Below are 54,093 nucleotides of genomic sequence, written 5' to 3'. Positions count from 1 at the left end.
GTGGGATTCGCCCGAAGCGGCGGCCCTCGACTACCGCAGCACCCCCTCCGACACCGCCGTCTACGCGTCGAACGACTCGCCTTCGGCCGCCGCCGCGGCCGCACCCGCGGTCACTCCGAGCGAGCCCGTGGTCGACCGCACCGAGCAGGCCACGGCCGCGACGGCGTACGCGCCGCAGCCGATCTTCGTGCAGGCGCCCGAAGCGCCCAATCCGCGCGGCAACCGTGCCGCGGCGGGCGCCATCGGACTGCTGGCCGCCCTCGCGTTCGCCGTGCTCTACTTCGCCGCGTGGATCGGCTTCGGTGCGCTCTCGGGCGACGTGACCGGTGAGAACGTGGCGACGACCGCTCTCGAGACGCTCGGCACGTGGTCGCTGTGGGTGCCCGTGATGGTGTTCTTCCTCGCCTTCTGGCTGCTCGGCGCCATCATCAACCGCGGCCGCTGGGGCGCGTGGGTGATCTTCGGGCTCTTCGTCGGCATCGCCGCATACGTCGGGCACATCCTCGGCGCGCTCTTCCAGGCGCCGTTCTGGATGCTCACCGCCCGCGAGGGCGCCGAGCTCGTCGAGACCGAGCTGCTGGCACCGCTGGCCATCGCGGCCTTCGTGATCGGGCGCGAGCTCACGATCTGGTTCGGCGCGTGGGTCGCCGCGCGCGGCAAGCGGGTCACCGAGCTGAACGTCGAGGCGCAGCGCGAGTACGAGCGCACGCTGGAGGCCGGGCCGCAGCTCGTCCGGGCCTAGATGACGGGGGCGCCGGAGCGTGAGGGCGGATCGGTCCGCCCGCTCACGGCGCTCGCGTTCGCGACGATCGGCTTCGTCGCGCTCGTCATCTTCGCGCTCGGCATGACGAGTCTCGCCACCGGCGAGGACGTCATCGCGACACCGGGACTCGGGCAGATCCCCGGGGCCTCCGGCGTCGTGCTGGCCACGCTCGCATTCGCCGGCGGGCTGTGGGCGGCGATCGGCCGGGCCGGGGGAGCGGATGCCGCGGTGCCGACCGCGACGGACGGCGTGGGGGATGCCGCCACCCGGCGCCCGGCGAGCGGCGCCGAGCCGAGGCATCCGTCGTACGGGGGTGCTGCGTGGACGACCGCCGCGACGTTCGCGGCCTACATCGGCGGGGTCTGGATCGCCGCCCTGCTCACCGGCGCCGAACTCGGCGTCGCGACCGGCGTCGCGGCACGCCTGGCGACGTCGTGGTTCGGTCTCGCCGTCGCCGTCGCCGCATTCGTCTGCGCATGGTCGGGCATCGCGCTCGTCCGCACCCGCGCCCGGCGGCCGCGCTGGCCGTGGGAGGACGAGTTCGACGAGTAAACCCTCGTCGGCGGCGGAATCCGGGCGCGAGCGGTCGGCGCGTACTACCGTGGACCCGTGGAGCGGTCGATCGAGACCCAGGTCAGCCAGGCCGTGGACGCCTGGCTGGCGTGGCTGCCGCGCTGGGAACCCGCCACGCACCGCGGCAGGGTGGCCCCGTGCCGGCGCTGCTTCGGGTCCCCGGTGCTGTCGTCGGCGGGCCTCGGCTCTGATGTTCCCCACGGAGTGCAGCACGGCCTCTCGACCCGCATCAAGACGATCGTCGACCGGGCCGTGGCGGAGTACACCTCGCTGAACCTGCCGATGCTCCAGGCCGAGCTCGACCAGCAGGCGGCGCGCAACCGCGCCCGCAGCTATCGCCCGACGGAGGGCCTCGACCCCGAGTTCGAGGGCCTTCCCCTCGATCCCGATCCGGTGCCGGGGGCGCCGTTCCTGTTCACCATCTCTGGCCTCGCCGAGGAGGCCGCGGTGGGCATTCCCGACCTGCCGCCGCTCTCGGAAGAGGCCAAGGCGGCGCTGCGTCAGGAGGTCGGGCTGGCCGACGACTACGCCAATATGATCGGCCGCGAGGTGTGCACGATCCTGCTTCACCATCGCCTGCGCATCCAGGCCGCCGTCTCGGAGTTCGTCGAGCCGCAGATCGAGGCGATGCTGGCGGATCTGACGCGGTCGCTCGACGCCCCGTTCGACCCGCATGATCCGCGCGAGCCCTGACGGGCGTTGTGCACAGACGGCCCCGGTGGCGCCGGAATTCGCAGGCGGCTTTGTTAGCATTACGAGGTTTGCTGCCGGGCTTCGGCAGGCGTGGTTTCGGCATCGGCCCCCGGGCCATCGTCGGCAGGGGGAGATGACATGGGCACGCGGCTCCCATCAGCCCCTCCGATCCTGCCCGGACTCGCTTACATCCGCCCGCTCGGCTCGGGCGGCTTCGCCGATGTCTTCCTCTACGAGCAGGACATGCCCCGGCGCAACGTCGCGGTGAAGGTCATGCCCAGCGACGTGCGCGACCCCGAGCTGCGACGCATGTTCAACGCCGAGGCCGACGTCCTGGCCCACCTGTCGGCTCACCCATCGATCGTCACGGTGTACCAGGCCAGCATCTCGGCCGACGGCCGCCCGTACATCGTGATGGAGTACTGCCCCGGCTCGCTCGCGCAGCGCTACCGCGTGGAGCGCCTTCCCGTCGAAGAGGTGCTGACCATCGGGGTGCGCATGGCCAGTGCGCTCGAGTCGGCGCACCGCGCGGGCCTCGTGCACCGCGATGTCAAGCCGAGCAACATCCTCGTCACGACCTTCGGCACACCGGTGCTCGCCGACTTCGGCATCTCGTCGTCGCTGCTGCGCAAGACCGCCGACGAGGTGCTCGCCATGTCGATCCCGTGGAGTGCGCCCGAGGTCGTCGCCGAGCAGACCGCCGGCACCGTCACGAGCGAGGTGTGGAGTCTCGGTGCCACCGTCTACTCGCTGCTGGCCGGGCACAGCCCGTTCGAACGGCGCGAGCGGGGCCAGAACACCAAAGAGCTGCTGCGCCGGCGCATCGCCCGCGCCTCCTATACCGAGATCCCTCGCGCCGACGTGCCGCTGTCGCTGCAGCAGGTGCTGGCCACCGCCATGAGCCGCGACCCCGGGCGGCGGCAGCCGTCGGCCCGGGCGTTCGGCGAGGCGCTGCGCGAGGTTCAGGCCGAGCTCGGCCAGCACCCGACGCCGCTCGAGATCCCCGACGTCGAGTGGTCTCCGGCATCCGCCCCCGTCGACTTCAGCGACACCGCCCTGCGCGGTCCGGCACGATCGCGCATCGACCGCGACACCACGCGCAAGGTGCGCGCCGGCACCGGCGTGGCCGCCCTCGCCCGAGATGAAGACACCGACATCTCGGCCCCGGTCACACGGCGCCGCAGTGCCGTTCCGTGGATCGCCGGGGTGGGTGCGGGCCTGGTCATCGGGGCGGTGGCCGTCGTGACCACTCTCCTGCTGACCGGGGTGCTGTGATGGCCGCGCCCGTTCCCGGTCCCGCGGGCGGCCGCGGTGCGGCGAGCGCCGTGAAGACCGGCGGGATACGCCGCGGCACGATCGCGGGCCTCATCGCCACGGGAGCAGCGGTGGCCCTCGTCATCGGGGTGAGCGTGGCCTGGCCCGGCCTCGACGCCCAGGAGACGCCCGACGTCGACACCTCGGTGTGGGCGCTGCAGACCGGCGACGGCCTCCGATATGCACGCGTGAACACCGCCGTCGGCGAGCTCGACACCGTCCGCAACATCAGCAATCCCGACCAGGTGGTGCAGACGGGCGACGCGGCCTACGTCTTCACCGACAGCTTCAGCAAGGTCACGCGCATCGACGAGTCGCGGCCGGGCGATCTCGACGAAGAGGCGCTCGAGTCCTCGGCCCCGACACCCGGGGGCACCGTCGACGTCGCCACGTCGGGCGACTATGTGGCCTACCTGACCGATGCCGGCGCCGTGTACGCGGGGAGGCTGTCGGACGATTCCGCAGCTCAGCTCGACCCGTTCCCCTCTGACGACGAGGATGCGCCGCAGTACTCGGCCGATGCGATCGCGGTGGATGAGCGCGGCATCCTGTTCAGCTACTCGGAAGCCGACGGCTCGGTGCTGCGATGGAACATCGGCGAGGCGTCGATGCGCGGCCGCGACCCGCTCGACGTCGAGGGGATCGCGGACCCGGCGATCTCGGCGGCCGGCGACACGTGGGCCGTCGTGGATGTCGAGGACGGCGACGTCTGGCTGCGGGGAGCGGATGCCGTCACCCCGGCACCGACGACGGGAGCCGTCGTGGTGAGCGCCCCGGACGCCGCCGGGTCGGCGGTGTACCTCGCCGACGAGACCTCGCTCGTCCGCGTGCCCGTCGACGGATCCGAGGTCGAGGTCCCGGTCGGAGACGCCACCGGCGGGGTGCTCGGCACGCCCGCGCAGCCGCAGCCGCACGGTGGAGACATGTACGCCGCGTGGCTGCCGCAGGGCGACACCGGCGGCACCCTCTGGCGTTCGGACGAGGGGACGATCCCCCTCGACTACGGCTCCGAGACGATGCCCGACCAGCGGCGGCCGATCTTCGTCGCGACCGACGCGGCGATGATCCTCAACGAGACCCGCTCGGGCTGGGCGTGGTCGGTGCCCGGGGGGTCGCTGATCGCCTCGAGCCAGGACTGGTCGCTCGATGACCGGACCGATCCCGACGCGGTGCCCAGCGCCGAGCAGCTCGAGGTCGTCCTCGATCCCAAGCCGCCCATCGCCGAGCCCGACGCCTTCGGAGCGCGCGCCGGCAGCCTCGCCACCCTTCCGGTGCTCATGAACGACCACGACCCGAACGAGGACGTGCTGACGATCGACCCGCAGTCCGTCAGCGGGCTGGATCCCGGCTTCGGCGCCGTGACGGTCACCGACGACGGCCAGCGCCTCGCCGTGCGGGTGCAGCCCGGCGCGACCGGGTCGGCGTCATTCTCCTACGCCGTGACCGACGGCACCGCCGAGAACGGGCTGCGGTCCGAGCCCACCACGGTGACGGTGAGCGTCGCGCCGCCGTCGGCGGGCTCCGCGCCGGAATGGTGCGGCGTCGAACGCTGCCTCGTGGAGTGGCCCGAGCCCGAGGTCGCCCGCGGCGGCACGGTCACCGTGCCGGTGCTTCCGGGGTGGGTCGACCCCGAGGGCGACCCGCTGCTCCTGCTCGCCGTTCAGAACGTCACCGGGCAGGGCAGCGTCGCCGCGACGCCCGGCGGCGAGGTGGTCTACCAGCACAGCGACGCGGGCGACGGGGGCGAAGAGCTGATCGAGCTCGCGGTGACCGTCGCCGACACGCAGGGCCAGTCGACCGTGAAGTCGCTCGTGGTCAAAGTCTCGCCGCAGCCGCAGCTGGCCGTGCAGTCCTTCGCGGTGACCGACACCGTCTCGTCCAGCATCACCGTCGACGTCGCCGAGCACGTCACCGGAACGGCCGGCACCCTCTCCCTCGACTCGGTGCGCGTGCTCGACGATGCGGCCGCGACCGCGACCGTCGTGGGCGGCTCGACCTCGTTCGACTTCACCGCGCGCGAGCCCGGCACCTTCCGGGTCGATTTCACGGTGAAGGATGCCGCGACCACCGCCGTCGGCACGGCGCGGATCACCCTTCTCCCCGCCGACGCGCCGGCGCAGCTGGCGACGTCGCCGATCGTCGCGTTCGTGCACCCGCAGCAGGACGCCACGCTCGACGTCTTCGACGCGGTCTCGAACCCGACGCGTCGCGTGCTGCTGCTGAGCGATGTCGTCGGCTCGGCGGATGCCGGAGCCAGCCTCACCGTCGACGCCGTCGGGCAGAACCACCTCCGCGTGTCGGGCACGACCGCCGACGGCGCCCCCGGGCGTCTCGGCACGGTGTCGTACGTCGTGAGCGACGGGACCGAGGACGACGGCGCGCGCGTGGTCGGCGAGGCCACGGTGTACCTGCTGCCGCCGGCGCCCGAGCTCGCCCCGATCGCGGTCGACGACACCATCGTGGTGCGCGCGGGCGCCCAGATCGACGTGCCGGTGCTCGAGAACGACTTCTCGCCCGCGGGCGGTCGCCCGACGCTCGACCCGTCGCGGGTGACCTCGTCGTCCGATGCCGCGCTCGCGTTCGCCTCGGGTGACGTGCTGCGCTACCTCGCCCCCGACGAGCCGGGGGAGTACGCGATCGACTACGCCGTGTTCACGACCGGTGCGCCGGCCCTGGCCGACACCGCGAAGGTGCAGGTGCGGGTCATCGACGACGACGCGAACCGCGCTCCGACCGCCGACACGCTCGAGGGCCGGGTGCTCACCGGGCAGTCGGCGCTGATCGACTTCGACGGATTCGGGATGGACCCCGATGGCGACGTCGTCACGCTCGACCGCATCGAGGACCAGCCCGAGCGCGGCGCGGCGACCATCTCGGCGGACGGCACGTCGATCGTCTACACGAGCGTGCCCGGAGACAGCGGTCAGGCCTCGTTCCGCTATCGCGTCGTGGATGCCTTCGGCGAGTCCGCGGTCGGCACCGTGCGCGTGGGCGTGCTCGACGGGCAGGCCAACCCCAGCCCGGTGACCTTCACCGACTATGTGCAGGTGCAGGCCGGCGAGGGCAACACGATCCGTGTCAGCCCGCTCTCGAACGACGTCGATCCGACGATGGGCACGCTGCGGGTCACCGACATCCGCCCCGACGCGCCGACGACGCTCGTCGACGGCAGCGAGAACCCCGCGTACGCGACGCTCGACGAGCGGATCGCCGACGTGGACGACGCGACGGTCGTGCTCGAAGCGGGCCCCGAGCCCACGACGATGTCGTTCCTGTACGACGTCGAGTCCACCTCCGGCAACACCGGTCGCGGACTGATCGTGGTCGAGGTCGTGCGCGAGAGCGTCCCCGACTACCCGATCGTCGCCGACACGATCCTCACCGTCGAATCCCGCGAGGACTTCCCGCGCGGCGTCGACGTCCTGGGCGGCAAGGTGATGTGGTCGGGCGGCGACGTCTCGGACCTCGAGGTGTCGCTGTGGGGCGAGCCCGACGACGTCGAGGTGGACGGCGTCCGGCTGCGCGGCGAGCTGCCCTCGACGACGCGGCTCATCCCGTTCGCAGTGACCGGCGTCGCCACCGCAGGGGCGAGCGACGCGGAAGCGGGATCGCCCGACGGCGAGGCGCCGGGGACGGTCACCACCTACGGCTTCCTCAAGGTCCCGGGCGACGACGACCTCGCGCTGTCGCTGCGGGCGGGTGCAGCATCCGCCGAGGTCCCCGAACTCGAGTCGACCACCTTCGACATGGGTGACCTCGTCGCCAAGCCCCGCGGCAGCCGCCTCGAGGTCGGCGCCGAGGTGAGGGCGTCGGGCGCGCGCGCCGAGGCGGCCTGCGCGGTCGAGTCGGGCACGACGGTGCGGTACGACGCGGGTGCCGGTGCGCCGTGGGTCGACGCGTGCCAGGTGCCGGTGCGGATCGAGGGCGCAGAGGACTGGACCGTGCTCTCGGTGCCGATCATCGTGCAGCCGCGCGATCCGCAGCCGGAGCTGCGCCCCGCGTCGATCGCCGTAGGTCCGGGCGAGACGGCGTCGTTCGACCTGCGCGATATGACGGACTGGCAGCTGGGGCGCGAGGACTGGGACGGCATCCAGTATCAGGTCGAGCACGGCGGCGGGGCGTTCGAGGTCTCGCAGCAGGGCTCGCAGGTCACGGTCACCGGCGCCGACCGCGCGATGCCGGGGTCCGAAGAGGCGGCGATCGTCTCGGTCACCAGTCATCCCTCGGTCGCTCCCGCGCGCCTCATCCTGCGGGTGGGCGCGGCCCCCTCGACGCTGCCGCAGGGCGGCGACGCGGTGCAGCAGTGCTCTCAGAACTCCGGCTCGTCGTGCGCCATCTCCGTCGTCGGCGCCCGCGGCGAGGTGAATCCGCTGCCGCGCACGCCGCTGGAGGTCGTCGGCGTGCGGCCGACCGGCGCGTGCGTCGGAGTCAGCTTCCGCGTCGCGTCGCCCACCAGCGTGACGGCGTCCTGGACGGCGGATGCGCCGGGCGCGACCTGCACCGCGAGCTTCTCGGTGCGCGACGCCCAGGGCCGGGTCACCAACTCCGAGCGCGACGGCCGCGTGCTGCTGGATCTGCTCGGCTACCCGAAGACCCCCGCGAGCCTCGTTCAGACCGGCTATGCCGACGGCACCGTGAACCTGCGCGTCGATCCCGGCGAGGCGCGGCAGGCGTATCCCTCGCTCGGCGGATTCGTCATCCGCTCCGGGGGCCAGGAGGTCGCTCGCTGCTCGGCGGACGGCGTGTGCCCGGCGATCCCGGCGCCCAACGGCGAGCAGCGCACCTACGACGCGTGGGCGGTGAACGGCGTCGGCGAGTCGCGGGGCAGCGTTCGGACGGTCGCCTGGGCGTACGACACCCCGGGGACGCCGTCGGGCGTCACGTGGGCACCCGTGCGCACCGACGGCCAGGGCGGCGTCATCTCGCTCGCGATCGACGGCATCGACACGGGTGAGACCGGCACCATCGAGATCGCGAGCGCTGCCGGCGAGACCATGCGCATCCCGATCGGCCGGAATGACGAGAGCATCCAGGTGCGCAGCTTCCGCGTCGGCTCGAACGCGTCGACTCCGGTGACCATCACTCCCTACTCGCGGTACTCGCTCCCGCCGGGTCTCGGTGGCCGGCCCTCCGGCGAGGCGGTCACGGTCAACGCCAACGGCGTCGGCGCGCCGCAGAACGTGTCGCTGTCGCTCACGGCGCGATCGACCGGCGACGGGCTCACGACGGTGGATGCCGTGGCCACCGCTCAGCCGAACGGCACGAACTCCGAGCTGCGCTACGGCATCGTTGCGCGCCAGGACCGCGCCCGCTGCGATCCCGCGGCGGGAGGCGAGCGGGCCTCGTTCCCGGGACTCGAAGACGGCGAGGAGTACGAGTTCTTCGTGTGCGTGGAGTCCTGGTACCGCGACGACGTCTTCGGCTCTGCCAGCACCGAGGCCACCGTCCGCGCGACGCAGAGCGGGGCGGCGCCGAGCGGCTACACGTTCGTCGTCGACCGTCGGCCGGTGATCGAGGGCCAGCAGGCGCGGTGGCGCATCACGGCGGAACCGGACTCGGCCGAGGAGCCGCCGCGCAACAACCAGCTCTTCTTCGAGGGATGGGACCGGGGCACCGCCGTCTACGACCGGGACCCGCAGATCAACGTGTTCTACCGGCACCGCGTGTGGGGCAACGAGACGGCGCGCGCCCTCGTCACCCCGGCGCCCGGCAGCGCCCCGTACCAGGTGCAGGCGCGCTGGTCGATCGACGCCTGCGTCCCCGGCGCCACTCTTCAGCGCGGCTCGCAGTCCAGCAACGGCGACGCGGCCGTGGACTGGTCGGATGCCGGGATCCGCTTCACCGATGCCGCCGGCACCGTGCTGCCGTACACCGCGGGATCGTGGACCGTGCCCGCCGGCGCGGCGCGGGTCGAGGGCGTCGCGGTGACGGTCTCGTGGAACGCCGCCTGGAACCTGGATGCTGCGACCCAGACCCTCGGCGGCTTCGACTGCAGCTCGGGCGCACCGCCCGGCCCCTGACCCCGGCATCCGTCCGCACCTTCCCCCGCCCGCACGACCGCACCGCAGCAAGAGGACACGACATGACCATCACGCAGGATCAGGCCGACTGGTTCGCCCAGACGTTCGGGCAGATCGCCGACAACGTCGAGCGTGCCGTGCTGGGCAAGCGCCACGTGGTCGAGCTCGTCCTCACCGCGATGCTCAGCGACGGTCACGTGCTGCTCGAAGACGTCCCCGGCACCGGCAAGACCTCGCTCGCCCGCGCCATGGGCCAGTCGGTGCAGGGCACCAACACGCGCATCCAGTTCACCCCCGACCTGCTGCCCAGCGACATCACCGGCCTGAGCGTCTACGACCAGAAGGAGGGCGTGTTCGAGTTCCACGCGGGCCCGATCTTCGCCAACATCGTGCTCGCCGATGAGATCAACCGGGCAAGCCCGAAGACCCAGTCCGCGCTGCTGGAGGTCATGGAGGAGGGACGCGTCACGATCGACGGCGTCTCGCGCGCGGTCGGCGTGCCGTTCCTCGTGCTGGCGACCCAGAACCCCGTCGAGCAGGCCGGCACCTACCGCCTGCCCGAGGCGCAGCTCGATCGCTTCATGATGCGCACCTCCCTGGGCTACCCCGACCATGCCGCAACCGTCCGCATCCTCGACGGCGCCGCCGTCGCCACCGCCGAGCTCGCGCCGATCATCACGCCGCAGGCCCTCGTCGGCATGGCCGACCTCGCCGCCCAGGTCTACGTCGACGCGCTCGTGCTCGACTACATCGCCCGCCTGGTGGACGCCACGCGTGCGGCCGACGAGGTGCGCCTGGGCGTCAGCATCCGTGGCGCGCTCGCCCTCTCCAAGGCCGCCCGCACCCGTGCGGCGTCGCAGGGACGCACCTACGCGACGCCCGACGACGTGAAGGCGCTCGCCGTGCCGGTGCTCTCGCACCGCCTGATCCTGCACCCCGAGGCCGAGTTCGACGGCGTCACCCAGGAGACGGTCGTCGGTCAGGTGCTCCTCGACGTGGCACCGCCCGCCCGCCGCGAGGCGGTATGAGCCTCACCGAATCGCGGATCACCCGCACCGGTCAGCCCACGGGGGTGACCGGGCGCACGCATGCGACCGCGACGAGCGTCACGTCCGCTCGCAGCGGCGCGCTGGTGCGGGCCGCGGTGTGGTGGACCGACGCATGGCGGGCGACCGGTTCCGGCATCGCCGCCGCAGCGGAATGGGCATCGCGCACCGTCCGGCCCGCCGGCGCCCTCGTCGCCGTGGCGGCGACCGCGGGGCTGGTGCTCGGGATCGCATTCGGCTGGGTGGAGTGGATGGTCGCCGGTGCGGCATCCGTTCTCCTGCTGCTCGCCTCGGTGCCATTCCTCTTCGGCGCCCGCTCGTACGACGTCGGCCTGAGTCTCGCCCACGAGAGGGTGGTGGCGGGCGACGGCGTCACCGGCGAGATCGTGGTGCGCAATGAGGGGCGCCGCATCGCCCTGCCAGGGCGCATCGACATCCCCGTCGGCCAGGGTCTCGTCGAGTTCGGGGTTCCGCTGCTGCGACCGGGCCACACCGTCGCGCAGCCGCTCGAGATCCCGGGGCTGCGACGCGGAGTCGTCACCGTCGGGCCGGCCACGACCGTGCGCAGCGACCCCGTCGGCCTGCTGCGCCGTGAGCACGCGTTCGATGACGTGCACGAGGTGTTCGTCCACCCGCGCACGACGCTGCTGCCGTCGACGAGCGCCGGCCTCATCCGCGACCTCGAAGGCAGCCCGACGCGGCGCCTGGTCGATGCCGACATGTCGTTCCACGCCATCCGCGAGTACGTCCCCGGGGATTCCCGGCGACAGATCCACTGGCGCTCGACGGCCAAGACCGGGCGCCTCATGGTGCGCCAGTACGAGGAGTCGCGCCGCTCACGCATGGCCGTGGTGCTCGCGATCGCCGAGGCCGAATACGCCGACGCCGACGAGTTCGAGCTCGCCGTCTCGTGTGCCGCGTCACTGGGCCTGCGTGCCGTGCACGACGCGCGAGATGTCGCGATCGTCACCGGCTCCGAGATCCCCCGGGTGGTCCGGGGCCGGCTCCGTGCCGTTCGCAACGTGCCCGCCGTGGCGCCGCGCCCGATGCTGGACGGCTTCAGCGAGCTCGACCTGCTCGAGAGCACGATGGCTGTCGGGGAGGTGTGCCGCCTCACCGGCGAGTCGGGCGACCGTCTGTCGATCGCGTTCGTCGTGGTCGGCTCCCGCGTGCCGCTCACCCGGCTGCAGCAGGCGGCGGTCTCCTTCCCCGCCGGCACCGCCGTCGTGGGTGTCATCTGCGACGAGCGCGCGCACCCGCGCATGCAGCCGCTGTCGGGACTGACGGTGCTGACCGTCGGCACGCTCGAGGACCTGTCGGGCCTGCTGTTGCGGGGGGCGACGTCGTGAGCCGGATGCCGGAGGCCGAGCTCTCGCCTCGCGGGAGCGTCTCGTCGGGCCGGGCGGTGCCTGCACCGCGCATCGTGGCCGGCGGGGTCTTCGCCGCGGTGATGGTGGCCGTCGCCGCGGTGGCGGCGTGGCCGATCTACCGCTCCGGCAGCTTCGTCCTGCTGGTGGCCTGCGCGGCTGCGATCGCCACCGTGATCGCGAGCGTCGCGTGGCTGCGGCGGTGGAACAGCTGGATCGTCGCGGCGGCGCTGGCCGTCGCCGTGCTGCTCGCGGGCGTTCCCCTCGCCGTGCCGTCGCGGCTGGGTGCGCCGGACGAGCTGCTGCGCGGACTCGGCGAGCTCGCGAGCGGGCTCGTGCTCGGCTTCAAGGACCTGGTGACGGTCGAGCTGCCGGTCGGCTCGTACCGGAACCTGCTCGTGCCCGCACTGGCGGTCTTCCTGATCGGCACATGCGCGGTGCTGCGGCTCGCGTGGCGCGACGACCGCGTGGCGTACGCGGCGGTGCCGGTCGCGATCGGAATGGTGTCGTTCGGCCTGTTCTTCGGGCGCACCACGGTCAGCGCGCCCCTGCGCGTGGGACCGGTGGCGCTGTACGCACCGGTCGAGACCGCCGTCGGGATGTCGGCGCTGCTCGCGTGCCTGCTGTGGCTCGCGTGGCGCACGCACGACGAGCGTGCGCGCGCCCTGCAGCGCGCGGCGGCGTCCAGCGGCGTGAGGGTCTCGCGACGCCCGTCGGCAGCCGACCGCCGCCGCACCGCGCTCGGCGCCGCGATGACCGCAGGAGCCCTCGTGGTCGCCGTGGCGATCGTGCCCTTCGCCGCCCGCGGCGCGGAGCGCGATGTGCTTCGCTCGGCCATCGGCCCCGACATCGACCTGTCGGCCGAGGTCAGCCCGCTCGCTGAGTATCGGGCGCTGTTCGTCGACGAGCGCGTCGACGACGTGCTCTTCACGGTCGAGCCCGGCGAGGAGGAGCTGCCCCAGCGCGTGCGGCTGGCGACCCTCGACGCCTTCGACGGCGAGGTGTACCGCAGCGGCGGCGAAGATGTCGCCGGCACCGGGCGCTTCGTGCGTGTGCCGTCGTCGCTCGACGCGGGCGAGGGGACGCCGGTCGAAGCGCGCGTCTTGATCGGGGAGTGGGACGGCATCTGGATGCCGACGGCCGGACGCCTCGCGCAGGTCCGGTTCGCCGGCGACCGGGCGGCGACCCTGGCCGACCGGTTCTACTACAACGCGGCGGCGTCGGCGGGAGTGCTGACAGACGGCGAGCGAGGCGGCGGCGGATTGCGAGAGGGCGACCGGTATACGGTGCGCGCCATCGAGCCCGAGACCACCGCGCTGTCGCAGCTGGAGTCGCCCGGCCACGACGACGGGGCACTCGTGACGCCCGACAGCCTGCGCGCCTGGATGGACGAGCACGCCACGGGAACAGGCGGCGCGGCCCTCGCGGGACTGGTGTCGCTGCTCCGGGAGCGGGGCTACCTCAGCCACGGACTCTCCGACGAGGGCGAGCCGCCGGCATGGACGACCGCGCTCGCCGGTTACTCCTTCCAGCCGAGTGCCTCGGGTCACTCGCTGGCCCGGGTCGAGACGATGTTCGCGCGCCTGCTCGAGCGGGAGGCAGACCCGCGCGCCGAGGCATCCGGGAACTACGTGGCGGCCGTCGGCGACGACGAGCAGTTCGCCGTCGCGGTGGCGCTCATGGCCCGCGAACTGGGCTTCCCGGCGCGCGTCGTCCTGGGTGCGCGCCTGTCGGCCGCCGAGGCAGGCCTGCCCACGTGCGACGAGGGCGCATGCCAGGCCGGCGACCTCGCCGCCTGGACCGAGGTGCAGTCGGCCGACGGCGCGTGGATCCCCGTCGACGTGACGCCCCAGTACGCGCAGTCGCCGAGCCTCGAGGTCACCGAGCAGCGCGACCCCGAGAACGTCACCGAGGTGCGCCCCGACGTCGTCGAGGAGGTCTTGCCGCCGGATCCCGCACAGGAGGACTCGGCGTCGGACCGCCCCGACGAGGAGGCGACCGGACTCGACCTCGCGTGGCTGTGGCCGGTGCTGCGGATCGCCGGCATCGCGCTCCTCGCGCTCGCGCTCGCTCTCGGGCCCTTCCTCATCGTGCTCGGGGCGAAGGCGTCTCGTCGCCGACGGCGACGCCGGGCGAGCGCTCCCGGTTCGCGCATCGCGGGCGGATGGGACGAGTACGTCGACGCCGCGCTGGACGCAGGGCGCGACGCTCCCCGCTCGCTCACCCGCAGCGAGCTGGCCGACGGGTTCGCGACGCCTTCCGGCGCTGCGCTTGCCCGTGATGCCGACCGGGCCGTCTTCTCGCATGCGGACACCGCTGCGCACCACGCCGATGACTACTGGAAGACCGTCGACGCCGAGCGGCGCCGGCTCCGCCGCGAGAACGGTTTCTGGCGCGGTGCGCTGGCGGCCGTATCTTTGAGATCGTTGCTCCGTCCGCTGGCGCCGGAAACCGGTGTCCGCACGCGAATCGCCGAGAGGGGGAGACGACGGGCCCAGCCCGCGCGTCCCATGCCATGAACGCCACCGATGCCTCCGCTGCCGTCTTCGGCACGCTGATCAGCCTCCTCCTCGCCGCAGCCGTCTATGTCTGGCTCTCGCTCGCCCTCTCCGCCGTGTTCCGCAAGTCGGGCGTCGAGGCATGGAAGGCCTGGGTCCCGATCCTCAACCTGGCAGTCCTGCTCCAGCTGGGCGGCTTCTCTCCGTGGCTCGTCCTGCTGAGCCTGGTGCCTGTCGTGAACCTCGCTTTCGTCGTCATCCTCGCCATCGCCCTCTACCGGGTGAACGTGGCGTTCGGGTACGGCGTCGGCATGACGGTGCTGGGCGTGCTGCTGCTCCCCCTGTGGGCGACCGTCATCGGCTTCGGCAGCGCGCGCTGGGTGGGACGCGAGACGGATGCGTCTGCCGAGCGCGCGGCGCATGGCTTCGACCCCGACGCCGGGCCGCGGCGCATGGGCGGCGGACGCGACGGACTGCCGCCGCTGCCGAGCTTCGCTCCTCCGGCGACGGACGCGAGCGGGTCCGCCGCGGCATCACGGCCGACGCTCGACCCCCGGGTCTGGGGATTCGCGCCCCCCGAGACGTCCGCGGCGTCCGAGACGCCCGCGGCGTCCGAGCCTCCCGCGGCGCCCGCTGCCCTCGCTGCGGGGTGGGAGTCGGGTGCCCCGGCCGCGCCCGCGGCTTCCGCGGCCCACGCCGTCCCCGAGACGCCTCCTCTGCCTGAGACCTACGAGACCCGTGCCCGTCCGGCCGCCGACTCGTGGCCGCGGCGCCGAGCGGACGACGAGTCCGATGCCGGCGACGCGATCGCGCCGGAGCCGTCGTCCGCGCCCGCCTCGTCCGCCCCCGAGCCCGTGCCGAGCACGGTGGACCCGCCCGAAGCAGGGTGGACGCCGCCGCCGATGCCCGGCTCCCGGCGGCGGCAGAACGCGTGGGAGGGCTTCGCCGTCGACTCGACGGACCACAGCAGCGAGGTCACCGGCGCCTTCACCGGTGCACCGGCCCCGATATCCGCGGTTCCGCCGGTTCCGCCGGTGCCGCCGATTCCGGCGCTGCTGGTCGCCGACGACGTGGAGTCGTCGGGGCCGGGCTCGGCCATGGACCAGCCCACATCCGCACCCCGGCATCCTCCCGTGACCCGGGTTCCCGCACCGGCGGCATCCGCCGACGACGGCGAACCGTGGGCTCCCGCGCGGTCGCCGATGAGCGACACCGGCGCGTTCGCCGATTCCTCGGGCGCGGTCTCGGCCGTGGCCGGAGCGCCCGACGCCGGTGCGCCGCGCGCGGCCCGCGGCTCGGTGTCGGCGCAGCACGCCCGGCCCGAGATCCCCGACGACGCCTTCGACGAGACGATCATCTCGCACCGCCGCCGCACCGACTGGTCGCTCGTTCCGCCGACCGGCGACCCGATCGCCATCGGGGCGGAGGTCGTGATCCTCGGTCGCCGTCCGTCGCCGGACCCCGCGCATCCGGGCGCCCAGCTCATCTCCATCCAGGACGGCACCGTGTCGAAGACCCACGCGCGCCTCGAGCTGCGCGGCGACCGCTGGTTCGTCACCGACCTGGGCTCGACCAACGGCGTCCTGTTCGCCACCCTGATGGGCACCGAGGTCGAGGCGCCCCCTGGCGAGCAGGTCGAGGCCGGCGACCGTTTTCTGCTGGGCGACGCCGAAGTGCGCCTGGTGCGGAGCGACGCGTGACCGACCTCCCCGACGAGCGGACCGAGCCCGCACGACGCGCGCGGACGCCCGTCGACGAGGCGACCGTGCTCTCGCCGCGACGTGCGGGTGCTCGAGACGCAGCATCCTTCGACGAGGCGACGGAGCTGTCGCCGCGCCGGGTCGCCGGCCGCGGACCGGAGCACATCGACGACGCCACGGTGCTCTCGCCCCGCCGAGCGGTGCCGACCCGGGACGAACCGGTGGACGACGACACCGTGCTGTCGCTGCGTCTCGCACGTTCCGGTAGCGCCCCGGACGCGGCTGCGGACGACGCCGACGCTCTCGATGATGCGACGGCCCTCTCGGGATCCGGGGCGAGCGGCCCCATCGGGCCGCAGCGTTCCGGGTCGGCGCCCGCGAGCTTCGATCCGGACGACGGCTCCACGCTCGTGGTCCGTCGGGAGTCGCGCCGCCGGGCCGCCGCCCGCGCCCACCGCGATGCAGCACCGGCCGCTGTCGCCGCCGGTCCTGTACCGCCGGCGCCCGCGCGATCGTCCTCTCGTCCCGTCACCGAGGGCGGCGATCTGCCCGCCGTCGCCGCGCGCGCCGCCTTCGCGCCTGCTCGCCGCGATGCGGTCTACGCTCCGCGCGCCCTTCCGGACGTCCCCGCGCAACGCGTCGCGGTGCCCCCGCGCGCGCCGCAGGCGGTCGTCGACAGCCACGCCGCCGCCGCTGCCGCGCGCCGCAGAGACCGGTGGCTCGCGGTCATCGTGGTGGCCGCGGCATCCGTCGTCGCCATCGGCGCCGTGGCCGCGCTGGTGGCCGTCCTCGTCAGCGGCTGAGGTCGCTGCCTGAGCATTCGCCCCCGCCCGTTTGCCCACCCCGCCAAAGCCACGTATCATAGAGCGGGTGTGCGCTCACGCGCTCCGTCCGCCGTGCCTGGGTTCGACCCGAGCAGAAGCGGCCGGACGCCGCTCGCACGCATCTCAGGGAACGGTCTGCGAACAGGCCACCCCCACGGCATATCCACCCACGTAACGCTCGGCACCATCCTGCCGCGCCGGTGGATGAATGTGAGCCCGCCGCGTCATGAATCGAAAGATCCGGATGCTGCGGGGGAGACACGAACGCTGTCACCGTGCAGCACAACATAGGAGAGAACGTGCCAACCATTCAGCAGTTGGTTCGCAAGGGTCGCTCGCCCAAGGTCTCGAAGACCAAGGCGCCGGCGCTCAAGGCGAACCCGCAGCAGGCGGGTGTCTGCACCCGCGTGTACACGACCACGCCCAAGAAGCCCAACTCGGCGATGCGCAAGGTCGCCCGTGTCAAGCTCCGCAACGGCACCGAGGTCACCGCGTACATCCCCGGCGAGGGCCACAACCTGCAGGAGCACTCGCTGGTGCTCGTGCGCGGCGGTCGTGTGAAGGACCTCCCGGGTGTCCGCTACAAGATCGTTCGCGGCGCCCTGGACACCCAGGCCGTCAAGAATCGCAAGCAGGCCCGTAGCCGCTACGGCGCGAAGAAGGGTTGAGTTAGATGCCTCGTAAGGGACCGGCCCCCAAGCGCCCCGTCGTCAACGATCCGGTGTACGGCGCCCCCGTCGTCACCCAGCTCGTCAACAAGATCCTCGTCGACGGCAAGAAGTCGATCGCCGAGTCGATCGTCTACACCGCCCTGCGCGGCGTCGAGGCCAAGAACGGCCAGGACGCCGTCGCCACGCTCAAGAAGGCCCTCGACAACGTGCGTCCGACGCTCGAGGTCAAGAGCCGCCGCGTGGGTGGCTCGACCTACCAGGTGCCGGTCGAGGTCAAGCCTCACCGCGCCAACACGCTGGCCCTCCGCTGGCTCGTGAGCTACGCCAAGGGTCGTCGTGAGAAGACGATGACCGAGCGCCTCCAGAACGAGATCCTGGACGCCTCGAACGGCCTGGGTGCCGCGGTCAAGCGCCGCGAAGACACTCACAAGATGGCCGAGTCGAACCGCGCCTTCGCGCACTACCGCTGGTAACCCCTCGACAGGCTCGGGGAGCCGGGGCGTGAGCCCCGCTGGTCCCTGACCGAACACCGGTCCCTGAGCCTGTCGAAGGGCCCCGCGACATCCGTCACCACACGTAAGGAAAACCCCGTGGCACAAGAAGTGCTCACCGACCTCAACAAGGTCCGCAACATCGGCATCATGGCGCACATCGATGCCGGCAAGACGACGACGACCGAGCGCATCCTCTTCTACACGGGCGTCAACCACAAGATCGGCGAGACGCACGACGGCGCCGCCACCACCGACTGGATGGAGCAGGAGCAGGAGCGCGGCATCACGATCACGTCCGCCGCCGTGACCTGCTTCTGGGACAAGAACCAGATCAACATCATCGACACCCCCGGCCACGTCGACTTCACGGTCGAGGTCGAGCGTTCGCTGCGCGTGCTCGACGGCGCAGTCGCGGTCTTCGACGGCAAGGAGGGCGTGGAGCCCCAGTCCGAGACCGTGTGGCGTCAGGCCGACAAGTACGACGTCCCCCGCATCTGCTTCGTCAACAAGATGGACAAGCTGGGCGCGGACTTCTACTTCACCGTCGACACCATCGTCAACCGCCTCAAGGCCAAGCCGCTCGTGCTCCAGCTGCCCATCGGCGCGGAGAACGACTTCGTGGGCGTCATCGACCTCGTCGAGATGCGCGCGCTGGTGTGGCCCGGCGACGCCAAGGGCGACGTGACCATGGGCGCCAAGTACGAGATCCAGGAGATCCCGGCCGACCTCGCCGACAAGGCGGCGGAGTACCGCGAGATGCTGCTCGAGACGGTCGCCGAGTCCGACGAGGTGCTCCTCGAGAAGCACTTCAGCGGCGAGGGCCTCACGGTCGCCGAGATCAAGGGCGCCATCCGCAAGATGACGATCGCCTCGGAGCTCTACCCGGTGCTCTGCGGCTCGGCGTTCAAGAACCGCGGCGTGCAGCCGATGCTCGACGCGGTCGTGGACTACCTGCCTTCGCCGCTCGACGTCCCCGCCATCGAGGCGCGCGACCCGAAGAACGAAGAGACCATCATCGAGCGCCACGCCGACCGCGAAGAGCCCTTCGCGGCGCTCGCGTTCAAGATCGTGACGCACCCGTTCTTCGGTCGTCTCACGTACATCCGCGTGTACTCGGGTCACCTCGACTCCGGCGCCCAGGTCGTCAACGCGACCAAGGGCAAGAAGGAGCGCATCGGGAAGATCTTCCAGATGCACGCCAACAAGGAGATGCCTGTCGACTCGGTCACGGCCGGTCACATCTACGCAGTCATCGGACTGAAGGACACCACCACCGGTGACACGCTGTCCGACAGCGCCAACCAGGTCGTCCTCGAGTCGATGACGTTCCCGGAGCCGGTTATCGAGGTCGCCATCGAGCCGAAGACCAAGGCCGACCAGGAGAAGCTGGGTCTGGCGATCCAGAAGCTCGCCGAAGAGGACCCGACGTTCCGCGTCGAGCAGAACTCCGAGACCGGCCAGACGGTCATCAAGGGCATGGGCGAGCTTCACCTCGACATCCTGGTGGACCGCATGAAGCGCGAGTTCAAGGTCGAGGCCAACGTCGGAAAGCCCCAGGTGGCCTACCGCGAGACGATCCGCAAGAGCGTCGAGAAGCACGACTACACGCACAAGAAGCAGACCGGTGGCTCGGGTCAGTTCGCGAAGATCCAGTTCACGATCGAGCCCCTCGAGGTCACGGCCGACAAGACGTACGAGTTCGAGAACAAGGTCACCGGTGGCCGCATACCGCGCGAGTACATCAGCCCGACCGACCAGGGGTTCCAGGACGCCATGCAGGTCGGTGTGCTCGCCGGCTACCCCATGGTGGGCGTGAAGGCGATCCTCCTCGACGGTGCCTCGCACGACGTCGACTCGTCCGAGATGGCGTTCAAGATCGCCGGCTCGATGGGCTTCAAGGAGGCGGTCCGCCGCGCCAACCCGGTCATCCTCGAGCCGATCATGGCCGTCGAGGTGCGTACGCCCGAGGAATACATGGGCGACGTCATCGGCGACCTGAACTCGCGTCGTGGCCAGATCCAGTCGATGGAGGACGCCGCCGGCGTCAAGGTGGTCCGTGCGAACGTGCCGCTGTCCGAGATGTTCGGCTACATCGGCGACCTGCGTTCGAAGACCTCGGGCCGTGCCGTCTACTCCATGGAGTTCGACAGCTACGCCGAGGTCCCGCGCAACGTCATGGACGAGATCGTCCAGAAGACCAAGGGCGAGTAGCCCTGAACTCCGGGATGCCTCCGCGACGAGGCATCCCGGAGCACAACTTCACACAGATCCAACAGAAACCTCTCTACTAAGCTAGAGAAATCCCCGTAGCGATCCGGCGCACTCCAGCGTCCGGAAATCTCTACACGAACGTCCTGAGGAGGACCCAGTGGCTAAGGCCAAGTTCGAGCGCACCAAGCCGCACGTGAACATCGGAACGATCGGTCACGTCGACCACGGCAAGACCACGCTCACCGCAGCGATCTCGAAGGTGCTCGCCGACAAGTACCCGTCGGCCACCAACGTGCAGCGCGACTTCGCGTCGATCGACTCCGCTCCCGAGGAGCGCCAGCGCGGTATCACGATCAACATCTCGCACGTCGAGTACGAGACCCCGAAGCGTCACTACGCTCACGTCGACGCCCCGGGTCACGCCGACTACATCAAGAACATGATCACCGGTGCTGCCCAGATGGACGGTGCGATCCTCGTCGTCGCCGCCACCGACGGCCCGATGGCTCAGACGCGTGAGCACGTGCTGCTCGCCAAGCAGGTCGGCGTTCCCTACCTGCTGGTCGCGCTGAACAAGTCCGACATGGTCGACGACGAGGAGATCCTGGAGCTCGTCGAGCTCGAGGTTCGCGAGCTGCTGTCGTCGCAGGACTTCGACGGCGACAACGCTCCCGTCATCCAGGTCTCGGGCCTCAAGGCGCTCGAGGGCGACGAGAAGTGGGTCGAGAAGATCGTCGAGCTCATGGACGCCGTCGACGAGTCGATCCCCGACCCGGTGCGTGACAAGGACAAGCCGTTCCTCATGCCCATCGAGGACGTCTTCACCATCACCGGCCGTGGCACGGTCGTCACGGGCCGCGCCGAGCGTGGCACGCTGGCCATCAACTCCGAGGTCGAGATCGTGGGTCTGCGCCCGACGCAGAAGACGATCGTCACCGGTATCGAGATGTTCCACAAGCAGCTCGACGAGGCCTGGGCCGGCGAGAACTGTGGTCTGCTCCTGCGCGGCACCAAGCGTGACGACGTCGAGCGCGGCCAGGTCGTCGTGAAGCCCGGTTCGGTCACCCCGCACACCAACTTCGAGGGCACGGCGTACATCCTGTCCAAGGAGGAGGGCGGCCGTCACAACCCGTTCTTCACGAACTACCGCCCGCAGTTCTACTTCCGCACCACCGACGTCACCGGCGTCATCACGCTGCCCGAGGGCACCGAGATGGTCATGCCCGGCGACACCACCGACATGACGGTCGAGCTGATCCAGCCCATCGCCATGGAAGAGGGCCTCGGCTACGCGATCCGTGAGGGTGGCCGCACCGTCGGCGCCGGCACGGTCACGAAGATCATCAAGTAACTTCTTCTGAAGTTCCTTCGACGGATGCCGCGGCATCCGTCACCGACAGGGGTCGGGCCTTCGGGCCCGGCCCCTTTCGCATGCCCTGGGCTGCATGGACGTCGGTCCTTGTCCCCCAAATGGCCGGGTTGACGACCATTGGCTCGTCCAATTAGCGTCAAGGTAGCTCAGAGCGGATCTTCCGATCGGCCCTGATTTTTTTGCCCGAGTACTCGTCCTGCCCGGGTTCCGTGGCCAGAGATGCTTTCGTCGGGGTGACCGAAGCATCCCGACCAGGGGCGCTCTTCGGCGCGCCTTTTCAGGTGGAATGACGAACTCAAGACGTCGGGGGAGGGAGCGCGGTTTGTCGCGCCCTGCCGCCGTTCTCGTCAGCGTCGGTCTCATCGTCGGTCTTATCGGCACGCCGGCGGGCGCCGTCGCCGCGCCGCATGCACAGGCCGCGGCCGTCGATGCCGATCCCGGAATGACCGCGCCGTCCCCGGATGCCACGGCCCAGCCGACGCCGGCGCCGTCGCCGTCTCCGTCTCCGTCTCAGGAGCCGGATCCCGCGCCGTCCTCGTCGCCACAGCCGGAACCGGCGCCTTCGCCGGCTCCGTCGCCGTCGTCGCCGGAAGTTGCCGTTCCTGCGCCGACGACGCCGGCCGAGAAGGCCGACTCCCCGCCCGCTGCAGCGCCCGAGGCCGGTTCTCCGGCCCTCGACGAGGCCGACGTGGAGGCGGGGCCGGGGATCGCGCCGCGGGCGCAGATCGGGATCATGGCCGCGGGCGATCCCGAAGCGGGTGTCGAGGTGTGGAGCGAGACATTCGAGGAGGGACTTACCACCACGACGCCGACGGGCATCAGCACGTACGCGAGTGGTCGCTACACCGCCTCAGCGGCTTGGGCGAACGGCGCAAACTGCACCGGGGTCCTCGTGAACTACACGGCTGTCTACCCCAACAGCGGCTTCTGCCCGTCGGAGCCCATCCTCGGTGGAATCGCAGGGAGCAGCACGCTCGGCGCCCGCGAGACCCGACGGCTTGCCGACGTGGCCGGGCAAGTGGGCGCCGGCGTGACCGGCAGCTCTTCGGCCACGAGCCCAGTCGCCGGTTCGACGGCCTCCACACGCACGAACCACGCGCTCACCTCGGCGCCGTATGCGGCCATCGGTACCGGGAACACCCTTGTGCTCCGCTCCGCCGCGGGCATCGGCGTGAGCGCTCCGACATCGCGGTACTACACCTTGCGCGTCGACGTCGCCGGCGACGAATGCGCGAACAACCCGGCATCCCTCACCTTCACCTTGCTGTCCGGGGGAACCACGTTCTCGCCGTTCACCGGGCCCGTCGTCCCCTGCACGAACGCCGTCGGGACGTACTACACGAGCACGCCGGCGCTGGCGGCGACGGGCGGCGGTCTGGACGGGACGACCACTGCTGGCGCGGCGCTGACAGCTTCTGTGCGCGCCGGCACGTATACGGGATCCTCTGCAGTGCTGCTGTCGCCTGCGCAGGCCGCGGCGGCGCAGGTCAACGTGACCAACAGTGTGACCTCATCTGTCGGCAACGCATTCGCGATCGACAACATCCGCATCCTCGACGTCACTCCGAGCCTCGACATCGCGTTCAGCCCTCCGTCCGTGGTCGCGGGCACGGCGAGCACGCTCATCTACACCGTCACGAACACCTCGGAGCTGGCGGCGAAGACGGACTGGGGCTTCACCAACACCCTCCCGAGCGGCTTGGCCATCGCGCCGGCTCCTGCGGTGGGCGGCAGCTGCGTCACGGCGGGGGGCGCGGCTGTCACGGCGACGGCGGGATCCGGATCGGTCGCGGTCACAGGTGGGGACCTGGCCGCCGGAACCGCCTCGTGCACGATCACCGTCAATGTCGTCTCCCCGACGGCGGGCACCTACACGATCACACCGGGAAGCGTCTCGACCTCGCTGAACGCTCCCGAGGCGGCGGTGCTCACGGTCACGCCGGCCAGCACGATCACCGTGCGGAAGAACATCGCCTCGCGGGTGAGCGCGTCCGACCAGTTCACGCTGTCGCTGCGCAGCGGCACGACGGTGCTCGCGTCCGCGACGACGACGGGCACCGCGACCGGCCTGCAGCCGGCGCAGATCACGCGGCAGGTCGTTCAGCCCAACGCGACCTACACGATCCACGAGGCGACCACGACGGGAGCAGGACTCACCTACTCGAGCAGCTATGAGTGCGTGCGCGGAACCACCGTGATCGCCGCGGGATCCTCGCCCGCCGGCACGATCACGATGCCGGCAGACCAGGGCGCCGAGATCGTCTGCACATTCACCAACACCCCGCAGACTGCGCGGCTGGCGTGCGACACGAGTCACATGTACTCCGTGAGCCCGACCGGGGCGCTCGTCCAGGGTGACATCGTCGCGGGAACCACCGCCGCGGTCGGCACCTGGACCGGCGCGACGAGTGCCAACGCCCTGGGTGTCGGCGCCGGTGGAAGCATCGCGTACGCCCTGGAGCGCAGCGCCGACGGGACGGACGTCACATCCGTCCTGAAATGGACACCGGCGGCAGGCTTCCAGACGATCGCGGGTTCGGCGTACACGACGGTCGCGGGCAGCACCACCATCGACGGGAGCATCGTCGCCGGCGCGATCGACCTCTCCGGCACCCGGTACTACTTCGGCAAGTTCGTGAACTCGCAGTTCTACCTGTGGAGCTTCACGGAATCCAACCCCGCGACATCCCGTTTCGCCTTCGTGGGCTCGTTCGCCACGGGCACGGCGCCGAACGGCAACGGCGACCTCGCCTTCGACGCCCGCGGGAACCTCTACGTCATCGGCGCTGCGACGGTCAACAACGTCTCGAGCGCCGCCATCTACACCGTGAGCGCCCAGACCCTCGCCACTGCTGCCGGCGGAACGCTCGCCGTCGCCGCGTCGACGACGAAGGCGCTGGCGGGCACCGACGCGTCGCCGGCCTTCGGCAACGTCAACGGCATCGCGTTCTCTCCGCGAGGGACGGTCTACCTCTCCAGCACCACGAGCGTGTACGAGTTCGATGCGTCGACGTGGACGCGCGTCGCCGCCACGCCGCGCATCGCGGTCGACTCGACCGACCTCGCCGGCTGCACCTCACCCGCGACGATCACGGTGCTGAAGAACACGGTCGGTCGAGCGGCTGCGGCCGATCAGTTCACGCTGACCCTGGCGAGCGGCGCCACTCCGGTCGCGACCGCCACGACGGCCGGCTCGGCGACCGGTCGCCAGCCACAGCAGATCGGCCCCGTGCCCGCGGCGGTGGGCACGACGTTCTCGGTCTCGGAGGCGATGGCGGCCGGCTCGGCCTCGCCGATCTCGGTCTACACGACGGCGTACGAGTGCTGGGCCGACGGAGTGCGGCTGAGCAACGGCACGACGACGAGCGGCACCGTGACCATCCCGAGCCGGCTGAGCGTCAACGTCGTGTGCACGTTCTTCAATTCACCAAGGCCGGTGACCACCGTCACGGTGACCAAGCAGATCGCCGACCCGGCGACGGGGGCGCTGAATCCGGCGCCCGGTTGGACGCTCGGTGTCACGGCGACTGCGACCGCGGGAACGGCGACGGTGCTCCCCAGCGAGTCGGCGACGCAGACGACGGATGCCTCGGGAACCGCGACATGGACGGTGCTGTTCGGCTCCGTTGGCTCGCGGGCGACCCTCGTGGTGTACGAACAGCTGCAGAGCGGGTTCACCTTCGCCCGGGCGTCGTGCACGGTGAACGGCGCCGCGGTGCCCGTGACGTTCACCACATCGGCGGGAGTGGTGCGAGGAAGCATCACCGCTGTGCAGTCCGCCTCGGCCGTCGCCTGCACCTTCGTGAACAACCCGGTCGCCGTGCTCACTCTGGCCAAGGAAGTGGGCTTCGGCTCGGCTATGGCTTCCGACTGGACACTCTCGGCGACGGCTCCCGCGGGGGCGCTCACCGGTCCGGCGGGAAGGAGCGGCACTTCGGGGGTCTCGGCTGTGCCCGTCACACCCGGCGTTCCCTACCGGCTCGCCGAGACCGGAGGAACGGCGCTCTACGTCCAGGTCGGAGGATGGCGCTGCCTGACGAGTACGGGTGCGACGGTTCCGGTGACCGCGGCCGGCGACGTGACGCTGCCGCAGGGCGCGTCGGTCACCTGCACGGTGGTCAACTCCACGGCGACGATCACGCTGCTCAAGCAGGTCCAGAACCCGCAGCCGGGATTCGAGCCCGATGACTGGACGGTCACCGCCACTCCGGCGGCTCTGGCCGGCGCTTCTCTTCCCACGTCATCGCGCCCGGGAGCGGAGTACGTGCCTGGTGGCAATGCGGCGAGCACCTTCGAGGTGCGCCCGGGCCACGGCTACACCCTCTCGGAAGAGGTGACGGCGGTCGACAGTCGCCTCGCCTACCGCACCTTGAGGCTGGAGCGACTCGATTCGAACGGCTGGACGCCTGTGGCCAGCAGGGCGATCACGGCGCCGGCGCCAGGCCAGAACGCCACCTACCGCTTCGTGAACGCACCGCTCGCGCCGACCACGCTGCCGCTCACCGGCGGGCCCAGCGCGGATGCGTTCCTGATCTCCGGCTCGGTCGTCCTGGCGCTCGCTCTCGCGTGGGCCCTGTGGCACCGCCGCCGCGTCCGGGGCCGCCTATGAGCCGCCGGCCGCGTGCCCCCGACCCTTCTTCCGCTTCCCTTTCCGCAACACCTCGAAATCACCATCACAAGGAGAATCAGATGCCCACGTCCATCCTTCGGCGGGTCACCGCCGCAGCGGGGGCCCTCGCCCTCGGGGCGGTGGCGGCGGTCGCCGCCATCGCGCCGGCGCAGGCCGTCACCCTGCCCGGCAACATCGACCCCGACCAGCCGCGCAGCCTCACCGTGCACAAGTACGCCCTCGGGCCCGAGAGCCCCCTGAACATCGGCACCGGTCAGGAGCTGCCGAGCGTCGCGGGCACCCCGCTCGCCGGCGCTCAGTTCACGGCAAGCCTTGTCGCCGACGTCGACCTCCTCACCCCGCAGGGCTGGACCGCCGTAGCCAACCTCACGCCGGCGCAGGCTGCGGCGCGACTCGACCCCGCGAACACGTTCGTTTCGACGCTCTCCGACGGGACCGGCGAGGCGGAGTTCCTGGACGAGGACGGAAACGTCATCAACCTCCCGATCGGCCTGTATCTCGTCACCGAGACGACCGTGCCGGCCGCGGTGACCAACCCGGTCGCGCCGTTCCTCGTGACGCTGCCGTTCCCGACGGGCCCGAGCGGTGCCCCCGCGAACGAGTGGATCTACGACGTGCACGTCTACCCCAAGAACGCGGTGACGGAGCTGACCAAGACGCGAGTCCCGGCTCCGGCCAACTCGGTCGAGGCGCGCAACCCCGACCTCATCCGCTGGGCCATCGCCGCGAACATCCCGACGCTCGCCGCCGGTGACGTCGTCGAGGACTTCGTGCTCACCGACACCATCCCGGCAGAGCTCGAGTACGTCGCCGACCCGCCGACGGGCGTGGCACCGAGCAACGTCGTCGTCACCAACCCGGCCGGTCTGCCACAGACCTTCGTCGCCGGCGTCGACTACGAGCTCACGACCACCGGGTCGACCTCGACCGTGGAGTTCACGCCGGCTGGCCTCACCCGTCTGACGGCGCTTCAGGGCGGCACGGTGACGTTCAACGTGCTGACGCGCGCGATCGCCATTCCGGCCGACGGCCGCATCGTCAACACCGCCACGGGTATCGTCAACGGCTCGACCGAGACGGTCACCGGCACCACGCCGATCGGCCAGCTGACCGTGTTCGCCTTCGAGGCGGTCAACGGCAGCGAGCGCACCGGCCTGGCGGGGGCGACGTACCGCGTGTACCTCAACCAGCAGGATGCGGACCGCAACGAGAACTACATCGTCATCGACGGCATCTCGGAGTGGACGACGGGTGCTGACGGCTACGTCGAAATCCCGATCATCACGCCCGGCAACTACTGGGTCCGTGAGGTGTCGCCGCCGGCCGGCTTCCAGCTGCCGACGCCCGACCGCATCCTGACCCAGGTCGTGGCCGGCGAGAGCTCGACGGTGACGCCGGTGCAGAACTACGTCGAGTTCCAGCACGCCCAGGTTCCCGCCTTCGCACTGCCCCTCACGGGTGGCGACGGCGGTCTCTGGTTCGGAGTCGGCGGTGCGGCGATCCTGGTCATGGGCCTCGGTGCCGCCGTGATCGTGGCCCGTCGCCGGGCGGCTCAGGCGCGCGTGGCCGCGTAACATCGGCCGTATGACACAGGCGGGGGTGGGGCGTTCCGACGCCCCGCCCCCGTCGTCGTCACTCGGCGCCGACGAGCGCCCGCGTGGGTGGCGGATGCCCGTCGTCCCGACGATCATCGCGGTCTTCTGTCTCGTCGGGGCCGCGCTCCTGCTCTACCCCTCGATCGCCGGCTGGTTCGCGCAGTACGAACAGTCGGCTCGCATCGACGGGTACGCCCAAGACATCCGCGACCTCGGCGCCGACACCCTTCGGGCGGAGCTGGAACGGGCACGGGAGTACAACGCGAACATCACCGGCGGTGCCGACATCGCCGCGAACGAGCGCCTGCCCCTTGCCGAGCCGACCGACGAGGCGTTCGAGTACGGCTCCGTGCTCGTCGCCGACGCCGACGGACTCATGGCCCGCTTGAAGATCCCGTCCATCCAGCTCGATCTGCCGATCTATCACGGCACGAGCACCCGGGTGCTGGACCACGGCGTCGGTCACCTGCAGGGGACCGCACTCCCGGTGGGCGGGGCATCCACTCATTCGGTTCTGACCGCACACCGGGGTCTCGCCACGGCCGAGCTCTTCACCCACCTCGACCGCGTCGACGTCGACGACACGTTCACGATCGAGGTGTTCGGCGAAGTGCTGAGCTACCGGGTGATCGAGACGCAGGTCGTGCAGCCCGAAGACACCGAGTCTCTGGTCCCACAGCAGGGCGCGGACCTGGTGACCCTTGTCACCTGCACGCCCCTCGGCGTGAACAGCCATCGCATCCTCGTCACGGGGGAGCGGATCATTCCCACGCCCCAGAACGACCTCGATGACGCGGGCAGACGACCGGACATTCCCACGTTCCCCTGGTGGGCGGTGATCGCCGGTGGTGCTCTCCTGGCCGCCGTCGGATACGTGTGGGTGTCCGGACTTCCTCCTCGCGTGCGCGTCATCCCTCAGTCGACCCCCGAACCCACGGGGGAGCCCGCCCCGGAGCGCACGGCTCAGTCCTGAGCTGGCCGGAGCCCTGGGCCTCCGTCGACCCGGGAGCGGATGTGGAGGCTTCGGACGGAGCGGGAGGATGCTTCGAGCCGCGGCATCCTCCGATCACGCACATCACCTCCCTTTCTCCGCACCAGCGTCTGCCCCTCCGCGGCCTTCCTCGAGCGGATCCGGAGGAGAAACCGGGGACGGGAGGAAGCTTCGGGCGGCGGCATCCTCCGATCACGCACAGCACCTTCCGCATCACGCGCCCTCACCGCGCCAGCCTCTGCCCCTTCACGCGGCCGTCTCGAGCGGATCCGGAGGAGACGAGAGGGATGGGAGGATGCTTCGGGCTGCGGCATCCTCCCATCACGCACATCGCCTCCCGCCCCACACTCCGCATCGGGTCATATGCAACCGACACTCGAGCGCATGCGGAGGCTTCCGGCAGGTTCTGAGGATGCTTCGAGGTGAGGCATCCTTCCGATCCGCACATCACCTCCCGTTCAGCACAGCCTCACCGAGCCAGGTGCAGCCCCTGAGCGACGGCGCGCATCACGAGGTCCTGAACTTCATGCCAGCGGTGCACAACCTGGGCGTAGCCGACCCGGATGACGTGGTAGCCCATGAGCGTCAGAGCTGCGTCGTGGCTGATGTCCGACTGGCGCTGCGCGTCGACATGATGTCGAGGATGCGGCGTGCGGCCACCGGCAACGAGTAGCGCGCCATCGTATGGGGGTCGGCCTGAGCGGTTCTGAATGCCGATTCCCACACGACGAGGGCTTCTTCGTGCGGGAGGCACCCGGCGATCAGGGCGAGTGTGTTCTCGATGGAATCGACCAGCGATTCCGGATGCCGCGGCACCAACGGTTTTGCCCAATGCACGCGGGCATCCAGCATGCCTGCCCTCCCGGAGTGCGGTCGCGCCGCCACGTGTGTTTCTCGAGGCTCGTGAAGGACGAACAGGCCCGCCCGCTTCGCCTGGGTCACGCAGGTGAGCACCACGCCGCGCTCCGCCGCGGCGACCAGAACGGGATCTGCGGATGCGAGCGCGACCCACCCCTTCCGTACCCGCTGCACCGCGCCATGGTCCAGAGCGCGCTCCAACGTCCTGCGCGAGTGCCCCGCAACGGCCAGCACCGACACCGGGGCGATGCCGTCGTGCGAGACCATCGTGGCGAGCAGCGCGTCCTGCGCCGACCTGATTGGCGCCTGGTGTGACTGAGTCCGGCTCACAACGCCACTGTCGCGCAGCTGCCGGCGCCGCGCGCACGACGGTGCCGAGCTCGTGGACGGATAGCGTCCGCCCTGGCCTGGGGAGGAGCCATCCGCCCCCCGCGAGTGCTCGAGCTTGGAGGAGATGTCGCAAACCGGAGGAGGCAGATGCCGCGGCCGACCTCCCGTTCTCCACGACTCCTCCCGTCTCGCCTGCCGCGGCGAGGACCGATGTCGGAGGAGATGTCGCAAACCGGAGGAGACAGATGCCGCGGCCGACCTCCCGTTCTCCACGACTCCTCCGGTCTGCCTGCCGCGGCGCGAGGGGTGGCGCCGGCTGCCGTGGCGACGACAGAATGACGGGGATGCCCCGCGGGGGCGCAGAAGGAGCGGACATGGGTATCGACGACCTCGTCAACCAGGGCAAGGAGTTCCTGGACCAGAACAAGGACAAGATCAATGACGCGATCAAGTCCGAGAAGGCCGAAGGCGTGAGCGACCAGGCACTCGACGCCGCCGCGGAGTTCGTGAAGAAGGTCGCCCCCGACAGCGTCGATCAGCACGTCGACGGAGTGCGCGACAACATCGACAAGGCTGTCGGCAACGAGTAGGACTCAGCACGCGTCGGAATGGCCCGGTCGACCCGGGTCATTCTGCTGTTACGGCGGCGGTACGCGGCGGAAAGCCGGATCCGGACGACGGTCCCGAACGGGTACTTGACGGGGCTCGGCTGCGGGCCTACGGTTACCTCACAACACGAATCGGCCGTACCCGAAAAGCGGCCGACGCTTGTGGTAAGCATCGTCCTGTGACGAGCCGGAACATGCTGGGAGGAGCTCCGGCCCGGGGTGCCTTGCGTCGCTGACGACCAAGGGTGATGCGCATGCTCGTTGCAGAAACGCGTGCATCTCGAGTGACGCAACGTCGCCCGCTCGGACGCACGGTGCGCGGCGGCGTGTGGCGCCGACCTGGGGAGGCGGCGCCCACGCCGTATGCGTGGGAGGGGGTGGGTGGCCCCCAAGGTCCACTTCCTCCCACTTCCAAACCGGGTTTCACCCGGCACTCGAGCCCCTCGCCCCCGACGGCGAGGGGCTCGACGTGTGGAATCGCGCGGGGCCTGAGGCAATCTTGAGCGTTCATTCACACGATGGTTTTGCTCCCTTGTGAAAGCGTGCGATAGCGTCGGCAACGGTGCTTGGAGAGCGGGCCCGCTGAGATCACTGGGGTGATCGACGTGGGACTGGGGCCGCGAAAAAGCACCCTGTGCGGAGCCGCGCTTCTATCCGAGAAGCGCGGTCTGGGACCGCACAGTGACGCACTTTCTGGGGAAGTGATGCAGAAACGCATTAATAGTCGCGCCTCGCGCAAAGAAGTACGCCGGAGCCTGCGACGCCGATTGCAGGGACGCCGTGCCGTGCTCACGACGCTCGCGGCATCGGTCGTCGGCGCACTGGCCGTCGCCGGCATCGTGCCCGCGCTCGCGGCGGATGCCACGCCGACGCCGACGCCGACCTCTGCCGCCGACTCGACCCCGTCGCCCTCCGCGCCGGCAGTGACTCCGGATGCCGCGACGCCGTCTCCGACCACGGATGCCGCCACCCCGGCGCCCACCACCCCGGCGCCCACCACCGGGGCGACCCCGACGCCCACGCCGTCGAGCACTCCGACATTCGTGCCGCGCCTCCTCGCTCCGACGACCGAAACGGCCTCGCCCCTCGCGAGCACCACGACCACGACTACGACCACCGCCCTGACGTGCGCGGCGAATACGTTCTATTCCGTCTCCAGCGGCGGGACGGTCTACAAGGTCGTTCAGGGCGGCGGTCGCACCGAGATCGGCGGCTGGAGCAACGTCGACGGCAACGCGAACGGGCTTGCCATCGGCGCGAACGGCACGGTCATGTACGCCATCAAGCGTGGCGGATCGAACGCCGAGAACGTCGACCGGATCCTCCGCTACACGCCCGCGACCAACTCCTGGCAGTCTGTCTCGAACACGTCGTACTCGACCGGCAACAGCACGTCTCTCGTCGCCGGAGCGGTCGACCTCAAGACCGGTCGCTACCTTTTCGGTGGCTACGACGCCGACAACGGCAACCTTCTCTTCAAGCTCTACTCATTCAACCCCGTTACGAACGCGATCAACTACGTGGGCTGGTTCGACACCGGGTGGGATTCGAACACGGTTGCCAACGGCGATATGGCGTTCGACTCTGCCGGCAACCTCTACGTCGTCCGCAGTGGCAGCAAGGTCAACGTCTATACAGTCACGGCGGCCACCTTGTCTGCGGCGAACGGCGGCAAACTCGCACGCTCCGAGACCAAAGCGATGGACCTGCCCGGGCTTTCGAGCGTCAACGGCATCGCGTTCGACGGCGACGGCACCGTCTTCCTCGGAAACGGCGACACCGCCACGAAGTTCAACCCGACGACCTGGACGAGCGTCGGCGCCTCCAGCAGTCTGTCGGGCAGCAGCACCGACCTCGCCAGCTGCAACTCGCCGGCGAACCTCACCGTCAAGAAGAACGTCGTGGCGCGCGCCGCGGCGAGCGACCAGTTCGTCCTCGCTGTGAGTAGCGGCCAGACGCAGGTCGCAACGGCGACCACGACGGGAACGGCGACGGGTGTCCAGTCCGAGCAGATCGGGCCCATCCCGGTGATCGCGGGTACCAGCTACACCATCAGCGAAGGCATGGCGTCGGGATCCAGCGCGAACTACGCGAGCGCATGGTCATGCGACAACGGCGCCTCCGGGACCGGAACGAGCGGTACGGTCACGATTCCGAACACGTCCGGCGCGAGTGTGGTCTGCACCTTCACGAACAGCCCTCTCAACGCATCCGTCACGGTGAGCAAGACGGTCCAGGACGCGAACGGCGGCAACGCGCAGCCGGGCGCCGGCTGGACGGTCGGAGCAGCGGTGGCGGCGACCAAGGGCAGCGCGACCGCAACGCCCTCGGCTGCCACACAGACGACGAACGCTCAGGGCTCGGCCTCGTGGTCGCTGCGCTTCGACGCCACCACCTCTCGAGCGACCGTGACGGTGTCGGAGCAGCAGAAGCCCGATTATCAGTTCGTCAGTGGCAGCTGCACGATCACCGCGCTGTCAGGAGCGACGCGCACGGTCACGCTTCCGAGCGCCGACGGCGCGAAGATCACGGATGTCGCGCCGGGCGACAACGTCGCCTGCGGGTTCGTCAACAAGGTCAAGACGACCTCGCTGACCCTCGTGAAGAAGGTGTCGTTCGGGTCCGTCGCTGCGAGCGAGTGGACGCTGAACGCCGAGGCGCCGACCGGTGCGCTGGCGGGACCGAAGGGCAAGACCGGGACCCCGCAGACCACCGCGATCCCGGTGACGGCCAACAAGCCGTACGCGCTGAGCGAGTCCGGCGGTCCCGCCACCTATATGCAGGTCGGCGACTGGAGCTGCGTCGACGGCGCGGGCAAGGCGGTCGCGGTCTCGGCCGGAGCGGTCACCCTTGCGGCCGGCACGCAGGCGGTCTGCACCGTGACGAACGCGACGGCGAAGCTGACGCTCCTCAAGCACGTCAGCGACGCGAGCCTCAAGCCGGGGGACTGGACGATCACCGGAAAGCCCGGCGGCGCGCTGCCGACGGTCAGCGCCACCGGAGCAGAGACCGCGTCGCCGGCGAACACCTTCGAGGTTGCGCCGAACACGGCGTACACGATCTCGGAGGCGCTGACCGGCGGCCCCGGCACCATCGCCTACCGCCAGCTCGGCATCGAGCAGCTGCAGGCGGACGGCAGCTGGAAGTCCGTCACCTCCGATCAGGTGACGGTGGCAGCCGGAGCCCATGCGACGTACCGCTTCGTCAACGACAAGGTTCCCGCCGTAGTCCTTCCGCTCACGGGAGGCACCAGTACCGATGCCTATCTGTATGGCGGCGTCATCGTCCTCCTGCTCGCAGGGATGCTCGCGGCACTCCTGCTGCGCAGAACCGTAGCGGTCCGTCGCGCCTGAGCGCCGGCATCCGCTCCCGAAACCACGGCCCGGTGCGGCCGTAGCACTACCCGATCCGCACGCACCATCCATCCATCACTCATGTCTGAACACTTCTGGGGAAATGAAATGACATCCACACCGAAGGGCCGTCTGGGGCGGCTCATCGCCTCGGCCGGAGTCGTCGCACTCGCGACACTCGGCGCCATCAGCATCGCCGGGCCCGCCTCGGCGACCGACACCACCGGCCCGAACATCGACAAGAACGTGAAGGGGAGTGTGACGATCCACAAGTTCGAGCAGCCGCACCCCGCCAGCGGCCTTCCGAACAACGGCACGCTGGTTCCGCAGGGCGACATCACTGCGAAGGGCCTCAAGCCGATCGCCGGCGTCGTCTTCTCGGTCACGCCGGTCACGGGCATCGACCTGACGACCAACAAGGGCTGGGAGGATGCCGAGAAGGCGGCCAAGGCGCTCAGCCAGAACGGCACGCTGCCTGGCGGCCTCGGAACCGCGACCAATCTGACGGCGACCGACGCGAACGGCGTGGCCGTCGCCTCACAGCTGTCGCTCGGCCTGTACCTCGTGCAGGAAGTGTCGGGTCCCGCGAACATCGTCTCGCCCGCCGCGCCGTTCCTCGTGACCGTGCCGCTGCCCAACGTCGGCGAGAAGGCCGGCTGGAACTACGACATCCACGTCTACCCGAAGAACGCTGTTGCGAGCGCGCCGACCAAGGCCGTCGACGACTCCAAGGCGTACGCACTCGGCGACCAGGTGTCGTGGACGGTCTCGGCCACCGTGCCGGCCTTCGCCGCGGCATCCGACCTGAAGAGCTACGTCCTCACCGACACGCTCGACGCGCGTCTGGGCTACGTGTCGGCAACCGTCTCGCTCGGCGGCACCGCGCTCACGTCCGCTGACGTCACGATCTCGGAGGCCGCCAACAAGGTCACCGCGACGTTCACTGCCTCCGGTCTCGCAAAGCTGGCCGCTGCTCCCGGCGGCTCGGTCACGCTCGTGATCACCACCAAGGTGAACGAGGTCGGTGACGGCGTCATCAAGAACACCGCCTTCGTGAACATCAACGGCAACGAGTACAAGACCAACGAGGTGCAGACCACCTGGGCGAAGCTGAACATCGTCAAGAAGGACAGCGCCACCAAGGACGCCCTCGCAGGCGCTGTGTTCGAGGTCTACACGTCCGAGACCGGTGGCACCCCGCTGGCCTTCGCTCCTGACAGCAAGACCGCCTTCACCACCGGTGCCGACGGAACGGTGACGATCCCGGGTCTCAAGACCGGTGTCACCTACTGGCTGCAGGAGAAGACGGCGCCCAACGGCTACTACGGCATCGAGAAGCGCATCGCGGTCGAGATCACCAAGACTGCCGGTGCCCAGGTCGAGAAGGTCGTCGAGAACACGAAGATCCCCGCGTACGCGCTGCCCCTCACCGGTGGCGACGGCGCGCTGATGTTCGGCATCGGCGGAGGCGCGCTGCTGCTCGTCGCTGCGGGCGCCGCCATCATGATCACCCGTCGTCGGACCGCTCCGGTCCGCGCCTGAACCGCCGGGGCGGCACACGCCGCCCCGGCCACCAGCCCCGTGGCGGGAGAGGGACCCGACTCCCGCTCCCGTCACGGGCTCACCCTCATCACTCGCACTGTCAGGAGATGTCGTGACCCTCACCGCACCGCCCCTCGAGCCGAATGCCGTCACGCGGCGTTCGGTGCGTCGTGAGCGCACGCGGTGGCGGCTGTCGGGCCTCGCGCTCGTCGTCGCGGTCATCGGCCTCGTGGGCGTGCTCGTCCTGACCTATCCGGCAGCCGCCGGGTGGTTCTCGCAGTACGAGCAGTCGCAGATGATCGACGACTACTCCGAAGAAGTCCAGGAGATCGGCCCCGACAACCTGGCGGCCGAGCTCGAGCGGGCGCGGCAGTACAACTCAGAGCTCATCGGCGGCGCCGAGGTGGCCGCGAACGAGCGGGTTCCGGTCGCCGAGGGCGCCACAGCCGACAACGAATACGCCTCTCTTCTCTCCGCCGACGACCAAGGTCTGATGGCGCGACTGCGCGTTCCGGCCGCCGGCATCGACCTGCCGATCTATCACGGCACCACGGAGGAGACGCTGCAGAAGGGCGTCGGGCACCTCGAGGGCACGGCTCTGCCGGTCGGCGGCGACGATACGCACGCGGTGCTGACCGCTCACCGCGGCCTCGCCTCGTCCACCCTCTTCACGAACCTCGACCAGGTCGCGGAGGGCGACGAGTTCACCATCGAGGTGTTCGGCGAGGTGATCACCTACCGGGTCGTCAGCACCCAGGTGGTCGCGCCCGAAGACACCGAGACGCTGTACCCGAGCGCGGGGCAGGACCTCGTCACCCTCGTGACCTGCACCCCCCTCGGCGTGAACAGCCACCGCATCCTGGTGACCGGCGAGCGGCTGCTGCCGACGCCCCCCGAGCAGGTCGCCGATGCCGGACTGACGCCCGATATCCCGGGCTTCCCGTGGTGGGTCTTCCCCGTCGCCGGAGCAGTCGCCGTCCTCGGACTGTTCGTGTGGTTCGCCGGGCGCCCCCCGCGGACCCGAAGCGACCCGTCGGTCCTCCCCGCGAACGGGCGACCGACCCCCTGAACCCCTCGAGAGGGCGAGGGCCCCCCAAGGCTCGCCCTCTCGAGGCCTCCCTGGCCGCAGCCTTCCGCCTGCGCGGCGGCCGCGGCATCCGTCGCCGGCGCAGCCGTGCCTGGGAAGCCGCCGAGCATACGCGCCGCGCGACACGCCCGAGTTTGCGACACGCCCGGGCTGCACGTAGACTAGGGAAGTTCCACATTCCGGCGCCCCTTTCGGCGTGCACCGGATCACTGCCAGGGCAGTGCATAGGCGGCGCGAAAGCGCAGAGTCCTAGGCCGCGGGCAGCAGAACCACCACATCTCGAATCCTTCCATTCCGGAGCGCTGCTCCGCGTGCGGTCGGAGGACGGATGCCGGGAGCGGCGCTTCGGCGCGGCCTCCGGATTGACATCAGAACAGCGGTGCAGCAACGCACTGCGCAGCAGTGCAGAAGTGCCATGGCGCCTAGCGCCACCGTGCGTCCAATGCCCTCGGGGGAGCCCCGGGACGGTATGACGCGAGAAAGAGAGTGAGCAGACAATGGCGGGACAGAAGATCCGCATTCGCCTGAAGTCGTACGACCACGAGATCATCGACTCGTCGGCGCGCAAGATCGTCGACACCGTGACCCGTGCCGGTGCGACGGTCGTGGGCCCCGTGCCCCTTCCGACGGAGAAGAACGTGATCCCCGTGATCCGTTCCCCCCACAAGTACAAGGACAGCCGCGAGCACTTCGAGATGCGCACCCACAAGCGTCTGATCGACATCGTCGACCCGACGCCCAAGGCAGTCGACTCGCTCATGCGTCTCGACCTCCCGGCCGATGTGAACATCGAGATCAAGCTCTGAGGTTCGACATGGCTGACATCAACAACAAGGTTTCCAAGGGCCTGCTCGGCACCAAGCTCGGCATGACTCAGGTCTGGGACGAGAACGGCAAGCTCGTTCCCGTCACCGTCATCGAGATCGCCCCGAACGTGGTCACCCAGGTTCGCACGCCCGAGAAGGACGGCTACAACGCCGTGCAGATCGCGTACGGGCAGATCGACCCCCGCAAGGTGAACAAGCCCCTCACGGCGCACTTCGACGCCGCGGGCGTCACCCCGCGCCGTCACCTCACCGAGGTCCGCACGGCGGACGCTGCTGACTACTCACTCGGTCAGGAGCTCACGGTGGACGGCACGTTCGAGTCCGGCCAGCTGGTCGACGTGGTCGGCACCAGCAAGGGCAAGGGCACCGCGGGTGTCATGAAGCGTCACAACTTCAAGGGCGTCTCCGCTTCGCACGGTGCGCACCGCAACCACCGCAAGCCGGGCTCGATCGGCGCCTCGTCGACCCCGAGCCGCGTCTTCAAGGGCATGCGCATGGCCGGCCGTATGGGTGGCGAGCGCGTGACCGTCCTCAACCTCACGGTGCACGCCGTCGACGCCGAGAAGGGTCTGCTGCTCGTCAAGGGCGCCGTCCCCGGTGCTCGTGGCCGCATCGTCTACGTCCGCAACGCAGTGAAGGGTGCCTGATCTCATGGCTGACTCGACTCTCGCGCTCGACGTCGTGAAGGCAGACGGCACGGCGGCTGGTTCGATCCAGCTCCCGGCTTCGATCTTCGACGTCAAGACGAACATCCCCCTCATCCACCAGGTCGTCGTCGCGCAGCTCGCGGCGGCTCGCCAGGGCACCCACTCGACCAAGCGTCGCGGTGAGGTCTCGGGCGCCGGCCGCAAGCCCTTCAAGCAGAAGGGCACCGGTAACGCCCGTCAGGGCTCGATCCGCGCGCCGCACATGACCGGCGGTGGCATCGTGCACGGCCCCAAGCCGCGCGACTACTCCCAGCGCACCCCGAAGAAGATGATCGCCGCCGCCCTGCTGGGCGCGCTCAGCGACCGTGCTCGTGGCGAGCGTCTTCACGTCGTCGAGTCCTTCGGCATCGAGGGCGCGCCCTCGACCAAGGCCGCGTCGGCCGTGCTGACCGCACTCGGTGCGATCAAGAACGTCCTGGTCGTCATCGACCGCGACGACGAGCTCACCACGCTGAGCGTCCGCAACCTCGCGTACGTTCACGTGCTGTACTCCGACCAGCTGAACGCCTACGACGTCATCGTCTCCGACGACATCGTCTTCACCCAGGCCGCCTACGACGCGTTCGTCGCGTCGAAGTCCGGCGTCACCCAGGAGGTCTCGGCATGAGCAGCATCGCCGTTAACAAGGACCCGCGCGACATCATCCTGAAGCCGGTCGTCTCCGAGAAGAGCTACGGTCTGATCGACGAGGGCAAGTACACGTTCCTCGTGGACCCGCGCGCCTCGAAGACCGAGATCAAGCTCGCGATCGAGAAGATCTTCGGCGTCAAGGTGGCCGCGGTCAACACGATCAACCGCGTCGGCAAGGCGCGCCGCACCCGCTTCGGCACCGGCAAGCGCAAGGACACCAAGCGCGCCATCGTGACCCTGAAGTCGGGCACCATCGACATCTTCACGGCAGTCGGCTGACGGTCGGGATAGAGGACTAGAGATATGGCTATTCGCAAGTACAAGCCCACGACCCCGGGTCGCCGCGGCTCGTCGGTGGCCGACTTCGCCGAGATCACCCGATCGACGCCTGAGAAGTCGCTCCTCCGCCCGCTGAGCAAGACCGGTGGCCGCAACAACCAGGGCCGCATCACGACGCGTCACATCGGTGGTGGCCACAAGCGCCAGTACCGCGTGATCGACTTCCGTCGCAACGACAAGGACGGCGTCAACGCGAAGGTCGCACACATCGAGTACGACCCCAACCGCACCGCGCGCATCGCGCTCCTGCACTACTTCGACGGCGAGAAGCGCTACATCCTCGCGCCGAACAAGCTGTCGCAGGGCGACATCGTCGAGTCGGGCGCCTCGGCCGACATCAAGCCGGGCAACAACCTGCCGCTGAAGAACATCCCCACCGGTACCGTGATCCACGCGATCGAGCTCCGCCCCGGCGGCGGTGCCAAGCTGGCTCGTTCGGCCGGCACCTCGGTGCGACTCGTCGCCAAGGACGGCCCCTACGCCCAGCTGCGTCTGCCCTCGGGCGAGATCCGCAACGTCGACGCGCGCTGCCGCGCGACCGTCGGCGAGGTCGGCAACGCCGAGCAGTCGAACATCAACTGGGGCAAGGCCGGTCGCAACCGCTGGAAGGGCATCCGCCCGACCGTCCGCGGTGTCGCGATGAACCCCGTCGACCACCCCCACGGTGGTGGCGAGGGCAAGACCTCCGGTGGTCGTCACCCTGTTTCGCCGTGGGGCCAGTCCGAAGGACGGACCCGTCACGCGAACAAGGAAAGCGACAAGTACATCGTTCGCCGTCGCAATGCCGGCAAGAAGCGCAAGTAGGAGTAGAGGAAGATGCCTCGTAGCCTTAAGAAGGGCCCCTTCGTCGACGAGCACCTGCTTCGCAAGGTCGTCGTCCAGAACGAAGCCGGTTCCAAGAACGTCATCAAGACCTGGTCGCGCCGTTCGATGATCGTCCCGGCCATGCTCGGCCACACGATCGCCGTGCACGACGGTCGCAAGCACATCCCTGTGTTCGTGACCGAGACCATGGTCGGCCACAAGCTGGGCGAGTTCGCGCCCACCCGCACCTTCCGCGGCCACGTGAAGGACGACAAGAAGGGCCGTCGCCGCTAAGGCGACGCAAGAGGAGAGAGAAATGGTGGAGTCCATCGCACGCGTGCGACACATCCGCGTGACCCCTCAGAAGGCTCGTCGTGTCGTCGCGCTCATCAAGGGCAAGCAGGCCGAGGAGGCCCTGGCCATCCTCAAGTTCGCGCCGCAGGGTGCGAGCGAGCCGATCTACAAGCTCGTCGCCTCGGCGATCGCGAACGCTCGCGTGAAGGCCGACAAGGACAGCGAGTTCCTGGACGAGCAGGACCTGTACGTGAAGAACGCGTACGTGGACGAGGGCACGACGCTCAAGCGTTTCCAGCCCCGCGCCCAGGGTCGTGCTTTCCAGATCAAGAAGCGCACGAGCCACATCACGGTCGTGCTCTCGACGCCCGAGGTCGCTGATGCTTCGACAAGCTCGGCAGCCCCCGGTACCAAGACCAAGAAGGCGAGCAAGTAATGGGACAGAAGGTAAACCCGTACGGCTTCCGCCTCGGCATCACCACGGACCACGTGTCGCGTTGGTTCTCCGACTCCACGAAGCCGGGACAGCGCTACGCCGACTACGTGGCCGAGGACATCAAGATCCGTCGCCTGCTGACGACCTCGCTCGACCGCGCGGGCGTCAGCAACATCGAGATCGAGCGCACGCGTGACCGTGTCCGCGTCGACATCCACACCGCCCGTCCGGGCATCGTGATCGGTCGCCGCGGCGCCGAGGCCGAGCGCATCCGCGCCGACCTCGAGAAGCTCACCGGCAAGCAGATCCAGCTGAACATCCTCGAGGTCAAGAACCCCGAGGCCGACGCTCAGCTCGTCGCGCAGGGCATCGCCGAGCAGCTCACTGCTCGCGTGGCGTTCCGTCGCGCGATGCGCAAGGGTCTGCAGGGTGCTCAGCGGGCCGGCGCCAAGGGCGTCCGCGTCCAGGTCTCCGGCCGCCTCGGCGGCGCCGAGATGAGCCGCTCGGAGTTCTACCGCGAGGGTCGTGTGCCGCTGCACACGCTGCGCGCGAACATCGACTACGGCTTCTACGAGGCGAAGACCACCTTCGGCCGCATCGGCGTGAAGGTCTGGATCTACAAGGGCGACCTCACCAACAAGGAGCTCGCGCGCGAGCAGGCGAACCAGAAGCCGGCGCGTGAGCGCGGTGACCGTCGCGGTCCGCGCGGCGATCGCCGCAACGAGGCCCCCGTGGCAGAAGGAGCGTCGGCGTAATGCTCATCCCCCGCAAGGTCAAGTACCGCAAGCAGCACCACCCGGGTCGCAGCGGCCAGGCCACCGGCGGCACGAAGGTCTCCTTCGGCGAGTTCGGCATCCAGGCGCTCACGCCCGCGTACGTGACGAACCGTCAGATCGAGTCCGCTCGTATCGCGATGACCCGTCACATCAAGCGTGGCGGCAAGGTGTGGATCAACATCTACCCCGACCGTCCGCTCACCAAGAAGCCGGCCGAGACCCGCATGGGTTCCGGTAAGGGTTCCCCCGAGTGGTGGGTCGCAAACGTCAAGCCGGGTCGCGTCCTCTTCGAGGTCGCCGGTGTCAACGAGGAGCTCGCTCGCGAGGCCCTGACCCGTGCCATCCACAAGCTGCCTCTCAAGGCACGCATCATCAAGCGCGAGGAGGGCGACGCGTAATGGCGATCGGCACCAAGACGCTCGCCCCGAGCGAGCTCGACACGTTCGAAGACCAGCGCCTGGTCGAGGAGCTGCGCAAGGCCAAGGAAGAGCTGTTCAACCTGCGCTTCCAGTCGGCCACCGGCCAGCTCGAGAGCCACGGCCGCATCCGTGCGGTCAAGCGCGACATCGCGCGTCTCTACACCGTCATCCGTGAGCGTGAGCTCGGCATCCGTGCCACTCCCGCTCCCGTGGAGACGGCGACCAAGGCGAAGAAGACGAAGGCCAAGAAGGCGGATGCCGCTGACGAGGCTACGAAGGAAGAGGCCGAGTAATGGCTGAGACCAAGAAGAAGGCCGCCGAGGCCGAGGTCGTCGCGCAGGCTGCGGGCCACGAGTCCGCCGCGCACGATGTGCGCGACGTCGACGCCCGCGGATACCGTAAGGCCCGCCGCGGCTACGTCGTCAGCGACAAGATGGACAAGACGATCGTCGTCGAGGTCGAGGACCGCGTGAAGCACCCCCTCTACGGCAAGGTCATCCGTCGCACCTCGAAGGTCAAGGCGCACGATGAGGGCAACACTGCCGGCATCGGCGACCTCGTCGTCATCAACGAGACCCGCCCGCTGAGCGCCACCAAGCGCTGGCGCCTGGTCGAGATCCTCGAGAAGGCCAAGTAAGCCTCGCGGCTCACTTGGAACCCAAGGAGTAAGAAGTGATTCAGAACGAATCCCGCCTCAAGGTCGCCGACAACACCGGCGCCAAGGAGCTGCTCACGATCCGTGTGCTCGGTGGCTCGAGCCGGCGCTACGCCGGCGTGGGCGACATCATCGTCGCCACGGTCAAGGACGCGATCCCCGGCGGCAACGTCAAGAAGGGCGACGTGGTCAAGGCCGTCGTCGTCCGCACAGTCAAGTCGACCCGTCGTCCCGACGGCTCGTACATCAAGTTCGACGAGAACGCCGCCGTCATCCTGAAGAGCGACGGGGAGCCCCGCGGCACCCGCATCTTCGGACCGGTCGGTCGTGAGCTTCGCGACAAGAAGTTCATGAAGATCGTCTCGCTGGCCCCGGAGGTCATCTGATCATGGCGAAGATCAAGAAGGGCGACCTGGTTCAGGTCATCTCGGGCGCCAAGCCCGAGCGCGGCGGCGACCGCGGCAAGCAGGGCAAGGTCCTCGAGGTCCTCGCTGAGCAGAACCGTGTCATCGTCGAGGGCGTGAACTTCGTCACCAAGCACAACCGCGTCGGCCAGAGCCAGCGCGGCACCAAGACGGGCGGCATCGAGACGATGGAAGCCCCGATCCACATCTCCAACGTCGCCGTCGTCGACCCCTCGACCAAGAAGCCGACCCGTGTCGGTCACCGCGTCGAGGAGCAGACGAAGGATGGCGTGAAGCGCACGGTCCGCGTGCGCTACGCGAAGAAGTCAGGCAAGGACCTCTGAATATGAGCACCGCCACTGCCGCGGTGGCTGGCAAGATCCAGCCCCGCCTGAAGCAGAAGTACAACGCCGAGATCAAGAAGGCCATGCAGGACGAGTTCGGCTACCCGAACGTCATGCAGATCCCCGGCCTCGTCAAGGTCGTCGTGAACACCGGTGTCGGCGAGGCAGCTCGCGACAGCAAGGTGATCGATGGCGCGGTCGACGACCTCACCAAGATCACGGGTCAGAAGCCCGTCGTCACCAAGGCCCGCAAGTCGATCGCGCAGTTCAAGCTGCGCGAAGGACAGGCCATCGGCGCGCACGTCACCCTCCGCGGCGACCGCGCGTGGGAGTTCGTGGACCGCCTGGTCAACCTCGCCCTGCCCCGCATCCGCGACTTCCGCGGTCTGTCGGCCAAGCAGTTCGACGGTCACGGCAACTACACCTTCGGTCTCCAGGAGCAGTCCGTGTTCCACGAGATCAACCAGGACAAGATCGACCGCGTCCGCGGTTTCGACATCACGGTCGTCACGACCGCGAAGACGGATGCCGAGGGTCGTGCGCTGCTGCGCCACCTGGGCTTCCCCTTCCGCAACGAGGACCAGCAGGCCTGACGCTTCGACGGGCTCAGCGACCATTCGGTCACTGAGCCTGCCGAAGGGGCATCACAACTGAACATCGTCGTCTGGAAGGTCGTCTGTCGTGTAACGGCAGCCGAAACCTCCTGAACAAAGGAACCCACACATGACAATGACAGACCCGGTCGCAGACATGCTGACCCGTCTGCGCAACGCGAACTCGGCGCACCACGACTCCGTGTCGCTGCCGAGCTCCAAGCTCAAGACCCACATCGCCGAGATCCTCCAGCGGGAGGGCTACATCTCCGGCTGGGAGGTCAGCGACGCGCGCGTCGGCCAGACCCTCACGCTGACCCTCAAGTACGGCCCGAACCGCGAGCGGTCGATCGCCGGCATCAAGCGCGTGTCGAAGCCCGGCCTCCGCGTCTACGCGAAGTCCACCGAGATCCCGCGCGTCCTCGGCGGCCTCGGTGTCGCCATCCTGTCCACCTCCTCCGGTCTTCTCACGGACCGCCAGGCCGAGCAGAAGGGCGTGGGTGGGGAAGTCCTCGCCTACGTGTGGTGATCTGACATGTCGCGAATCGGTCGTCTTCCGATCGACATCCCCGCCGGTGTGACCGTCACGGTCGAAGGCCAGGATGTCGCCGTCAAGGGCCCCAAGGGCGAGCTCGCGCTCACCGTGGCCCGTCCCCTCGAAGTCAAGGTCGAAGAGGGCCAGGTCATCGTGACCCGTCCCGACGACGAGCGCGAGTCGCGTTCGCTCCACGGCCTGACCCGCACGCTCATCAACAACAACATCATCGGGGTCACCCAGGGCTACACCAAGGGCCTCGAGGTCGTCGGCACGGGTTACCGCGTGGCGCAGAAGGGCAGCTCGGTCGAGTTCGCCCTCGGCTTCTCGCACCCCGTCCTGGTCGAGCCGCCCGCCGGGATCACCTTCACGGTCGAGGGCAACAACAGGCTCACCGTGAGCGGCATCGACAAGCAGGCCGTCGGCGAGGCGGCTGCGAACATCCGCAAGATCCGCAAGCCCGAGCCGTACAAGGGCAAGGGTGTGCGCTACGCCGGCGAGGTCGTCCGGCGCAAGGCCGGAAAGAGTGGTAAGTAACCATGGCTGTTAAGACGAAGACCGACGCCCGCGCGCGTCGTCACGCCCGCCTTCGCAAGAAGGTCGTCGGCACCACCGAGCGTCCGCGCCTGGTCGTCACCCGCTCGGCACGTCACGTGTTCGTCCAGATCGTCGACGACAGCAAGGGCCACACGCTGGCCTCGGCGTCGACGCTCGAGACCGACCTGCGCGTGTCCGACGACGACAAGACCGCCAAGGCCCGCAAGGTCGGCGAGCTGCTCGCCGAGCGCGCGAAGGCTGCCGGCGTGTCTGCCGTCGTGTTCGACCGTGGTGGCAACCGCTACGCGGGTCGTGTCGCCGCGATCGCCGAAGGCGCCCGCGAGGGAGGTCTGAACCTGTGAGCGAGAACAAGGAGAACATCGTGACCGAGCAGGCTGCTGCCGAGGCTCCGGCCGAGGCCGCTACCGCCACCGCTACGGCGCCCGCCGAGCGCGAGCCGCGTCGCGGCGGTCGCGAGCGCAACCCCAACCGCGAGCGCGGGGGCCGCGATCGCAACGAGAGCCAGTTCCTCGAGCGCGTCGTCACCATCAACCGCGTCTCGAAGGTCGTCAAGGGCGGTCGTCGCTTCAGCTTCACCGCGCTCGTCGTCGTCGGCGACGGCAACGGTGTGGTCGGCGTCGGCTACGGCAAGGCCCGTGAGGTCCCCCTGGCGATCTCGAAGGGTGTCGAAGAGGCCAAGCGGAACTTCTTCCGCGTGCCCCGCGTCGGCTCGACCATCCCGCACCCGGTGCAGGGTGAGGCCGCTGCCGGTGTGGTGCTGCTGCGCCCCGCCGCTGCCGGTACCGGTGTCATCGCCGGTGGCCCGGTGCGTGCCGTCCTCGAGTGCGCCGGAATCCACGACGTGCTGTCGAAGTCGCTCGGCTCGTCGAACACGATCAACATCGTCCACGCGACGGTGGAGGCCCTGAAGCAGCTCGAGGAGCCCCGTGCGGTCGCCGCACGTCGCGGTCTCGAGTTCGACCAGGTCGCCCCGCCCGTCTCGTCCGTGCCGAGGCTGAGGCCGCGGCCGCTGCGAAGGCAGGTGTCTGATGGCTGCGCGTCTGAAGGTCACGCAGGTCAAGTCCAAGGTGAGCGAGAAGCAGAACCAGCGTGACACGCTGCGTTCGCTGGGTCTGAAGCGGATCGGCGACTCCGTCGTCCGTCCCGACGACGCGCAGACGCGCGGTTACGTCCGGACCGTCGCGCACCTCGTGAAGGTTGAGGAGATCGACTGATGGCTGAGAAGGCCGAGAAGAACGAGGCCGTCGAGGCGGAGGCGAAGGCCCCCAAGAAGACTGCCGCCAAGAAGGCGGACGCCCCCAAGAAGGCTGCCGCTGCCGACAAGCCGGCTGCCGAGAAGAAGGCTCCTGCGAAGAAGGCTGCTCCGAAGGCCGACGCCCCGGCGTCGCGCCCCGGCGTGCTGAAGGTGCACCACCTGCGTCCGGTCCCGGGCTCGAACACCGCCAAGACCCGTGTCGGTCGCGGTGAGGGCTCGAAGGGCAAGACCGCGGGCCGTGGTACCAAGGGCACGAAGGCCCGCTACCAGGTCAAGGTCGGCTTCGAGGGTGGGCAGATGCCGCTGCACATGCGCACCCCGAAGCTCCGTGGCTTCAAGAACCCGTTCCGCGTCGAGTACCAGGTCGTGAACCTGGACAAGCTCGCGGAGCTGTACCCGGCCGGTGGCGAGGTCACCGTGAGCGACCTGGTCGCCAAGGGTGCGGTGCGCAAGAACGAGAAGGTCAAGGTGCTCGGCACCGGCGACATCTCGGTCAAGCTCGACGTGGCGGTCGACAAGGTCTCGGGTTCTGCCGAGCAGAAGATCGTCGCCGCGGGCGGCACCGTCAAGTAAGCGGTCATCAGTGGGGGTCGGAGCTTGCTCCGACCCCCACTGGGTTACCCTGGACGTTGGCACGTCGCCGTGCGTGCCGGCATCCCCTCTGGAGGAGTCCTCTTGTTCAGCGCCATCGCGCGGGTCTTCCGCACTCCCGACCTTCGGCGGAAGATCGGCTTCACCCTGGCGATCATCGCCCTGTACCGGCTCGGCGCCCACGTCCCGGCACCGTTCGTCGACTTCCCGAACGTCCAGTCGTGTCTGGACCAGTCGGCCGGCACAGACGGTCTGCTGGGGCTGGTCAACCTCTTCTCGGGCGGCGCGCTGCTGCAGCTGTCGATCTTCGCGCTCGGCGTCATGCCGTACATCACCGCGACGATCATCGTGCAGCTTCTGCGCGTGGTCATCCCGCACTTCGAGACCCTCTACAAGGAGGGTCAGGCGGGTCAGGCCCGGCTGACGCAGTACACGCGCTACCTCACGATCGCGCTCGCGCTGCTGCAGTCGACGACGCTGGTCACCGTCGCGCGCAGCGGTCAGCTCTTCGGCACCACCGGTATTCCCGAGTGCGAGCAGCTCCTCACGAACGACGTGTGGTGGGCGCAGCTCCTCATGATCATCACGATGACCGCCGGTACCGGCCTCATCATGTGGTTCGCCGAGCTGGTCACCGAGCGCGGCATCGGCAACGGCATGTCGCTCCTCATCTTCACCTCGATCGCTGCGACCTTCCCGGCGGCGATGGGCGCCATCTGGGCGTCGCGCGGCTTCGAGGTCTTCCTGCTGGTGCTCGCCGTCGGCATCGTGGTCGTCGCGCTGGTGGTGTTCGTCGAACAGTCGCAGCGGCGCATCCCGGTGCAGTACGCCAAGCGCATGGTCGGCCGCCGCACGTACGGCGGCACGAACACCTACATTCCGATCAAGGTCAACATGGCCGGCGTCGTCCCCGTCATCTTCGCCTCGTCGCTGCTGTACATCCCCGCGCTCATCGCGCAGTTCAACACGCAGCCGAACGCCGACAACGAGATCCCCGGCTGGGTGCAGTGGATCCAGACGTACTTCACCAACGGCGACAGCCCGATCTACATGCTGGTGTACTTCCTGCTGATCGTCGGCTTCACCTACTTCTACGTCGCGATCACCTTCAACCCGGTCGAGGTCGCCGACAACATGAAGAAGTACGGCGGTTTCATCCCGGGCATCCGTGCCGGTCGTCCCACCGCCGAGTACCTCGACTACGTGCTCACGCGCATCACGCTGCCGGGCTCGCTCTACCTGGGTCTCATCGCTCTCATCCCGCTCATCGCCCTGGCGACGGTCGGCGCCAACCAGAACTTCCCGTTCGGTGGAGCCTCGATCCTGATCATCGTCGGCGTCGGCCTCGAGACGGTGAAGCAGATCGACGCGCAGCTGCAGCAGCGACACTACGAAGGGCTCCTCCGATGACCACTCGTCTTCTCATCGTCGGCCCGCAGGGTTCGGGCAAGGGCACGCAGGGTGTCCGCATCGCCGAGGCCTTCGGCATCCCCGCCATCTCCACCGGCGATGTCTTCCGCGGGGCTGTCGCAGACGGCTCGCCGCTGGGGCAGCAGGTCAAGGCCATCATCGAGTCGGGCAACCTCGTTCCCGACGAGCTGACCAGCGCCGTCGTCCGCGACCGGCTCTCGCAGGCGGATGCCGCGGAGGGATTCCTCCTCGACGGCTTCCCCCGCAACATCGCGCAGGTCGCGAGCTTGGACGACTTCCTCGAGGGGCGCGACGAGTCGCTCGACGCCGTCATCGAGCTGGACGTGCCCCGCGATGAGAGCATCGCCCGCCTGTCGCAGCGCGCGGCCGAGCAGGGCCGCACCGACGACACCGAAGAGGTCATCGCGAACCGCCTCGCCATCTACGAGCGCGAGACCGCGCCGATCCTCGACGTGTACCGCACCCGCGGCATCGTCGACCGGATCGACGGCGTCGGCGGGCTCGACGAGATCACCGAGCGCATCGTCGCGGCGCTCGAGGCGCGCGGGCTCCTGCGCCCCGCCGCGGCCTGACCGTGTCGCTGCGCCGCTCCATCTACAAGTCCCCCGCCCAGCTGCGGGCGATGGTGGAACCGGGACTGATCACCGCCGCCGCCCTGGATGCGGTGCGCGAGATGATCGCTCCGGGTGTGACGACGGGCGAGCTGGATGCCGCGGCATCCGCTCTCATCACCGCCCGGGGCGCGAAGTCGAACTTCCAGATGGTGCGCGGGTATCGCCACACCATCTGCGCGTCGGTCAACGAGCAGGTCGTGCACGGCATCCCGGGAGACCGGGCGCTCGAACCCGGCGACATCCTCTCGATCGATGCCGGTGCCGAGTACAAGGGCTGGAACGGGGACTCGGCGTTCACCTTCGTCGTGCCCGACCCGGCGCGACCCGAGGTCGTCGCCGAGCGCCAGCACCTCTCGGACGTCACCGCGGGGTCGCTCTGGGCCGGCATCGCGTCACTCGCGACCGCGAAGCACCTCGGCGAGATCGGCGCCGCGATCCAGGAGCACATCGAGACGCACTCCCCGGAGACGGGGACGTACGGGATCCTGCGCGAGTACGTCGGTCACGGCATCGGCCGCAAGATGCACGAGTCGCCGTCGGTGTTCAACTACCGCGTCTCGGACCCGGGGCCCGAGGTTCGCCCCGGTCTCGTGCTCGCGATCGAGCCGATGGTCGTCATCGGCGACCAGGCCACCTATGTCGAGGACGATGGCTGGACGGTCTCGACGATCGACGGTACGGCCGGCTCTCACTGGGAACATAGCGTCGCGGTGCATGATGGCGGTATCTGGGTGCTGACGGCACCCGATGGTGGCGCGGCGGGGCTGGCGCCCTTCGGTGTGACCCCGCAAGAGATCTCATAGTTCGAGGAGCCGAGATGGCACAGCAGGGTTCGCGCAAGATCAACTGGTTCGCGATCTGGGTGAGTGTCGCGGTGGTCGTGGCGCTCGTCCTGGTGTCGGTCCTCGTGGTGACGCTGAACAACAGGTCCGAAGAGCCCGACCCGGTGAACACCCCGTCCGCGGCGAACATCGACACCGAGACCGGCGCGATCGTCGTCGGCACCGGCGAGAACCGCCTCGACACCTACATCGATTTCATGTGCCCGATCTGCAACCAGTTCGAGCAGGTGTACGGCGCCGAGATCGAGAGCCTGGTCGAGGACGGCAGCATCACGCTCGGCGTGCACCCGATCTCGATCCTCGACCGCGAGTCGGAGGGTACGGAGTTCTCGACGCGCGCGGCCAACGCGGCGTACTGCGTCGCCTCGGTCGACGGCGAGGCCATTCTGCCCTTCCTGCAGGCGATGTTCGCGAACCAGCCGCAGGAGCGCACGCCGGGCCTCACCGACGAGCAGATCCTCGAGGTCGCCGCATCGGTGGGCGTCACCGGCATCGAGTCGTGCCAGAGCGAGGGCACCTACCGGGGCTTCGTGGCCGCGATGACCGAGAGGACGCCGTCGCAGCCTGGCTCGCAGGGCATCGGCACCCCCACCGTCGCCGTCAACGGCGAGGTCATCGCCAACTCCCAGCTGCCCGAGCCCGGCCAGCTCATGTCGCTCTTCGAGTGACCGGAGGCGGCATGCGCGACTCGGTTTGCCGAGGCCTGCGCTATCACGTATGATTGATCTTTGGTGCGTTGCGCCTATATCGGCGTGTCGCCGCACCAATCCCATCCACCCCGCAGACCGGCCGGTCTGCAAAGGAGCGTTAGCGAGTATATGGCGAAGAAAGACGGTGTCATCGAGATCGAAGGCGTGATCTCCGAGGCGCTGCCCAACGCGATGTTCCGCGTTGAGCTGAGCAACGGACACAAGGTGCTCGCCACCATCTCGGGCAAGATGCGGCAGAACTACATCCGCATCATTCCGGAGGACCGCGTGGTCGTGGAGCTCAGCCCCTACGACCTGACCCGCGGCCGTATCGTCTACCGCTACCGCTAGACCGGTCGAGAAGTAACACCCCAGGCGCTCCCGCCTGCCCGGTGAAGACAGCGAAGCAGGAAAATCATGAAGGTCAATCCCTCCGTCAAGCCCATCTGCGACCACTGCAAGGTCATCCGCCGCCACGGCCGCGTCATGGTGATCTGCAAGAGCAACCCGCGCCACAAGCAGCGCCAGGGCTGATCAGGTCGAAGGCTGACGGATGCCGCGGACCGCGGCATCCCCAAGCTCACAATCGAACACAATCTCACAACTGAAGACAGACACGGCAGCATCAGAACCCGCGTGAGCGGGGGACACCTCGGGCGGAGGCCCGGGCACCGATGCTGCTCCACACCTCCACTCACTCCTTAGGAGAACCGCATGGCACGTCTTGCCGGCGTAGACATCCCGCGCGACAAGCGCGTGGTGATCGCCCTCACGTACATCTACGGCGTTGGCCGTACCCGCTCGAACGAGATCCTCACTGCGACGGAGATCGACGAGAACATCCGCGTCAAGGACCTCAGCGACGACCAGCTCGTTGCGCTCCGCGACTACATCGAGGCCAACTACAAGGTCGAGGGTGACCTCCGCCGCGAGGTGACCGCCGACATCCGCCGCAAGGTCGAGATCGGCTCCTACGAGGGTATCCGCCACCGTCGCGGCCTCCCGGTGCGCGGTCAGCGCACCAAGACGAATGCGCGCACCCGCAAGGGTCCGAAGCGCACCGTCGCCGGCAAGAAGAAGGCGCGCTAGGCCTCCGCCGGCGCCCCAGGATTTTAGGGAGAACGCAACATGGCACAGGCCAAGTCCGCTGCGCGCAAGCCGCGTCGCAAGGAGAAGAAGAACATCAGCGTGGGCCAGGCCCACATCAAGTCGACGTTCAACAACACGATCGTCTCGATCACCGACCCGTCGGGCGCCGTCATCAGCTGGGCGTCGTCGGGTGGCGTGGGCTTCAAGGGCTCGCGCAAGTCGACGCCGTACGCCGCCGGCATGGCCGCGGAGTCCGCTGCCCGCCAGGCGCAGGAGCACGGCGTCAAGAAGGTCGACGTCTTCGTGAAGGGTCCGGGTTCGGGCCGCGAGACCGCGATCCGCTCGCTGACCGCCGCCGGCCTGGAGGTCGGCTCGATCCAGGACGTCACGCCCCAGGCTCACAACGGCTGCCGTCCGCCGAAGCGCCGCCGCGTCTGATCTCTCGCCCTTCGGCAGGCTCGGGGATTCCCTGCGCCTGCCGGAGGGCCACCACCGTTTCCGGATGCCTCTGCCCGAGGCATCCCTCGAGTAAAACTCAACACCTCACTCTCACCGCACGTGTCATATAGCGGGCACGTGATCGAAAGGAACACATAGTGCTCATCGCACAGCGTCCCACTCTGACCGAGGAGAAGGTCGGGGAGTTCCGCAGCCGTTTCGTCATCGAGCCGCTGGAGCCCGGCTTCGGCTACACGATCGGCAACGCGCTGCGTCGCAGCCTCCTGTCGTCCATCCCCGGCGCAGCCGTGACGTCGATCCGCATCGACGGCGTCCTCCACGAGTTCAGCACCATTCCCGGTGTCAAGGAGGATGTCACCGAGATCATCCTCAACATCAAGCAGCTGGTCGTCTCCAGCGAGCGCGACGAGCCCATCACCGCCTACCTGCGCAAGACCGGCTCCGGTGAGGTCACCGCCGCCGACATCTCCGCTCCGGCGGGCGTCGAGGTGCACAACCCCGAGCTGGTCATCGCGACCCTGAACGACACCGCGAAGTTCGAGCTCGAGCTGACCATCGAGCGTGGCCGTGGTTACGTGTCGGCGACGCAGAACCGCAACGAGTACGCCGAGGCGGGTCAGATCCCGATCGACTCGATCTACTCGCCCGTTCTGAAGGTGTCGTACCGCGTCGAGGCCACCCGTGCCGGTGAGCGCACCGACTTCGACAAGCTCATCCTCGACGTCGAGACCAAGTCGTCGATGGCTCCGCGTGACGCCGTCGCGTCGGCCGGCCGCACCCTGACCGAGCTGTTCGGTCTGGCGCGCGAGCTGAACGTCGAGGCCGAGGGCATCGAGATCGGCCCCGCGCCGGTCGAGACCGTCCTGTCGAACGAGCTGTCGATGCCGATCGAGGACCTCGACCTGTCGGTGCGCTCGTACAACTGCCTCAAGCGCGAGGGCATCAACACCGTGTCGGAGCTCGTCGCCCTCTCGGAGACGCAGCTCATGAACATCCGCAACTTCGGTCAGAAGTCGGTCGACGAGGTGCGCGACAAGCTCATCTCGCTCGGTCTGTCGCTGAAGGACTCGGTTCCCGGGTTCGACGGCGCGCACTTCTACGGCGGCTACGACGACGAGACCGTCTGATCGGATGCCTCTGCCCGAGGCATCCGTTTCATAACCGACTTCTTCCCACTGGAGTAATTGAGAATGCCCAAGCCCACCAAGGGTCCCCGCCTCGGAGGCGGCCCCGCCCACGAGCGCCTGCTGCTTGCGAACCTCGCCGCGGCCCTCTTCACGCACAAGTCGATCAAGACGACCGAGACCAAGGCCAAGCGCCTGCGTCCGCTCGCCGAGCGCCTGATCACGTTCGCCAAGCGCGGCGACCTGCACGCGCGTCGTCGTGTGCTGGGGATCATCGGCGACAAGTCCGTCGTGCACGAGCTCTTCACCGAGATCGCGCCGCTCGTCGCCGACCGTGAGGGCGGCTACACTCGCATCACGAAGGTCGGCAACCGCAAGGGCGACAACGCCCCCATGGCCGTGATCGAGCTCGTCCTCGAGCCCGTCACCAAGAAGCCGTCCGCCAAGAAGGCTGCGAAGGCGGATGCCGCCGCCCCCGCTGCGTCGGCTACCGACGCTGACGAGACCGCTGCAGAGGAGTCGACCGTGACTGAAGAGCAGACCCAGGACTCGACTCCGGACGAGTCGGCTACCGAAGCCGGCGCCGAGTCGCCGGAAGAGGGCGAGGCCGCCGAGGCCGCTGCCGAGGACGCCGTCGAGGCGCCCGCCGAGGAGAAGTCCGAGTAATCGGTCGGCCGGGCGTCGCAGCCCGGCCCGTCGGAGCCTCGTGCTCCGACCACCCTTGCACCGCGAGACCCGCGGCCCTTCGGGGCTGCGGGTCTTGCTGCGTTCTGTGGGTGGGGCGCGGGGTGCGGATCTCAGTAACCGCGGGCTGGGGGTGGGTCGCGGCGTAGTTTCGTGGTCCGTGGTCCGTGGTCCGTGGTCCGTGGTCCGTGGTCCGTGGTCCGTGGTCCGTGGGCCCGGGTGCGCGGACACCCGTGGACGAACAAAGGAGATGGCAGAAGCGGGAGGACGGATCGGGGCGAAAGCTCCTCCGTTTTCGCTCATCTCCTCCGGTCTTGCGACGGGCCGGTGGCCTAGGGGGTGAGGTCGATGCCAGGCGCGGAGGGCCCGTGAACGATCGGAGGAGATGGCAGAAGCGGGAGGACGGATCGGGGCGAAAGCTCCTCCGTTCTCGCTCATCTCCTCCGCTTATGAC

The 54,093-nt window shown here is 69.3% G+C and carries 51 protein-coding genes and 1 pseudogene; 51 read left to right on the top strand and 1 reads right to left on the bottom strand.

Annotation, left to right across the window (positions count from 1 at the left end):
* The 17 genes from WYM_RS22010 to WYM_RS15375 all read left to right on the top strand — a co-directional run.
* Nucleotides 1-742 (top strand): hypothetical protein (locus WYM_RS22010; RefSeq protein WP_019181747.1); only part of this gene is annotated, 742 nt, incomplete at its 5' end.
* Nucleotides 743-1,315: a hypothetical protein gene (locus WYM_RS15450; protein ID WP_019181746.1), complete on the top strand. Its 573-nt coding sequence runs from the start codon at nucleotides 743-745 to the stop codon at nucleotides 1,313-1,315. It abuts the gene before it with no gap.
* Nucleotides 1,316-1,372: 57 nt separating this feature from the next.
* Nucleotides 1,373-2,029 (top strand): hypothetical protein, encoded by a 657-nt coding sequence (locus WYM_RS15445; RefSeq protein WP_019181745.1) that lies wholly within the window; start codon nucleotides 1,373-1,375, stop codon nucleotides 2,027-2,029.
* 138 nt (nucleotides 2,030-2,167) lie between these two features.
* Entirely contained in the window at nucleotides 2,168-3,304 is a 1,137-nt protein-coding gene (locus WYM_RS15440; RefSeq protein ID WP_019181744.1) for a serine/threonine-protein kinase, read from the top strand.
* On the top strand, nucleotides 3,304-9,363 hold the full coding sequence (locus tag WYM_RS20470; RefSeq protein WP_237739435.1) for an Ig-like domain-containing protein: 6,060 nt from the start codon (nucleotides 3,304-3,306) through the stop codon (nucleotides 9,361-9,363). Before WYM_RS15440 ends, WYM_RS20470 begins: the two co-directional genes overlap by 1 nt.
* A 62-nt stretch (nucleotides 9,364-9,425) precedes the next feature.
* Nucleotides 9,426-10,391, top strand: a complete 966-nt coding sequence (locus tag WYM_RS15430) for an AAA family ATPase (RefSeq protein WP_019181743.1) — start codon at nucleotides 9,426-9,428, stop codon at nucleotides 10,389-10,391.
* Nucleotides 10,388-11,758 (top strand): DUF58 domain-containing protein, encoded by a 1,371-nt coding sequence (locus WYM_RS15425; RefSeq protein ID WP_019181742.1) that lies wholly within the window; start codon nucleotides 10,388-10,390, stop codon nucleotides 11,756-11,758. Before WYM_RS15430 ends, WYM_RS15425 begins: the two co-directional genes overlap by 4 nt.
* A 5-nt stretch (nucleotides 11,759-11,763) precedes the next feature.
* Complete coding sequence (locus WYM_RS15420) at nucleotides 11,764-14,295, top strand: transglutaminase domain-containing protein (RefSeq protein ID WP_157525246.1); 2,532 nt, start codon at nucleotides 11,764-11,766, stop codon at nucleotides 14,293-14,295.
* Nucleotides 14,292-15,974 (top strand): DUF5684 domain-containing protein, encoded by a 1,683-nt coding sequence (locus WYM_RS15415; RefSeq protein ID WP_026059853.1) that lies wholly within the window; start codon nucleotides 14,292-14,294, stop codon nucleotides 15,972-15,974. Before WYM_RS15420 ends, WYM_RS15415 begins: the two co-directional genes overlap by 4 nt.
* A complete protein-coding gene (locus tag WYM_RS15410) occupies nucleotides 15,971-16,777 on the top strand; it encodes a hypothetical protein (protein ID WP_019181740.1) in 807 nt (268 codons plus the stop codon). The genes WYM_RS15415 and WYM_RS15410 overlap by 4 nt, the downstream gene beginning before the upstream one ends.
* Nucleotides 16,778-17,097: 320 nt before the next feature.
* On the top strand, nucleotides 17,098-17,466 hold the full coding sequence (gene rpsL / locus WYM_RS15405; protein WP_018171438.1) for a 30S ribosomal protein S12: 369 nt from the start codon (nucleotides 17,098-17,100) through the stop codon (nucleotides 17,464-17,466).
* Between the two features lie 5 nt (nucleotides 17,467-17,471).
* Complete coding sequence (gene rpsG / locus WYM_RS15400) at nucleotides 17,472-17,942, top strand: 30S ribosomal protein S7 (RefSeq protein WP_019181739.1); 471 nt, start codon at nucleotides 17,472-17,474, stop codon at nucleotides 17,940-17,942.
* A 117-nt stretch (nucleotides 17,943-18,059) separates the two neighbouring features.
* Nucleotides 18,060-20,174, top strand: a complete 2,115-nt coding sequence (gene fusA, locus WYM_RS15395; protein WP_019181738.1) for an elongation factor G — start codon at nucleotides 18,060-18,062, stop codon at nucleotides 20,172-20,174.
* A 157-nt stretch (nucleotides 20,175-20,331) separates the two neighbouring features.
* Nucleotides 20,332-21,525, top strand: a complete 1,194-nt coding sequence (gene tuf / locus WYM_RS15390) for an elongation factor Tu (RefSeq protein WP_019181737.1) — start codon at nucleotides 20,332-20,334, stop codon at nucleotides 21,523-21,525.
* Nucleotides 21,526-21,868: 343 nt separating this feature from the next.
* Complete coding sequence (locus WYM_RS15385; protein WP_020424293.1) at nucleotides 21,869-26,155, top strand: prealbumin-like fold domain-containing protein; 4,287 nt, start codon at nucleotides 21,869-21,871, stop codon at nucleotides 26,153-26,155.
* Between the two features lie 80 nt (nucleotides 26,156-26,235).
* The gene (locus tag WYM_RS15380) at nucleotides 26,236-27,750 is read left to right on the top strand and encodes a SpaH/EbpB family LPXTG-anchored major pilin (RefSeq protein WP_019181736.1); all 1,515 of its coding nucleotides are present in this window, start codon (nucleotides 26,236-26,238) and stop codon (nucleotides 27,748-27,750) included.
* 10 nt (nucleotides 27,751-27,760) lie between these two features.
* Nucleotides 27,761-28,744, top strand: coding sequence for a class C sortase (locus tag WYM_RS15375; protein WP_202802645.1), 984 nt, complete (start codon nucleotides 27,761-27,763; stop codon nucleotides 28,742-28,744).
* A gap of 603 nt (nucleotides 28,745-29,347) precedes the next feature.
* Here the strand turns inward: WYM_RS15375 and WYM_RS21825 are convergent.
* Nucleotides 29,348-29,887: a hypothetical protein gene (locus tag WYM_RS21825; protein WP_019181733.1), complete on the bottom strand. Its 540-nt coding sequence runs from the start codon at nucleotides 29,885-29,887 to the stop codon at nucleotides 29,348-29,350.
* Between the two features lie 437 nt (nucleotides 29,888-30,324).
* Here WYM_RS21825 and WYM_RS15365 point away from each other — a divergent pair, with 437 nt between their 5' ends.
* The 34 genes and pseudogenes from WYM_RS15365 (at nucleotide 30,325) to rplQ (ending at nucleotide 53,621) form a co-directional block, all read left to right on the top strand.
* Nucleotides 30,325-30,540, top strand: coding sequence for an Rv0909 family putative TA system antitoxin (locus tag WYM_RS15365; RefSeq protein WP_019181732.1), 216 nt, complete (start codon nucleotides 30,325-30,327; stop codon nucleotides 30,538-30,540).
* 803 nt (nucleotides 30,541-31,343) lie between these two features.
* On the top strand, nucleotides 31,344-33,911 hold the full coding sequence (locus tag WYM_RS21220; protein ID WP_020424292.1) for a hypothetical protein: 2,568 nt from the start codon (nucleotides 31,344-31,346) through the stop codon (nucleotides 33,909-33,911).
* 108 nt (nucleotides 33,912-34,019) lie between these two features.
* Nucleotides 34,020-35,453, top strand: coding sequence for a SpaH/EbpB family LPXTG-anchored major pilin (locus WYM_RS20450; protein ID WP_019181731.1), 1,434 nt, complete (start codon nucleotides 34,020-34,022; stop codon nucleotides 35,451-35,453).
* A gap of 112 nt (nucleotides 35,454-35,565) precedes the next feature.
* Nucleotides 35,566-36,522, top strand: coding sequence for a class C sortase (locus WYM_RS15350; protein WP_019181730.1), 957 nt, complete (start codon nucleotides 35,566-35,568; stop codon nucleotides 36,520-36,522).
* A 515-nt stretch (nucleotides 36,523-37,037) separates the two neighbouring features.
* Nucleotides 37,038-37,346 carry a 30S ribosomal protein S10 gene (gene rpsJ / locus WYM_RS15345; RefSeq protein WP_019181729.1) on the top strand — a complete coding sequence of 103 codons (309 nt, stop codon included), beginning with the start codon at nucleotides 37,038-37,040 and terminating at the stop codon, nucleotides 37,344-37,346.
* Nucleotides 37,347-37,354: 8 nt separating this feature from the next.
* Complete coding sequence (gene rplC / locus WYM_RS15340) at nucleotides 37,355-38,014, top strand: 50S ribosomal protein L3 (protein ID WP_019181728.1); 660 nt, start codon at nucleotides 37,355-37,357, stop codon at nucleotides 38,012-38,014.
* Between the two features lie 4 nt (nucleotides 38,015-38,018).
* Complete coding sequence (gene rplD / locus WYM_RS15335; protein WP_026059852.1) at nucleotides 38,019-38,681, top strand: 50S ribosomal protein L4; 663 nt, start codon at nucleotides 38,019-38,021, stop codon at nucleotides 38,679-38,681.
* On the top strand, nucleotides 38,678-38,983 hold the full coding sequence (rplW, locus tag WYM_RS15330; RefSeq protein WP_019181726.1) for a 50S ribosomal protein L23: 306 nt from the start codon (nucleotides 38,678-38,680) through the stop codon (nucleotides 38,981-38,983). Before rplD ends, rplW begins: the two co-directional genes overlap by 4 nt.
* Nucleotides 38,984-39,007: 24 nt before the next feature.
* Complete coding sequence (gene rplB / locus WYM_RS15325; protein ID WP_019181725.1) at nucleotides 39,008-39,847, top strand: 50S ribosomal protein L2; 840 nt, start codon at nucleotides 39,008-39,010, stop codon at nucleotides 39,845-39,847.
* Between the two features lie 12 nt (nucleotides 39,848-39,859).
* Nucleotides 39,860-40,141 carry a 30S ribosomal protein S19 gene (gene rpsS, locus WYM_RS15320; RefSeq protein WP_019181724.1) on the top strand — a complete coding sequence of 94 codons (282 nt, stop codon included), beginning with the start codon at nucleotides 39,860-39,862 and terminating at the stop codon, nucleotides 40,139-40,141.
* A 22-nt stretch (nucleotides 40,142-40,163) separates the two neighbouring features.
* Nucleotides 40,164-40,577, top strand: a complete 414-nt coding sequence (gene rplV, locus WYM_RS15315; RefSeq protein ID WP_019181723.1) for a 50S ribosomal protein L22 — start codon at nucleotides 40,164-40,166, stop codon at nucleotides 40,575-40,577.
* Entirely contained in the window at nucleotides 40,577-41,332 is a 756-nt protein-coding gene (rpsC, locus tag WYM_RS15310; RefSeq protein WP_019181722.1) for a 30S ribosomal protein S3, read from the top strand. The genes rplV and rpsC overlap by 1 nt, the downstream gene beginning before the upstream one ends.
* Nucleotides 41,332-41,751 (top strand): 50S ribosomal protein L16, encoded by a 420-nt coding sequence (rplP, locus tag WYM_RS15305; RefSeq protein ID WP_018171451.1) that lies wholly within the window; start codon nucleotides 41,332-41,334, stop codon nucleotides 41,749-41,751. The genes rpsC and rplP overlap by 1 nt, the downstream gene beginning before the upstream one ends.
* Nucleotides 41,751-42,065, top strand: coding sequence for a 50S ribosomal protein L29 (gene rpmC / locus WYM_RS15300; RefSeq protein WP_019181721.1), 315 nt, complete (start codon nucleotides 41,751-41,753; stop codon nucleotides 42,063-42,065). Before rplP ends, rpmC begins: the two co-directional genes overlap by 1 nt.
* A complete protein-coding gene (rpsQ, locus tag WYM_RS22415; RefSeq protein ID WP_019181720.1) occupies nucleotides 42,065-42,409 on the top strand; it encodes a 30S ribosomal protein S17 in 345 nt (114 codons plus the stop codon). Before rpmC ends, rpsQ begins: the two co-directional genes overlap by 1 nt.
* Before the next feature lie 35 nt (nucleotides 42,410-42,444).
* A complete protein-coding gene (gene rplN, locus WYM_RS15290; protein WP_019181719.1) occupies nucleotides 42,445-42,813 on the top strand; it encodes a 50S ribosomal protein L14 in 369 nt (122 codons plus the stop codon).
* A gap of 2 nt (nucleotides 42,814-42,815) precedes the next feature.
* Complete coding sequence (gene rplX, locus WYM_RS15285; RefSeq protein WP_019181718.1) at nucleotides 42,816-43,175, top strand: 50S ribosomal protein L24; 360 nt, start codon at nucleotides 42,816-42,818, stop codon at nucleotides 43,173-43,175.
* 2 nt (nucleotides 43,176-43,177) lie between these two features.
* Nucleotides 43,178-43,768 (top strand): 50S ribosomal protein L5, encoded by a 591-nt coding sequence (gene rplE / locus WYM_RS15280; protein ID WP_019181717.1) that lies wholly within the window; start codon nucleotides 43,178-43,180, stop codon nucleotides 43,766-43,768.
* A 130-nt stretch (nucleotides 43,769-43,898) separates the two neighbouring features.
* Nucleotides 43,899-44,297, top strand: a complete 399-nt coding sequence (gene rpsH / locus WYM_RS15275) for a 30S ribosomal protein S8 (protein ID WP_019181716.1) — start codon at nucleotides 43,899-43,901, stop codon at nucleotides 44,295-44,297.
* A 6-nt stretch (nucleotides 44,298-44,303) separates the two neighbouring features.
* Nucleotides 44,304-44,840, top strand: coding sequence for a 50S ribosomal protein L6 (gene rplF, locus WYM_RS15270; RefSeq protein ID WP_019181715.1), 537 nt, complete (start codon nucleotides 44,304-44,306; stop codon nucleotides 44,838-44,840).
* A gap of 2 nt (nucleotides 44,841-44,842) precedes the next feature.
* Nucleotides 44,843-45,202: a 50S ribosomal protein L18 gene (rplR, locus tag WYM_RS15265; protein ID WP_019181714.1), complete on the top strand. Its 360-nt coding sequence runs from the start codon at nucleotides 44,843-44,845 to the stop codon at nucleotides 45,200-45,202.
* A pseudogene (rpsE, locus tag WYM_RS15260) lies at nucleotides 45,199-45,890 on the top strand (30S ribosomal protein S5). Before rplR ends, rpsE begins: the two are co-directional and overlap by 4 nt.
* The gene (rpmD, locus tag WYM_RS15255) at nucleotides 45,890-46,075 is read left to right on the top strand and encodes a 50S ribosomal protein L30 (protein ID WP_018171461.1); all 186 of its coding nucleotides are present in this window, start codon (nucleotides 45,890-45,892) and stop codon (nucleotides 46,073-46,075) included. Before rpsE ends, rpmD begins: the two are co-directional and overlap by 1 nt.
* Nucleotides 46,075-46,689, top strand: a complete 615-nt coding sequence (rplO, locus tag WYM_RS15250) for a 50S ribosomal protein L15 (RefSeq protein WP_019181712.1) — start codon at nucleotides 46,075-46,077, stop codon at nucleotides 46,687-46,689. The genes rpmD and rplO overlap by 1 nt, the downstream gene beginning before the upstream one ends.
* 102 nt (nucleotides 46,690-46,791) lie before the next feature.
* On the top strand, nucleotides 46,792-48,117 hold the full coding sequence (gene secY / locus WYM_RS15245) for a preprotein translocase subunit SecY (RefSeq protein ID WP_019181711.1): 1,326 nt from the start codon (nucleotides 46,792-46,794) through the stop codon (nucleotides 48,115-48,117).
* On the top strand, nucleotides 48,114-48,710 hold the full coding sequence (locus WYM_RS15240) for an adenylate kinase (RefSeq protein WP_019181710.1): 597 nt from the start codon (nucleotides 48,114-48,116) through the stop codon (nucleotides 48,708-48,710). Before secY ends, WYM_RS15240 begins: the two co-directional genes overlap by 4 nt.
* Before the next feature lie 2 nt (nucleotides 48,711-48,712).
* The gene (gene map, locus WYM_RS15235) at nucleotides 48,713-49,555 is read left to right on the top strand and encodes a type I methionyl aminopeptidase (protein ID WP_019181709.1); all 843 of its coding nucleotides are present in this window, start codon (nucleotides 48,713-48,715) and stop codon (nucleotides 49,553-49,555) included.
* Nucleotides 49,556-49,569: 14 nt separating this feature from the next.
* Nucleotides 49,570-50,262 carry a DsbA family protein gene (locus tag WYM_RS15230; protein WP_019181708.1) on the top strand — a complete coding sequence of 231 codons (693 nt, stop codon included), beginning with the start codon at nucleotides 49,570-49,572 and terminating at the stop codon, nucleotides 50,260-50,262.
* A gap of 150 nt (nucleotides 50,263-50,412) precedes the next feature.
* Nucleotides 50,413-50,634 carry a translation initiation factor IF-1 gene (gene infA, locus WYM_RS15225; RefSeq protein ID WP_017201569.1) on the top strand — a complete coding sequence of 74 codons (222 nt, stop codon included), beginning with the start codon at nucleotides 50,413-50,415 and terminating at the stop codon, nucleotides 50,632-50,634.
* A gap of 66 nt (nucleotides 50,635-50,700) precedes the next feature.
* Entirely contained in the window at nucleotides 50,701-50,817 is a 117-nt protein-coding gene (gene rpmJ, locus WYM_RS15220; protein ID WP_005050492.1) for a 50S ribosomal protein L36, read from the top strand.
* Between the two features lie 180 nt (nucleotides 50,818-50,997).
* Nucleotides 50,998-51,372, top strand: a complete 375-nt coding sequence (gene rpsM, locus WYM_RS15215; protein ID WP_019181707.1) for a 30S ribosomal protein S13 — start codon at nucleotides 50,998-51,000, stop codon at nucleotides 51,370-51,372.
* 39 nt (nucleotides 51,373-51,411) lie between these two features.
* The gene (gene rpsK / locus WYM_RS15210; RefSeq protein ID WP_019181706.1) at nucleotides 51,412-51,810 is read left to right on the top strand and encodes a 30S ribosomal protein S11; all 399 of its coding nucleotides are present in this window, start codon (nucleotides 51,412-51,414) and stop codon (nucleotides 51,808-51,810) included.
* Between the two features lie 158 nt (nucleotides 51,811-51,968).
* Nucleotides 51,969-52,958, top strand: a complete 990-nt coding sequence (locus WYM_RS15205) for a DNA-directed RNA polymerase subunit alpha (RefSeq protein ID WP_019181705.1) — start codon at nucleotides 51,969-51,971, stop codon at nucleotides 52,956-52,958.
* A gap of 63 nt (nucleotides 52,959-53,021) precedes the next feature.
* Entirely contained in the window at nucleotides 53,022-53,621 is a 600-nt protein-coding gene (gene rplQ / locus WYM_RS15200; RefSeq protein WP_019181704.1) for a 50S ribosomal protein L17, read from the top strand.
* The last annotated feature ends 472 nt before the right edge of the window (nucleotides 53,622-54,093 follow it).

Source organism: Microbacterium yannicii PS01, assembly GCF_000304335.1.
GTDB lineage: Bacteria > Actinomycetota > Actinomycetes > Actinomycetales > Microbacteriaceae > Microbacterium > Microbacterium yannicii_A.
Note: the sequence above shows the minus strand (reverse complement) of the source record. Positions and strands in the feature narration are given on the sequence as shown.

Coding starts and splice junctions, on each gene's coding strand:
- rplR (WP_019181714.1), top strand. CDS start 44,843: ATGGCTGTTAAGACGAAGACCGACGCCCGCGCGCGTCGTCACGCCCGC.
- rplO (WP_019181712.1), top strand. CDS start 46,075: ATGGCTGAGAAGGCCGAGAAGAACGAGGCCGTCGAGGCGGAGGCGAAG.
- rpmD (WP_018171461.1), top strand. CDS start 45,890: ATGGCTGCGCGTCTGAAGGTCACGCAGGTCAAGTCCAAGGTGAGCGAG.
- rpsC (WP_019181722.1), top strand. CDS start 40,577: ATGGGACAGAAGGTAAACCCGTACGGCTTCCGCCTCGGCATCACCACG.
- rpmJ (WP_005050492.1), top strand. CDS start 50,701: ATGAAGGTCAATCCCTCCGTCAAGCCCATCTGCGACCACTGCAAGGTC.
- WYM_RS15440 (WP_019181744.1), top strand. CDS start 2,168: ATGGGCACGCGGCTCCCATCAGCCCCTCCGATCCTGCCCGGACTCGCT.
- WYM_RS15375 (WP_202802645.1), top strand. CDS start 27,761: ATGACACAGGCGGGGGTGGGGCGTTCCGACGCCCCGCCCCCGTCGTCG.
- infA (WP_017201569.1), top strand. CDS start 50,413: ATGGCGAAGAAAGACGGTGTCATCGAGATCGAAGGCGTGATCTCCGAG.
- WYM_RS15415 (WP_026059853.1), top strand. CDS start 14,292: ATGAACGCCACCGATGCCTCCGCTGCCGTCTTCGGCACGCTGATCAGC.
- WYM_RS15230 (WP_019181708.1), top strand. CDS start 49,570: ATGGCACAGCAGGGTTCGCGCAAGATCAACTGGTTCGCGATCTGGGTG.
- rplF (WP_019181715.1), top strand. CDS start 44,304: ATGTCGCGAATCGGTCGTCTTCCGATCGACATCCCCGCCGGTGTGACC.
- rplD (WP_026059852.1), top strand. CDS start 38,019: ATGGCTGACTCGACTCTCGCGCTCGACGTCGTGAAGGCAGACGGCACG.
- rplQ (WP_019181704.1), top strand. CDS start 53,022: ATGCCCAAGCCCACCAAGGGTCCCCGCCTCGGAGGCGGCCCCGCCCAC.
- WYM_RS15240 (WP_019181710.1), top strand. CDS start 48,114: ATGACCACTCGTCTTCTCATCGTCGGCCCGCAGGGTTCGGGCAAGGGC.
- WYM_RS15425 (WP_019181742.1), top strand. CDS start 10,388: ATGAGCCTCACCGAATCGCGGATCACCCGCACCGGTCAGCCCACGGGG.
- rpmC (WP_019181721.1), top strand. CDS start 41,751: ATGGCGATCGGCACCAAGACGCTCGCCCCGAGCGAGCTCGACACGTTC.
- rplC (WP_019181728.1), top strand. CDS start 37,355: ATGGCTGACATCAACAACAAGGTTTCCAAGGGCCTGCTCGGCACCAAG.
- WYM_RS15450 (WP_019181746.1), top strand. CDS start 743: ATGACGGGGGCGCCGGAGCGTGAGGGCGGATCGGTCCGCCCGCTCACG.
- rpsS (WP_019181724.1), top strand. CDS start 39,860: ATGCCTCGTAGCCTTAAGAAGGGCCCCTTCGTCGACGAGCACCTGCTT.
- rplE (WP_019181717.1), top strand. CDS start 43,178: ATGAGCACCGCCACTGCCGCGGTGGCTGGCAAGATCCAGCCCCGCCTG.
- rplV (WP_019181723.1), top strand. CDS start 40,164: ATGGTGGAGTCCATCGCACGCGTGCGACACATCCGCGTGACCCCTCAG.
- WYM_RS20450 (WP_019181731.1), top strand. CDS start 34,020: ATGACATCCACACCGAAGGGCCGTCTGGGGCGGCTCATCGCCTCGGCC.
- rplX (WP_019181718.1), top strand. CDS start 42,816: ATGGCGAAGATCAAGAAGGGCGACCTGGTTCAGGTCATCTCGGGCGCC.
- WYM_RS21825 (WP_019181733.1), bottom strand. CDS start 29,887: ATGGTCTCGCACGACGGCATCGCCCCGGTGTCGGTGCTGGCCGTTGCG.
- WYM_RS15420 (WP_157525246.1), top strand. CDS start 11,764: ATGCCGGAGGCCGAGCTCTCGCCTCGCGGGAGCGTCTCGTCGGGCCGG.
- rplP (WP_018171451.1), top strand. CDS start 41,332: ATGCTCATCCCCCGCAAGGTCAAGTACCGCAAGCAGCACCACCCGGGT.
- rpsQ (WP_019181720.1), top strand. CDS start 42,065: ATGGCTGAGACCAAGAAGAAGGCCGCCGAGGCCGAGGTCGTCGCGCAG.
- WYM_RS20470 (WP_237739435.1), top strand. CDS start 3,304: ATGGCCGCGCCCGTTCCCGGTCCCGCGGGCGGCCGCGGTGCGGCGAGC.
- WYM_RS15365 (WP_019181732.1), top strand. CDS start 30,325: ATGGGTATCGACGACCTCGTCAACCAGGGCAAGGAGTTCCTGGACCAG.
- WYM_RS15380 (WP_019181736.1), top strand. CDS start 26,236: ATGCCCACGTCCATCCTTCGGCGGGTCACCGCCGCAGCGGGGGCCCTC.
- rpsG (WP_019181739.1), top strand. CDS start 17,472: ATGCCTCGTAAGGGACCGGCCCCCAAGCGCCCCGTCGTCAACGATCCG.
- rpsJ (WP_019181729.1), top strand. CDS start 37,038: ATGGCGGGACAGAAGATCCGCATTCGCCTGAAGTCGTACGACCACGAG.
- rplB (WP_019181725.1), top strand. CDS start 39,008: ATGGCTATTCGCAAGTACAAGCCCACGACCCCGGGTCGCCGCGGCTCG.
- rpsK (WP_019181706.1), top strand. CDS start 51,412: ATGGCACAGGCCAAGTCCGCTGCGCGCAAGCCGCGTCGCAAGGAGAAG.
- rpsM (WP_019181707.1), top strand. CDS start 50,998: ATGGCACGTCTTGCCGGCGTAGACATCCCGCGCGACAAGCGCGTGGTG.
- rpsH (WP_019181716.1), top strand. CDS start 43,899: ATGACAATGACAGACCCGGTCGCAGACATGCTGACCCGTCTGCGCAAC.
- rplW (WP_019181726.1), top strand. CDS start 38,678: ATGAGCAGCATCGCCGTTAACAAGGACCCGCGCGACATCATCCTGAAG.
- WYM_RS15430 (WP_019181743.1), top strand. CDS start 9,426: ATGACCATCACGCAGGATCAGGCCGACTGGTTCGCCCAGACGTTCGGG.